Origin of the sequence: Nocardia takedensis NBRC 100417, assembly GCF_000308695.1 — a bacterium.
GTDB classification, from domain to species: Bacteria; Actinomycetota; Actinomycetes; order Mycobacteriales; family Mycobacteriaceae; genus Nocardia; species Nocardia takedensis.
The window spans coordinates 1-54,815 of the sequence record NZ_BAGG01000115.1 but is presented as its reverse complement, the minus strand read 5'-3'; the positions used below and the strand labels follow the sequence as shown (position 1 = coordinate 54,815).

Here is a 54,815-nt window from a genome sequence, read left to right as displayed (position 1 = left end):
GCTCTGGCCGAGTCTGCCCTGATTCCAGCGAACCGGAAACTCACCGAAGCGCCCCGCGATGAATCCCGCCCTCTCGACCTTCGATCGTTCCGGCACCAGTACCTCCGCCCGTCGCGCGAACAGGTCCACACTAGCGGGCGGGCGCGACAGTTTCGTCCAGGACCAGGGGTACCGGATCGGCGGCGGTCACGGGTTTTAATTGCGGTCATGACCGATCCCACACATTCTGTGACGCTGCTGACCCGGTCGGGCTGTGGACTGTGCGCTGTGGCACTCGAACAGTTGCGCGATATCTGCGCCGATTTCGGTATCGAACCGGCGACTCTGGACGTCGACGTGGCCGCCGAAACCGATCCTGGCCTGCGCGCGGAGTACGGCGACCGCCTGCCGGTGGTGCTGTTGGACGGCCGGGAGCACAGCTATTTCGATGTCGACGAGCCGCGTTTGCGCGCCGATTTGCGTCGGTGAGGAAAAGCTGCTGCGGGTCGATTCCGTCGCACCGCTGGTCGCGGCGGAAATGAGGCCAATTTCACCGACTTTGTGAAGGGCTGCACAAGCGGTTACGGTGGTGGCACGCGACCCGCATACCGAGGCTGCGGGAGCACCCTTGAAATCCGAACCTTCGACCATGGCACCGGACCGCGCGGGACAACGCATCGCCCCGGGTCAGAGGTCGAGCGACGAACCGGATCACGAGAAATCCGGGACGAGGAGCCGACGACGTGACAGAGCAGCATGAGGCGCCGGGCGGCGTCTCCGGCAGGGCTCTGCAGAAGGCGACGGCCTCCGGTAAGGACATTCCGCAGGCCACCGTCGCTCGGCTGGCCACCTATCTCCGGGTGCTGGCCTCGATGGCCGACGACGGTGTGCTCATCGTATCGAGTGAGGAACTGGCTGTCGCGGCGGGTGTCAATTCGGCGAAGCTGCGCAAAGATCTGTCCTTCCTCGGCCCCAACGGCGTTCGGGGTGTCGGTTATGACGTGGGCAAGCTGCGCACCAGGATCGAAGATGTGCTCGGACTGTCCGGAGGCCATCGCGTGGTGCTGGTCGGCGCGGGGAATCTCGGCCGTGCCCTGGTGGGCTACGGCGGATTCCGGCGGCGCGGCTTCACCGTGGTCGGCATCTTCGACAACGACGAGTCGGTGATCGGCCGGGGCGTGGCCGGACTCGCCGTCCGCGACGTGCGGGTGCTGCACGAGGCGGTCCTCGCCCTCGACCCGACCATCGCGGTCATCACCGTCCCCGACGAAGCCGCCCAGGAGGTGTGCGACCGACTGGTCGCCGCCGGGGTGCAGTCGATTCTCAGTTTCGCGCCGAGCGTGCTCATCGCACCGCCGACGGTCGAGGTCCGCCGCGTCGACCTCGCCGTGGAGATGCAGATGCTCTCCTTCGAGCGCACCCGCAACACCGAGCCCGAACCGCTGGCCGAGGTCGCCGCGGTGTCGGGCCGTATCGCTCGCCGGGTTCCCGAATCCGTGGCCGGGCTCGCCATTCCGGCGACCCACCGCGCCGCGCATCAGGCCGCCTCGCATCAGACAACCGCGCATCAGGCAACGGAGCCAAGCAGCAAAGGTTCGGTGGTAACACCATGAGCGTTCTTCTCGTCGGGATCTCGCATCGCAGCGCGCCCGTGTCGATTCTGGAGAAGGTGGCGATCACCGACACCGATCGGCCGAAGCTGATCGATCGGATGCTCACCTCGAGTCACGTCTCGGAAGCGATGATCGTCTCCACCTGCAACCGGGTGGAGGTCTACGCGGTGGTCGACGCCTTCCACGGCGGTCTCGCCGAGGTCGGCGAACTGCTGACCAGACATTCCGGGCTGCCGCTGCCGGATCTGACCAAACACGCCTACGTCCGCTACAGCGAGGCCGCCGCCGAACACCTCTTCGCCGTCGCCTCGGGGCTGGATTCGATGGTGGTCGGCGAGCAGCAGGTGCTCAGCCAGATCCGTTCCGCCTACGCCTCGGCCGACGCCCAGCAGGCGGTCGGCCGCACCATGCACGAACTGGCCCAGCACGCGCTGCGGGTCGGCAAACGGGTGCATTCGGAGACGGGGATCGACCGCGCGGGCGCGTCGGTCGTCTCGGTCGCCCTCGACAAGGCCAAGACCGTGCTGAGCGCGGGCGATCCGTCGACCGCGGAGTCGGCGCTGGTCGGGCGGACCGCCGTGGTGGTCGGCGCGGGCGCGATGGGCGGCCTCGCGGTCGCGCATCTGGCGCGCGCGGGCATCGGCCGGATCATCGTGGTCAACCGCACGATCGAGCGGGCACTGCGCCTGGCCGAGACCGCCGCCAACTACGGCGTGGAATCCGGTGCGCTGGAACTGTCCCGGCTCACCGAGGCGATGGCGGACGCGGATGTGGTGATCACCTGCACCGGTGCGATCGGCGCCGTGGTCACCCTCGCCGACACCCACCGCGCGCTGGCCGACCGCGAGCGCGCCGAAGATCTCGGCGACGAGAAGCCGCTGGTGTTCTGCGATCTGGGCCTGCCGCGCGACGTCGAACCGGCGGTCGCGGGACTGCCCGGCGTGTCGGTCATCGATATCGAGACCCTGCAACACGATCCGGCCGCGGGCGCCGCCGCCGACGACACCGCCGCCGCGCGCACCATCGTCGCCGACGAACTCGCCAAGTACCTGGCGGGCCAGCGCATGGCCGAGGTCACCCCGACGGTGGCGGCGCTGCGTCAGCGCGCCGCCGAAGTGGTCGAAGCCGAACTGCTGCGGCTGGATTCGCGGCTGCCCGGCCTGGCCGATCCCGAACGCGACGAGGTCGCCCGCACGGTGCGCCGGGTGGTCGACAAATTGCTGCACGCGCCCACGGTGCGGGTCAAGCAGTTGGCCTCCACACCGGGCGGCGACACCTACGCCGAAGCCCTGCGCGAGCTGTTCGAGCTCAAACCCGGTGCGGCCCAGGCGGTTGCCGCGCCGATGGAGATCAGCGCCATCGCGGGCGAGCACAGCGCGGCGCTCGCCGACGATTTCACCACCGGCCACTGGGGCGACGAACAAGGAAGTCCCCGATGACGATCCTGCGGGAGGAGAACAACGTGACGGTCGCGAACCGACGTCGTCCCTGGCGGATCGGCACCCGCGGCAGTCTGCTGGCGCTCACCCAGTCCGGCACCGTCCGCGACGCGCTGATCGCCGCCGGGCACGAGGCGGAACTGGTGGTGGTCAAGACGCCCGGCGACCTGTCCGCCGAACCGGTCCAGCACATCGGCGTCGGCGTGTTCACCTCCGCGCTGCGCGAGGAACTCGCCGCGGGCGCCATCGACATCGCGGTGCACTCCTACAAGGATCTGCCGACCGCGCCCGACGACCGGTTCACCATCGCTGCCGTCCCGCCGCGCCAGGACCCGCGCGACGCGCTGGTGGCGCGCGACGGCATGGTGCTCGGCGAATTACCCGCGGGCTCCAAGGTCGGCACCTCGGCGCCGCGCCGCATCGCGCAGTTGCTCGCGCTGGGGCTCGGCCTGGACCTCGTACCGCTGCGCGGCAATCTCGACACCCGCCTGGCCAAGGTGCGCGACGGCGAACTCGACGCCGTCGTGGTCGCCAGAGCCGGCCTGGCCCGGATCGACCGGCTCGACGCGGTCACCGAGGCGTTGGAACCGGTGCAGATGCTGCCCGCGCCCGCCCAGGGCGCGCTCGCGGTCGAATGTCGCGGCGAGGACACCGCGTTGATCGAGGCGCTCGCCGCCCTCGACGACGCCGCGACAAGAGCCTCGGTCGTCGCCGAGCGCGCGCTGCTCGCCGAATTGGAGGCCGGTTGTTCGGCCCCGGTGGGCGCGCTCGCCGAGATCGTCGAATCCCTCGATGACGACGGCAGGATCTTCGACGAGCTCTCGCTGCGCGGATGCGCGGCGGCGGTCGACGGATCCGATGTGGTGCGGGCGTCGGTGGTCGGTTCGCCGCGCGACGCGGCCGAACTCGGCCGGGCGTTGGCCCGCGAATTGGTGGAGCTCGGCGCTCGCGAGCTCCTCACCGCGGAACCGGAACCGGATTCCGCCCCGGCGGCGGTGGAGCCGCCCGCCCTCGACGTCACCCATCCCAGCCCAATGGAGAACAGCCGATGAGCAGCCGCGCCACGAAGAAGCACCCCGGTCGGATCCTTTTCGTCGGGTCGGGTCCCGGTGACCCGGCGTTGCTCACCGTGCGGGCCCGCGAGGTGCTCGGCCGGGCCAGGCTGGCCTTCACCGACCCCGATGTGGACAAGGGTGTGCTCGCGCTGATCGGCGTCGCCGTCGAGGAGAACGAGGACGGCACCCGCCCGGTCGACGTGCGGCCCGCGCTCGGCGAACCCGCCGAGGTGGCCAAGACGCTGATCGCCGAGGCGCGCGCCGGACACGACGTGGTCCGGGTGGTCGCGGGCGACCCGTTGACCACCGACGCGGTGATCAACGAGGTCAACACCGTCACCCGCTCGCACATGGTCTTCGAGGTGCTGCCGGGTCTGCCCGGTGGTTCGGCGGTGCCCAGCTACGCGGGGATCGCCCTGGGCGGCGGCCACACCGAGGCCGACGTGCGCGGCGAGGTCGACTGGGCGGCGCTGGCCGCCGCGCCCGGCCCGCTGGTGCTGCACGCCACCTCCGGTCATCTGGCCGAGACGGCCAGCGCCCTGGTCGAACACGGCATGGCCCCGCAGACCCCGGTCGCGGTGACCGTGCGCGGCACCACCCGTCAGCAGCGCACCATCGAGGCCACCCTGGCCACCCTCAACAGCGCCGCCTCCGAACTGGTCGGACCGCTGGTGGTGACGATCGGCAAGGTCGTGGCCGCGCGGTCGAAGATGTCGTGGTGGGAGTCGCGGGCCCTGTACGGCTGGACCGTGCTGGTGCCGCGCACCAAGGATCAGGCCGCGGAGATGAGCGAACGGCTCGTCACCCACGGCGCGATCCCCATGGAGGTGCCCACCATCGCGGTGGAGCCGCCGCGCAGCCCCGCGCAGATGGAACGCGCGGTCAAGGGCCTCGTCGACGGCCGCTACCAGTGGGTGGTGTTCACCTCGACGAACGCGGTGCGCGCGGTGTGGGAGAAGTTCGCCGAATTCGGTCTGGACGCCCGCGCCTTCTCCGGCGTGAAGATCGCCTGTGTCGGCGAGGCCACCGCCGACAAGGTGCGCTCCTTCGGCATCAACCCCGAACTCGTGCCGAGCGGCGAACAGTCCTCGGAGGGTCTGCTCGCCGACTTCCCGCCCTACGACGACGTCTTCGACCCGGTGAACCGGGTGCTGCTGCCGCGCGCCGACATCGCCACCGAGACCTTGGCCGAAGGTCTGCGCGACCGCGGCTGGGAGATCGACGACGTCACCGCCTACCGCACGGTGCGCGCCTCGCCGCCGCCCGCGGAGACCCGCGAGATGATCAAGACCGGCGGTTTCGACGCGGTGCTGTTCACCTCGTCCTCCACCGTGCGCAACCTGGTCGGCATCGCGGGCAAGCCGCACGCCCGCACGATCGTGGCCTGCATCGGCCCGAAGACGGCGGAGACGGCCATCGAGTTCGGCCTGCGGGTGGATGTGCAGCCCGAGGTCGCCCAGGTGGGTCCGCTGGTGGAGGCGCTGGCCGAGCACGCCGCCCGCTTGCGCGCCGAGGGCCTGCTGCCCCCGCCGCGCAAGAAGAGCAGGCGCAGCCGCTAGCGGCTGTAACGCAGCAGGGTGCGCACCAGACGGCAGGTGGCGTCCGACGGCGGTCGGATGCCGACGAGATCGGCTGTGCGGCGGATCTTCTCGTTGCTCGCCTGATTCGGCAGGTAGATGCCGGAGTCGAGCAGCGCGATCGTCAGCCGCATGGCCTTGAGCCTGCGGTTGTGGGTGACGTACCACCGGCGCGGGCGCCCGGCGGGCAGTGGCCGCTTGACCAGCGGCACGTAGGGCTCGATGGGTGTGGATTTCGGTGTGGCGGTCGTGGGCACGAACGTCCTCCCCTCGGGTCGGGAATCGCTGGGCGATCCCGTCGAACACATCTTCGATTGTACCCGCTGCCACCGACAGAAACCGCTGGCCCGATACGGTTTTCGGGTAAGGGGGCTGCCCCGCGCGCCCGGTCGTCGCGGCAGGCGTATCGTGCGAGCCATGACCGGAACTGACCGCCCGCGGCGGTTGCGCCGCACCCCGGCACTGCGTCGACTGGTGGCCGAAACCACGCTCGAGCCACGGCAATTGGTGCTGCCGATGTTCGTGGCCGACGGTGTGGACGCACCCCGCGAGATCAGCTCCATGCCGGGAGTCCACCAACACTCGCTGGACTCGCTGCGCAAGGCCGCCGTCGACGCGGTCGAGGTAGGTGTCGGCGGGCTGATGCTGTTCGGGGTGCCGCGCCCGGAGGACAAGGACGCGACGGGTTCGCAGGCCAGCGACCCCGACGGCATCCTCAACCGCGGCCTGCGCGCGCTGTCCGAGGAGGTCGGCGGGTCGACGGTGGTCATGGCCGACACCTGCCTGGACGAATTCACCGATCACGGGCACTGCGGGGTGCTCACCGCCGACGGCGCGGTGGACAACGACGCCACGCTGCACCGGTATGTCGACATGGCGCTGTCGCAGGCCGAGGCGGGCGCGGACCTGCTGGGCACCAGCGGCATGATGGACGGTCAGGTGCGCGCGATCCGCCGCGGCCTCGACGCCGTGGGCCGCATCGACACCGGCATCCTGGCCTACGCCGCGAAATACGCCTCCGCCTTCTACGGTCCGTTCCGCGAGGCCGTCGCCTCGACCTTGGAAGGTGACCGGCGCACCTACCAGCAGGACCCGGCCAACCGCACCGAGGCGCTGCGCGAACTCGACCTCGATCTGGCCGAGGGCGCGGACATCGTGATGGTGAAACCGGCCATGTCCTACCTGGACATCCTGCGCGAGGTCGCCGACCGCTCGAACGTGCCGGTCGCGGCCTATCAGATCTCGGGGGAGTACGCGATGATCACCGCCGCCGCCGAACGCGGCTGGATCGATCGCCGCGCCGCGGTGCTGGAATCGCTGATCGGAATCCGGCGGGCCGGGGCGGACATCGTGCTGACCTACTGGGCTGCCGAGGCCGCGCACTGGTTGTCGTGACGGTTCCGAAGCATCCGGTGGGCGTGGCGCCCGTCGCGCGCCCGCCGGTCCCGCAGGACATCGGCACGGCGCGGCAGTTGTGGTGGGGTGTGGTCGCCTTCGGCCTGGTGCAGTTGGCGGCGGGGTTCTTCGTCGCCTACGGGCAGCGCGAGGAGTTGCGCCGCCAAGCCCTCGAACAGATGAAGACCGGTGACGCGGCGGCGGCCGCGGATCTGGCGTTGCTGTCGGGTTTCGTCTTCCTCGGTCTGGGCGGGGCGATGATCTCCGGATTGGTCCTGGTCGTGATCCACCTGTTCGAGCGCGGCGAACAATGGGCACGCACCGTGTTGAACATCCTGGGCGGGTGGCTGGTGTTCACGGCGGTCAACACCCTGTTCACCATCTCGGCGATGACCGGTCTCGCGTCGCTGGTGGCGGGCGGCGCGTCGATCGTGCAGAGCGTGCTGGCCGGCGGCGCGATCTATCTGAGTCATCGTCCCGATTCGACCGCATACTTCTTGATGAATCGACGGTGAATGTTCAGCAAACCGGGTGCGGGGTTTGTAACGAGCGCGCGTCCATGTATGGTGAGGGTTGTCACAGTGGACACGGGAACCGGAAGTTGTCGGTCACACGTTGCTTCGCCTCGCGCGACAGCGTCGACCGGATGGCTCCGGGGGATCGGAGGCATCGATGCGAGTGGTGATCCAACAGCCGCAGAGCATTCGGCGGGACCTGCTCGTACTGAGTCTCCTGGTGGTGTTCGGCTTGCTCACCGTCGCACTGTTGCTGCTGCCCGGCGTGGTCGGCTGATCGTCGCGCCCGCTCCCGGCGCGCGTGCCGCCGCCGGATTTCTCGCCGCCGGATTTCTTGGGGCCCCGTCGTGACGGTGACGGACGAGGTCGTCTTCAGCGAGCCCGGCGCGCGATGGCGCGCGGTCGCCTACGGACCCGTCCTGTGCCTGATCATCCTGATCGTGGAGATCGCCACCGGCAGTTCTGTGCACTGGTTCGCCCTGGTGTTCTGCGCCGCGCTGATCGCGGGCTTCGTCTGGTTGCAGGTCGTCGCGGGCCGCCGCCACGTCAGCGTGGAACTCACCACCGACCGGCTCCGGCAGGGCGCCGAGACACTGCCGTTGAGCTCGATCGACCGCGTCCTGCCCGAACGCGACGACGAGTCCTGGGACGATGAGGACTGGGAATCCGCGCGGGCGCTGGGCGAGTTGTCCGGCGTGCCGCGCCGCCGCCGAGGAATCGGGCTGGTGCTGCGTGACGGCGGCATGGTCCAGGCGTGGGCTCGCGACCACCGCGGGCTGCGCGCCGCGCTGACCTCGGTGCTCGACGCGGACCCCGACCCGACCGAACGCGAGGAGAACGGAGCCCAGCAGTGAGGCAGTCGACAGCGGTGGTGTCGGGTGAACTGGTGATCGTGGCGCTCTGCGTCGTCGGCGCGGTGATCAGTTGGGACAACGGCATGGTGCGGACCTCGCTGGGGCCCGACGGTGACCTGCCCGCCTTCGAGGCCACCCGCTACGTCGGCGCCTGGCTGCTGCTGGCGGTGGTCCTCGTCGGAGTGGCGGGCCTGCTGCTGATCGATATCGCCGGACGGTTGCTCGCCTCGGACTGAGACTGTTTCGTCGGGGTTACCCAGCATCGGCGTGTCGCTCGGTGTGTCGTAACGTTTTCCGCGTTCGCGGCGAATCGATTCGTGACGGTTCGCCGTCGTTTGGGTGTTCTGCTGTCGCCCAGACTGTTTCGAGAGTCAGGTGTAACCCTTGAAGTCACTCGCATCGAAAATCGGCCTCGGCCTTGTCATCTCGGCCGCCGTTCTGGCCCCGCTGGCCGGACCGGCCGCGGCGGCGACGGAGACCGAATCCGCCACCGCCGTCGACCAGCTGGTCCCCGAGACCGGGTCCGCCGGTGTCCTGAACGCGCTGTTCTGCTCGTTGCAGACGATCTCGGCCGACGTGCCCTGCAAATACACCTAGTAGCTCAGTTCCAGTTCTGATAGATGTCGAGGACGCGGCCGTCCCGGGTACCCGGAGCGTTCAGGTACAGCGTGATCGCCCCATCCGGATGGGCGGCCGCTTCCGCGACCACTTGGCGCAGTGAGGCGTGCACGCCGCCGCGTTCGTCCCGGTAGAGCTGGGTGTCGCTGTGCAGCCCGGCGCCGATGCGGTTGAGCGGCACGACCATGGTGACCACGGCGGGAATCGGACCGCCGGCCAGACCGACGGTCTCGTCGTGGCTGAGCCGGACGCCGACGCGTCCCTGCGCCGGATCGGCGACCGGCACGACGGCATGCGCGCTCGCCGTGCCGAGACCGACGGCCGCGCACGCGCTCGCGGCGAGGGTGACTGTCCTGATGACGGAGATCCCCATGATTCGCTCCTGGTCCGGTGGCTGCTGACGCACCGAGATTACGCACCGTCACCCCCGCGACCACCGAATTCGCGGTATCGGCCGCGGCGTGTTGACGATCATGGTCGCTGCGGCCCGGATCACTCCACTACACCCTGTCGTCGACCCGCGCGCACCGGACTGCGACACTGGAGGCCGTGAGTTCTTCTCCGCGCGTGACCAGGGCAGCAGTACCGGTTTCCGCTCAGCTCTTCGACCGGGCGAGTTCGGTGATCCCGGGCGGTGTCAACTCGCCGGTGCGGGCCTTCGCCTCGGTCGGCGGCACCCCCAGATTCATCGCCTCTGCCGCGGGCTGCACCCTGACCGACGCCGACGGCAACGACTACGTCGACCTGGTGTGCTCGTGGGGGCCGATGATCCTCGGCCACGCCCACCCGGCCGTCGTGGAGGCGGTCCGCACGGCGGCGGGCGGCGGCCTGTCCTTCGGCGCGCCCACCGAGGCCGAGATCGAACTCGCCGAGGCCATCGCCGCCCGGGTCGACCCCGTCCAGCGGGTCCGGCTGGTCAACTCCGGCACCGAGGCCACCATGAGCGCGGTCCGGTTGGCCCGCGGCTACACCGGCCGCGCCAAGATCGTGAAATTCGCCGGCTGCTACCACGGGCACGTGGACGCGCTGCTGGCCGACGCGGGCTCCGGCGTCGCCACCCTCGGACTGCCCACCTCGCCCGGCGTCACCGGCGCGCAGGCCGCCGACACCCTGGTCCTGCCCTACAACGACCTCGAAGCGGTGGCCGCCGCCTTCGCCGCCTACCCCGACGAGATCGCCTGCGTGATCACCGAGGCGGCGGCGGGCAACATGGGCGCGGTCGCGCCGCTGCCCGGCTTCAACGAGGGCCTGCGCAAGCTCACCGCCGACAACGGCGCGCTGCTGATCATGGACGAGGTCATGACCGGATTCCGGGTCAGCGCGGCCGGTTGGTACGGCCGGGAGGGCGTCGCGGGCGACCTCTACACCTTCGGCAAGGTGATGAGCGGCGGACTGCCCGCCGCCGCCTTCGGCGGACGCGCCGAGATCATGAACCACCTCGCCCCGCTCGGGCCGGTCTACCAGGCGGGCACGCTGTCCGGGAACCCCGTGGCCGTGGCCGCCGGTCTGGCCACCCTGCGCGCGGCCGACGCCGAGGTCTACGCGGCGCTGGACCGCAACGCCGAACGCCTCGGCGGGCTGCTCACCGAGGCCCTCACCGCGGCAGGGGTCGAGCATCACGTGCAGTTCGCAGGCAATATGGTGAGCGTGTTCTTCGCCGATCGCCCGGTGACCGACTATGCGGCCGCCAAGGCCAGCCAGACCTGGCGTTTCCCCGCCTTCTTCCACGCGTTGCTCGACGCGGGCGTCTACGCGCCGCCGAGCGCGTACGAGGCGTGGTTCGTCTCCGCGGCGCTGGACGAGAACGCGTTCGACCGTATCGCCGCCGCCCTGCCCGCCGCCGCATCCGCGGCCGCGGCCGCAACCCCCGAAGGATCCCGCGCGTGAGTTCCGACCACGATCAGCCCGACGCCCAGCAGCGAGGACTGGACAACCCTTCCGACGAACCGATCACCGCCGCCGAGACCGCCGCCGCCGACACCACCGCTGACGCCGACCTCGCCGTGGCCGAGTCCGTCGCCGCCGAGGTCGCCGAGACTTCCGCCGAGGTCACGCAGACCTCCGCCGTCCAGGAGCCGTCGGCCGACGTGGAATCCGCGGCCGACGCCGTCGAAGAGGTCGCCGACGCCGGTGCGGCCGCGGCGGCCGTCGTGGCGCTGACCGAGGGCAGCGACGTGGCCGACGCCGTGGTGCGGGCGGCGGGCGGCGACGACACGGATGCGCCGAAGAAGAGCGAGTCGGCAACCGAGCTCGCGGCCGGGTCCGAGTCGTCGGGCGAGTCCGAGGCGTCCGAATCCTCGCCCGTGTCCGAGGCGGTGCCGACGTCGTCGACCACCGCGATTCCGCGGACCGCCCAGGAAGCGCCCGCCGTGGACGCGAGCGTGGAGACCATCGTGCACGTGCTGCGCCACGGCGAGGTGCACAACCCCAAGGGCATCCTCTACGGTCGGCTGCCCGGGTTCAGCCTGTCGGTGGCGGGGCGCGCGCAGGCGGCGGCGGTGTCGCGGTCGCTGTCGGATCACGACCTCGCGCTGGTGATCGCGTCGCCGTTGCAGCGCGCGCAGGAGACGGCGGAGCCGATCGCCGCGGAGCACGGTCTGATCGTGCGCACCGACGAGAACCTCGTCGAGGCGGGCAACACCTTCGAGGGCCTGCGGGTGTCGGTGGGCGACGGCGCGCTGCGCAAGCCCCGGCACTGGTGGAAGCTGCGCGACCCGTTCACCCCGTCCTGGGGCGAGCCGTACCTCCAGATCGCGCACCGCATGCTGGCCGCGGTCAACAAGGCCAGGGTGGAAGCCGCGGGCCGCGAAGCCGTGCTGGTCTCGCATCAGCTTCCCGTGTGGACGCTGCGCCGGTTCCTGCAAGGGCAGCGGCTGTGGCACGACCCTCGCCAGCGGCAGTGCTCGCTGGCCTCGCTGACCTCGCTGGTCTACCAGGGCGACACCCTCGTCGACATCGTCTACTCCGAACCCGCGGGCGGGTCGGACCCGTCGGTGCACGGCGCATGAGTCGCCGCACCGCATCCCCATCCCGGAAACGCGGGCCCACCGTTCGGCGTTCCGGTCCGGTCGCGCTCGCCTGTCTCGCGCTGGTCGCGGCGCTGGCGGGCTGCTCGACCGGGGCGGATGCGGTGGCCACCGGCGGCACCTTCCAGTTCGTGTCGCCGGGTGGCAAGACGGAGATCTACTATGACCCGCCGAGTGCGCGCGGCACCATCGGCGAACTGTCCGGCCCGGATCTGATGACCGAGGGCAAGACCGTCTCGGTGCGCGATTTCCCCGGCCAGGTCGTGGTGATCAATCTGTGGGGGCAGTGGTGCGGTCCGTGCCGGGCCGAAGCGCCGGCGCTGGAGAAGGTCTACGAGGAGACCAAGGCGCAGGGCGTGGCGTTCCTCGGCATCAACGTCCGCGATCCGCAGAAGGACAAGGCGCAGGATTTCGTCACCGACAACAAGGTCGGGTATCCGTCGATCCACGACCCGTCCATGCGGACCCTGCTCGCCCTCGGCGGTGACTTCCCGACCAGCGTCATCCCGACCACGCTGGTGCTCGACCGGCAACACCGGGTCGCGGCGGTGTTCCTGAAGTCGCTGCTCGCCGAGGACCTGCGTCCGGTCGTGGACAAGCTGGCCGCGGAGGACCCGCGGTGACGGTACTCGCGAGCGTCGGCGACTCGTTCCAGCAGACCGCCGCCACCGGCCCGCTGCTGCTCGCTCTCGGGGCCTGCGTGCTGGCCGGCCTGGTGTCCTTCGCCTCGCCGTGCGTGGTGCCGCTGGTGCCGGGCTACCTGTCCTACCTGGCGGGCTTGGTCGGCGCCGAGGCCCCGCCCGCCTCGGTCGCGCAGGCCCGCGACACCGCGGTCGGCACGGTGACGCGCACCGGGCGCGCGCGGGTCGCCGGTGCGGCCGGTCTGTTCGTCGCCGGGTTCACCGTCGTGTTCGTGCTGGCGACGGCCACGGTGTTCGGCCTGATCCAGACCCTCAACGTCAACCGCGAACTGCTGCAACGTGTCGGCGGCGTGGTCACCATCCTGATGGGCCTGGTGTTCATCGGCCTGGTCCCCGCTCTGCAACGGGACACCCGGATGGAACCGCGCAGGCTGACCAGCATCGCGGGCGCGCCGCTGCTGGGCGCGGTCTTCGCCCTCGGGTGGACGCCGTGCCTGGGTCCGACGCTGTCCGGTGTGATGGCGGTCTCGGCGGGCACCGACGGCAGCACCGCCGCGCGCGGGGTCGCGCTGATCGTGGCCTACTGCCTCGGCCTGGGCCTGCCGTTCGTGATCCTGGCCTTCGGGTCGGCGACCGCGCTGCGCGGCGTCGGCTGGCTGCGCCGCAATTCCCGCGCGATCCAGGTCGTCGGCGGCATCCTGCTGGTCGCGGTCGGCATCGCGCTGGTGACCGGCGCGTGGGATCAGTTCGTCGGCTGGGTGCGCGACGGTTTCGTCTCCGAGGTGACCTTGCCGATATGACCGTGACCGACACCCCCGTGGCCCCCGCCCCCGCTCCGAAGCGTCCCGCGCCGCATCTGCGCGCTTGGGCGGCCGTGCGCAACACCTGGCGCGGACTGACCAGTATGCGCACCGCGCTGGTGCTGCTGTTCCTGCTGGCGCTGGCCGCGATTCCGGGCGCGCTGCTGCCGCAGCGCAACCTCAACGAACAGAAGGTCGAGCAGTACATCGCCGACCGGCCCACGCTGGGCCCGTGGATGGACCGCTTCGAGTTGTTCGACGTGTTCTCCAGTTTCTGGTTCACCGCCGTCTACGTGCTGCTGTTCGTGTCGCTGGTCGGCTGCATCCTGCCGCGCTGCCTCGACCACTACCGCGCGTTGCGCACCCCGCCCGTCCGCGCGCCGCGCAACCTGGGCCGGTTGCCGCTGCACCACGACGAAACCGTCGACGGCACACCCGAACAGGTCATCGAACGGACACGCCGTCACTTGCGCGGGTGGCGGACCGAGGTGCGCGCGGAGCAGGGCCGCGACGGCGAGATCACGCTCTCGGCGGAGAAGGGCTACACCCGCGAACTCGGCAACCTGGTGTTCCACCTCGCGCTGGTCGGGTTGCTGGTGGCGATCGCGGTCGGCAAGTTCTTCGGCTACGAGGGTTCGGTCATCGTGATCGCCAACGACGGGCCCGGCTTCTGCACCACCTCGCCCGCGGTGTTCGACTCGTTCAAGGCGGGCAACGTCAACGACGGCACCGGGATGACGCCGCTGTGCGTGCGGGTCGAGAATTTCCGCGCCGACTATCTCGAGACCGGCCAGGCCGAGATGTTCACCTCCGACATCGAGTACCAGGCGGGCGCGGATCTGCGCACCGACACCTGGCGCTCGACCACGATCAAGGTGAACCATCCGCTGCGCGTCGAGGGCGACCGGATCTACCTGCAAGGCCACGGCTACGCGCCGACGTTCACCGTCACCTTCCCGGACGGGCAGACCCGCACCGAATCCATCCAGTGGCGGCCCGACGACGCCAGGACGTTCCTGTCCAGCGGTGTGCTGCGCATCGACCCGCCCGGGGGCATGTACGCCACCGACGCCGAACGCCGCCAGAACCAGATCGCGATCGAGGGCCTGTTCGCGCCGACCGCGCTGCTGCACGGCAACCTGCTCACCTCCGCGTTCCCGCGCATGGACGATCCGGCGGTCGCCGTCGACATCTACCGCGGCGACACCGGCCTGGACACCGGCCGCCCGCAGTCGCTGTTCGCCTTGGACCCCGAGCAGATCCGGCAGGGACGGTTGAGCAAAGAGGCGCGGGTCAACCTGCGGCCCGGTGAGTCGACCACGCTGCCCAACGGCACGAAGGTCACCTTCGACGGCGCGCAGGAATTCGTGAACCTCCAGGTCTCGCACGATCCGGCCCAGCAGTGGGTGTTGGTGAGCGCGGTGGCGATGATGGCCGGTCTGCTGGTCTCGCTGTTGGTCAAGCGCAGGCGGATCTGGATCAGGGTCTATCCGGAGCCCGACCCGGCCGGTACCGTGTCACAACGACGCTCTGTAGTAGAAATGGGTGGGCTCGCCAGGACCGACCAGGCCGGGTGGGGCGGTGAATTCGATCGCCTGCGGCATCGTCTGCTCGCCGAGGACGACCGACCCCAGCACCGGACCAGCGCGGCGCGCGACGCCGACCCGACGGGAGAATGACCATGCCGATCGACGAAACCCTCGCCCGGTACAGCGATTTCGCGTTCAAATCGGCGCTGGTCGTGTACACGCTCGTCGTCATCCTGCTGATCTGGCAGTACGCGACCGCGCGCACCCGCCAACTCGCCGAACGCGAACACAGCATGGCGGGCGCACCGGCCGAACGGCCCACCGGCCCCGGACGGATCACCGCGCCCGAACCCGTGCCGCTGTCGGAACGCCTGGGCAACATGGCGTTCTCGGTGCTGGTCGTCGGCGTCGCCCTGCAGATCCTGTCGATCGTGTTGCGCGGCTTCGCCACCCACCGGTTCCCGCTCGGCAACATGTACGAATTCGTCACCATGGCGACCGCCGCGGCCACCGTCGTCGGCCTGATCTTCCTGCGCGACCAGCGCTACCGCGCCACCTGGGTGTTCCTGCTGGTGCCCGTGCTGATCCTGATGTTCCTCGCGGGCACCGTGCTCTACGCCGAAGCGGCCCCCGTCGTGCCCGCGCTGCGCTCGTTCTGGCTGCCGATCCACGTCACCATCGTCAGCATCGGCAGCGGCGTCTTCCTCGTCTCCGGCGTCGCCAGCCTGCTGTTCCTGTTCCGCATCCGCCAACCCGAAGGCGCGGAGAGCACCGGCGTCCTCGGCGCGATCGCCAAACGCCTACCAGACGCGCGCACCCTGGACCGCCTCGCCTACAAGACCACCATCATCGGCTTCCCCCTGTTCGGCGCGGGCGTCATCCTCGGCGCCATCTGGGCCGAAGCCGCCTGGGGCCGCTTCTGGGGCTGGGACCCCAAGGAAACCTGCTCCTTCATCGCCTGGGTCCTCTACGCCGCCTACCTACACGCCCGCGCCACCAGCGGTTGGCGCGACACCCGCGCCGCCTGGATCAACGTAGCCGGCTTCACAGCCATGCTCTTCAACCTCTTCATCATCAACATCGTCATCTCCGGCCTGCACTCCTACGCGGGCCTCACCTGACCCAACCCCGTACGGACCTGCAACCTGCCGTCGGTGTTTCGTGTCCAACCGGCGGCAGACCGTATGCCTGTCGGACCATTCGAGGTGGAGATCGTCGACTATCACTGAAAGGGGAGCCCATGGCCTCGTCGACGCCGCTGCCCCCGACCACCCCCGGTGAAGTTCTCGCCGAGGAGTTCATGGAGCCGCTGCACATCAGTCAGAACGCGCTCGCTCGCGCCTTGGGCGTGCCCGCCCGGCTCATCAACCAGATCGTGCACGGTAAGCGTGCGATCACCACGCGCACAGCGCTGCTCTTGGCCCGCTATTTCGGTACGACACCGGAATTCTGGATCAACCTGCAAACGCACTACGACCTCGTGCTCGAGCGCGAGAAACTCGCCGAAACCCTCAGCCACATAGTCCCGTATCGCGCCGCCTGCTGAGGGGTGGCGGCGTTGCCGGAACCTGAGTCAGATCCAGGGGCCGTTGGGGGAGGGGGCGCGTTTGGGGATCCGGGTGGCCATTCCGGACTGCTGTGCGCTCAGTTGGGCGGTCGAGGTGGCTGATATCGGTGTCGTCGTGGTGTCGTCGCCGCATGCCCTGAGCGTGAGTCCGGCCGCGACGACCACCGCCGCGGTGGCGAGCACCTTCATGGCTATCCCCTCCGTCTACCTGGCCGAGACGCTACCGCGCCGGACGAAATATCGTCCCACGGCGGGCCATCGATTCAGCAAACGTCCGGGTCGTCTTCGGCGGCGGGGTATTCGCCTCGTTCGCCATGGTGTCGGGATCGCTCGGTGACGGTGCCGCGGTGTGGCACGATCGGCCGGTGGCAACAGAGTTGGCCGGGGTTTCGACGTGGCCGGAGCAGTGGCGTTGGGATGACGATCTGGTCGACGGCTACCGCGCGCGTGGGTTGACCGGGGTGCGGGTCGAGGAGGTCGTGCACGAAGGTGTGCGCGAGTCGGCGGTGTTGTTGCCGATGCGTCGCCCGCCGCGCTGGCAGGGGCTGGTCTTCGTGCTGATGGGGTTGGTGTTCGAGGCCCTGGCGGTGGTGCTGGGCTGGCATGTGCTGATCGCGTTCGATCCGCTGGAGTTGGCGGCGGTGCTGGTGTTCGCGGTGGTCGGCGGGTGTTCGCTGGGCGCGGCGTGGCTGGAGTTCGTGACGCGCCGCGATCTGGTGCCCGGCCTGTTGCTGACGCCGTCGCGGGTGTTGCGGCGCGGGGGCGACGGGGAGTCGCTGGCGGTGGCGTGGGCGGATATCGCCGAGGTGAGCGCGTATCTGCGCGTGTCGGGGCGTTCGCGCTGGCACAACATGTTCGGCATCGACGTGCACGACCCGGACGCGTTCTGGCGGGCGGCGGGCAGGCGTCGGATGGGGCGGACCGCCCGGGAGATCGCCGGGACGCGGGTGGTGACGGTGCCCGACGCGGTGTTGGCGATGAATCCGTTGGTTGCCTATCACCTTGTGCGCCACTATCTGCGGCATCCCGAGCAGCGCGCCGACCTGCCGGACGCCGTGCGCCCACGCGACTGACGCGGCGGGCCGAGCGTTACCGGTTCCGCGCGATGGGCCCAGCGTGCAGGCGCGCCCATCGGGAATCCGGCCTCAGCGGTCGCCTTCGCCGTCTCGATGTTGTTGTCGGGAGATCCGCCACAGGAAGTCCGGGTCGTCGTCGGGACCCATGATCCGCTTGTGTCGGGATGAACGCGGGGAAGGGTCCGATATCCGCGGGCCGAACGCCTTCCAGCACAGCACCGCGACCGCAACGACCGCGATGAGTGCCACCAGGTAGATCACGTCGCTCACCTCCTCACATCGAGGGTAGCCGCGTACGCGCCCGGAGCGCATCGTCGGCGGCCGAATCGGTCATCCGATATCCGGCGGACGACCGTCCGTGCGGGCCGACGCGTACGTGACCGACGCGCGGGCCGCCGAGGCCGCCCGCGCGGAACGGACCTCAGCGCGCGGGGCTCGCCTCGGTGGTCAGCGACTCGAGCAGTCGCAGCACTTCGGATTCGCGGAACCGGCGGTGTCCGCCGGGTGTGCGCAGTGACCCGAGTCTGCCCGCGTGGGCCCACCGGGTGACTGTCTTCGGGTCGACGTGGAACATGGCAGCCACTTGGCCCGGGGTGAGCAAGGTGTCCTGGCCGCCGACGGTGATCGCAGTCATAGCAAACCTCTCCGTTCTCGACAGTTCCCTCATCAGAATGGCGTCATCGTTGCACCCCGACCCCTAGGTACGCGAACCACCTACTGTTGGTAAAGGCGAAGTAATGGACAAAACGGATAGGATTTCGACCTCGGCGACGGGTGGGCCGGGGCTCGCCGCGCGGGCGTCGCCTAGGCTGGTCGGCGTGAGCGACGCAACTCCCGCCGACAGCGCATCCGGCCGGCAAACCTCGGCGCCCGGTCGCAGGCTGGCCGTGAACCTTGCCCTCTACACCCTGGCGCGGTTGGTGCTCGTCGCCGTCGTCACCGCGATCATCGTGGTGGGCGCCCGACTGGTGTCGGTCGAGGTCCCGTTGATCGTGGCCGTGCTGTTCGCGCTCATCATCGCGATGCCGCTGTCGTTGACGTTGTTCAAGAAATTGCGCGCGAAGGTCAACGAGGACATCGCCGTGGTCGATGAGAAACGGCGCAAGGACAAAGCGCAATTGCGCGCGCGTCTACGGGGGGATGACGGGGACGCCTCCACGTGAGGCAGTGCGATCGCAGTACGCCGCGCGACTGGGTCGACAACGCGGTGCGGTTGATCGACGCCGATACCCAACGCAGTGCCGACACCCATCTGTTGCGTTATCCGCTGCCGTCGGACTGGGGCGTGCAGCTCTATCTGAAGGATGAGTCGACCCATATCACCGGCAGTCTGAAACACCGGTTGGCGCGGTCGCTTTTCCTGTACGCGATCTGCAACGGGTGGATCACCGAGGGCACCACGGTGGTGGAGGCATCCTCGGGGTCGACGGCGGTCAGCGAGGCGTATTTCGCCAGGATGCTGGGGCTGGACTTCGTCGCGGTGATGCCGGCGAGCACCTCTCCGCAGAAGATCGCGTTGATCGAGGCGCAGGGCGGGCGCTGTCATTTCGTAACCCGGCCGCCGGATATGTACACCGAGGCGGCCCGGTTGGCGGCCGAATGCGGCGGACATTATCTGGATCAGTTCACCAACGCGGAGCGGGCGACCGACTGGCGGGGCAACAACAATATCGCGGAGTCGATTTTCGAGCAGATGTCGTTGGAGCGGTATCCGGTGCCGGAGTGGGTCGTCGTCGGGGCGGGCACCGGTGGGACGAGTGCGACGATCGGGCGTTATGTCCGATATCGCAGGCATGCGACGCGGGTGGCGGTCGTCGATCCGGAGAATTCCGCCTTCTTCGGCGGCTACGAAACCGGTGATCGCGCTTATCAGACCGGTATGTCCTCGCGGATCGAGGGGATCGGCAGGCCGCGGGTGGAACCGTCGTTCGTGCCGCAGGTGGTCGATCGGATGCTGGAGGTGCCCGACGCCGCCTCGGTCGCGGCGGCCCGGTTCGCGAGCGGGGTGCTCGGCCGCAAGGTGGGCGGGTCGACCGGCACGAATCTGTGGGGCGCCTACGCCTTGATCGCGGAGATGCTGGCGGCGGGGCGCGGCGGCAGCGTGGTGACGTTGCTCTGCGACGGCGGCGACCGCTACGCGGGCACCTACTTCGACGACGCCTGGATGGCGAAGCAGGGGATGTCACTGACCGCACCGCACCGGGCGCTGGAGATCTTCCACGAGACCGGTCGCTGGACCGCCTGAACCTCGCTTTTCTCGGACTTCGCCGGCTTCGTCGCGCCCACGGTCGTCAATTTTTGTTGACAAGCGGGCCGGGCGTCAATCAAAGTTGACGACATGACAGAGGCAACCACCCTGGCGGCCGCCGCCGGCAGTCCCGACCCCGCGGTCGGACTCCGCGCGGTGCTCGCCCTGCGCAGGCTGCTCGAACGTCTCGAAGCGATCCAGGTCGACAACGCCAGGAAGCAGGGCTGGTCCTGGCAGGCCATCGCGGAGGCGCTCGAGGTCAGCAAGCAGGCGGTCCATCAGAAATACAACCCGAGAGGCAGGAACCGCTGATGTTCGAACGGTTCAGCGCGGTCGCCAAGGCCGCCGTCACCCAGGCCCACAAGCAGGCGCGCGAACTGCGCTCCCCGGTCATCGATGTCGAGCACGTCCTGCTCGGTCTGCTAGCGGTGGCCGAACCCGCGCTGCGCGAGGTCTTCGCCGAGGCGGGCGTGACCCAGGACGACGTCCGCGCGCGACTGGCCGAACGGGGTGCGGCCGCCCCCTTGGGCGAGCAGGACGCCGAAGCCCTGCGCTCGATCGGCATCGACCTCGACGCCGTGCGCGCCTCGCTCGAGGCGAGTTTCGGCGAGGACGCGCTGGAGCGCTCCGTGCCCGAACCCCGCCGTGGGCTGCTCGCGCGGATCGGGCACACACCGCTCACCCGGGAGGCGAAGAAAGTGATCGAACTCTCGCTGCGGGAGACGTTGGCGCGCAAGGACCGCGTCATCGACGCCGCGCACCTCGCGCTGGCCGTGCTGTGCGCGCCCAACTCGGGCACGGCGGAGATCCTCGGCGGCGACGAGGCGATCGCGCGCCTGCGCCCCCGGGTGACGGCGCTGTTGGATCGCGCCGCCTAGCCCATGGGCCCGCGGGGGCTCCCGGCGAATCCCCCGGGAAACGGGCTCCGCGACTTAGCATGGGGCCATGCAGCTAGTCATTCGGTTGGTCATCAACGCGGTAGCGATCTGGTTGGCCGCCGCCTGGGTCAACGGAATCACCATCCTGAGTCCCGACGACGACACAACCAGCAAAGTCATCGTGGTCCTCGCGGTCGCCGTCGTGTTCACCCTGGTGAACGCGCTGGTCAAACCGCTGGTCCAACTGCTCTCCCTGCCCCTGGTGGTGCTCACCCTCGGCCTGTTCCTGCTGGTGGTCAACGCGCTGATGCTGTTGCTCACCGCGTGGATCACCGACGCGTTCTCCGATTACGGGATCGACGTCGACGGGTTCTGGGCGGCCCTGCTCGGCGGCATCATCATCTCGCTGGTGAACTGGGTGCTGGGCATCCTGGTCCCGGACGGCGACTGAGCCGTCCCGGCCGTCGGTCAGGCGAGACCGAGCGCGAGCGCCGTCACCGCCGACCAGACCAGCAGGGCCAGACCGGAGTCGCGCAGGGCGGGAACGAGTTCCAGGCCGTTCCCGCCCGTGCGCACCGGGGCGTTGGCGCGGATCGCCAACGGCACGGCGAGCAGACCCACCAGGGCGAACGGCGTGCGGGGCACCAGCGCCAACGTCGCGACGAACGGAATCGCCAGCAGGATCACGTGCAAGGTCCTGGTGCGCGGATCACCGAGTTTGACCGCGAGCGTGGTCTTCCCGGATTCGGTGTCGGTGGGGATGTCGCGCAGGTTGTTGGCGACCAGCACCGCGCTGGAGAACGCGCCGACCGCGACGGCGAGCACCACGCCGACCCAGTCGATCCGCTCGGCCTGCACGAATTCGGTGCCGAGCACACCGATCAACCCGAAGAACACGAAGACCGCGACCTCGCCGAAACCGCTGTAGCCGTACGGTTTGCTGCCGCCGGTGTAGAACCAGGCACCCGCCAGGCAGGCCGCGCCGATCAGCAGCAGCCACCAGGCGGTGGTCAGCACCAGGATCAGTCCGACCACCGCGCCGATCGCCAGACTGGTGATCGCCGCGTACTTCACCGCGGCGGGCGAGGCCACCCCGGAACCGACCAATCGCAGCGGGCCCACCCGCTCGTCGTCGGTGCCGCGCACCCCGTCGGAGTAGTCGTTGGCGTAGTTGACGCCGATGATCATGGCCACCGAGACCAGCAGCGCGAGAACGGCTTTCCACCAGACCAGGCCGTCGAGCGAAGCGGCGGCCCCGGTGCCCGCCAGAACCGGAGCGATCGCGTTCGGCAGGGTCCGGGGCCGGGCCCCTTCGAGCCATTGCGCAGCTGTTGCCATGCGCCGAGCCTAATCCTCGGGCTACGGGCGCGCGCCGGCCGCCGTTTTCAGCCGGTCCAGCCCCTTCTCGAAATCCTTGCCGATCATGTTGTCCATCGGCAGCACCTTCGACAGCACCTTGATCAGACCGGAGCGGTTACCCGTCATCCGCCACACCACCTCGGTGCCGTCCGGGACCGGATGCAGGGTGAAGCGCACGTCGTTGACCGCCTTGAACGGCTTCTCGAACTCGAGCCGCACCCCGACCTCGCGATCGGTGTCGCGCACGATCTCCATGTTCCCGGCTCCGGCTTTGCGGTTGCCCGCCCAGGCGTATTTCGCGCCGACGCCGGATTCCGGGCCGGTGAAGGTGCGGCGCAGATCCGGGTCGACGTCCTCCCACGGCGACCACTTGCGCCATTCGTGGAAGTCGGCGAGCAGGGTGTGCACGGTGGACAGCTGGGCCGGAATCACGGCCTGCCGGACCACTTCGAAGTCGGCCATGGGGGGAGCCTAGACCGATTCGCGCCACTTCGATCGGATCGGCGCGAACGTGCTCGCATACGATGACCGCGGGATGTATCCGGAACCGGGCGGGCGGGACCGCCGAAGTCGAGTCGCGGCCACGCCGGCGGGCGCGTCGGTCGTGGTGGCCCTGTTGGGTGAGGTCGCGCTGCGCCGCGACGACACGCTGAGCGCCGTCGCGGGCACGCGCGCCCGCGTACTGGTGGCAGCGCTCGCGCTGCGGCCCGGTCGCAGCCGGTCGGCGCAAGCGCTGATCGAGGACGTGTGGGGCGATCAGCCGCCGCGCGCGCCGATGAACGCCCTGCACACCCAGGTCTCGCGGCTGCGTTCGGCACTGCCGGAAGGGGCGTTGGAGATCGGCCCGGCCGGCTATCGGCTGAGGTTGCCCGCCGACGCCGTCGACCTGTCGCTGGCGGGCGAACTGACCCGCGAGGCCGCGCGCGCCCACGAGGCGGGCGACGCGGTGGCGGCGCTGGTCCTGGTCGGCGCGGCCCGGTCGCTGTGGCGGGGCGAACCCGGCGCGGACCTGCCGTCCGGTCCGGTGGCCGACGAATTGCGCGGCGCTGCCCGCGACCGGTCGACCGCGCTGGACGATCTGGAGATCGCCGCTCGCCGCGCGGTCGGCGATCAGGACGGCGCGCTCGCGGTCGCCCGCCGCCGCGCCGCCGCCGACCCGTTGGACGAACAGGTCGAACTCACGCTGCTGCGGTTGCTCGCCGCCGCCGGCCGCGCCACCGAGGCCCTGGAGTCCTTCGCCGCCTTCCGGACACGCCTCGCCGACGAACTCGGCGCGGACCCGGGACGCGCGCTCGTGGAGGCGAATACGGCGATCCTGCGCGGCGAACCCCTCGACTTTCCCGTGCCCGCGCGGTCTGCCGAGGCTCGGTCCCGGCACACGGTCGCCGGAGCGGAACGGTCCACGGCCGGAACCACTGCCTCGAATTCGGGCGATCCCCATGAACCCCTCTGGGACCGCCCGGCAACCGGCTCCGCCGAACGGTCCGCGAGCTCCGGGGTAGCCGGTCCCGCCGTGCCACCGCCGCGCTCCGAAGCGACCCGGCCCGACGAGTGGCCTACGGGTTCCGGGACGAACCCACCGAACGAGTGGCCCGCACGCGCGGAGTCGGCGGACGAGTGGGCCGCGAGCTCCGGGTCGAGTGGTCGGGTCGAGTCGACACAACAGTCCGGGGCGACCGCGCCCGCCGAGTGGTCCGCGCCGGCGGAGTCGACCGGCTTCGGTGAGCGCGCCGAAGCTTCAGTGCCACCGCCGATCGGGTTGCGGGCCGCGCCGACCGAACTGTTGGGGCGGCAGCCCGATCTGGACGCGATCGTTTCGATGTCGCGGCGTTCGCGGGTGACGACGGTGCTCGGGCCGGGGGGCACCGGGAAGACCAGGGTCGCCAACGAGGTCGGCGCGCGGGTGGCGCGTTCCACCCAGGTGGTGTTGATCGAGTTGGCGTCGGTGCGGGCCGAGGGGGAGCAGGCGCGCACCGAGGTGGAGGCGGCGATCGGGGCGGCGCTCGGCTTGACCGAACTGGCCTTCGATTCGACGGCGTTGCGCGCCGGCTACACCCCCGATCCGCGGCGCAGGTTGCGGGACGCGGTGGCGGCGCGCGAGATGCTGCTGATCCTGGACAACTGCGAACATCTGATCGATGCCGTGGCGGTGGTCGTCGCGGATCTGATCGGGGTCGCGGACCGGTTGACGGTGCTGACCACCAGTCGCGCCCCGCTGATGATCACGGCCGAATCGGTGTATCCGCTGCCCCCGTTGACCGTCGACGCGGCGGGTTCGCCCGCGACCGAGTTGTTCGCGGCGCGGGCGCGGGCGGTGCGTCCTTCGGTGCGGCTGGACCCGGAAGTGGTGGCCCGGCTGTGTCGCACGTTGGACGGGTTGCCGCTGGCGATCGAACTGGCGGCGGCGCGGGTCAGGACGATGAGCGTGGAGGAGATCAACACCCGGTTGGCGGACCGGTTCGCGCTGCTGCGGCACGGGGATCGCAGTTCCCCGGCGCGGCACCGCACCCTGCACGCGGTGATCGACTGGAGTTGGGCGCTGCTCGATGACGCGCAGCGGGTGACGTTGCGCCGATTGTGCCGGTTCCCGGCCGGTTTCGGGGTCGAGGCCGCCGAGATCGCGGCGGGCGGTCCCGAGGTGGGCGATGTCGCGGCGGCGGTGGACGGCTTGGTCAACCAGTCGCTGCTGACCGTGTTCGACGACGAGGTGCTCGGCACCCGCTACCGCATGTTGGAGACGGTGCGCGAGTACGGGGAGGAGCAACTGGTCGCCGCCGAGGGGGAGGCCGACCTGGTGATCGAGCGGATGTTGGACTGGGGGCGGGGGTTCGCCGACGCCGCCGAGGGGGATTTCCAGGACGGCGATCAGTTGGCGCCGGCGCTGGCGGTGACGACCGAGTTGGACAATCTGCTGGCGGTGCTGCGCGCGGCGGTGGAGCGCGGTGACGCCCGCACCGCCTATTCCGTGTTCCCGGTCGTGGGATCGCTGTGGATGATTCGCGGCTCGCACCTGGAGGTGGCGGGGTGGGCCGCGCGGATCGTCGCCTTGGACGAGACGACATTGGCGGGGATCCCGGTGGGGGATCGGGTGCTGTGCACCTTCGAGATGGCCTTCCTGCACTTGTTCTACTCGGAAGGGTCGGCACGCACGGTGGCCCGCCTGCGCGCCCGGGTGCGTCGCCTGCTGCGCACCCGCGACGACCTGTCCCCGACCTACCGGTTGATCGGCGAGTTGATGTTGAGTCGCTCCGATCTGCGCGGTGTGGGGCGGCGGTTGGCGATCGCGATCCGGCGCGGCGACCCCGACACCGCCTCGACGGCGTTGCTGACGCGCGCCAATATGCGCGAGAACCTGGGTGACGTGCGCGGTTCCACCCGTGACGCGATCCGCGCGCTGGGGATGATCGGCGCGAACCAGGTGTGGAGCGTGGCGATGGTGTGCAGGCATCTGGGGCAGGTGTTCGGCCAGATCGCCGACTACCCCGCATCGGTGACCTACTACCGGCGCAGTCTCGGCATGCTGCTGCGTCTCGGCGTGCACGAGGACACCATCGAGATCCGCGCGATGCTGGTGGCCTCGCTGGTCGGCGCGGGCGAGTTGGCCCAGGCCGAGCGCGAACTCGAATTCCTGTCCGGGGTGACCCGTTTGGGGCCGATCGATCACGCGTCGGGGATGCACGGGCAGTTGGCGGCCGAGGTGATGCAGTCGGCCGCGGAGTTGGCGTTGGCGCGTGGCGAGGTCGAGGAGGGGCTGCGCCGCTACGAGCGCGCGCTGGAGATGTTCGGGTGGCCGGAATTCGGCGCGGGCCCCGGCCCGGGGACGCTCATGACCGCGGCGGCGGCGGTGGACGCGCGAATCCTGCACGGGCGCGCCCGTTCCGCCGCGGAGTTGGTCCCGCAGGTGCTCGAGCAGGGGTTGCGGATGCTCTCCAGTTACCGCGACCTGCCGCAGTTGGGCGGTATGGCGTGCGCGGTCGGGTCCTATCTGGTCGCCACGGGCGAGGACGTCGAGCGCGGGCTGCGACTGCTGGCGTTGGCGCCGGATGTGGCGGCGCGTCAGGATCTTCCGTCGATGCGGCTGGACCGGCATGTGGCGGCGGCGCGCGCGCGTCTCGGTGACGAACCGGTCGACCGGGTGTTGGGCGTCCATCGCCGCGCGGGGCGTGAGGTCGCGGCGCGCGAGGCGATCGCGCTGCTGGAGGCGCTGCGCTGAGAACGGCGACGGCCGCCGTCCCGCGACGGGGACGGCGGCCGGGCCGAGGGGGTCACGCCTTGCGCATGTACGCGCTGACGGTCAGCGGCGCGAAGATCGCGATGATCGCGGCCGCGCCGACCAGGGTCCACCCGAAGTGCGCGCCGATGTGACCGTCGTTCATGAGGTCGCGGCAGGCGTAGATCAGGTGGGTCACCGGATTGACGTTGACGAACGCCTGCATCCAGCCGGGCATGGTCGAGGTGGGCACGAAGGCGGGCGAGCAGAAGGTCAGCGGGAACAGGATCAGCATCGAATAGCCCTGCACCGAAGCGGCTTTGTTCGCGATGACGCCGAAGAAGGCCCAGATCCAACTGGTCGCGAAGGAGGCCGCGATGACCAGCAGCGCGGCGGCGAGGACGCCGATCGCCCCGCCGTCGGGGCGGTAGCCCATCACCAGACCCATGATGACGGTGAGCGTGGTCGCGATGAGGTAGCGCACCATATCGGCGGTGAGCGCGCCGGACAGGGCCGAGATGCGGGCGATGGGCAGGGATTTGAAGCGGTCGAAGACGCCCTTGTCCATGTCCTCGCGCAACTGCACGCCGGTGGTGATCGAGGTCATGACCACCGACTGCACCATGATGCCGGGAATGATGACCGGCAGGTAGCTGTGCACGTCGCCGGAGATCGCGCCGCCGAAGATGTAGGTGAACATCAGCGTGAAGATGATCGGCTGGATGACCACGTCGAACAGTTGCTCGGGGTTGTGCTTGATCTTGAGCAGGCCGCGGTGGGCCATGGTCAGGGTGTTGGCGACGGTCTTGGCCACGGTGATCGGCGCGGCGGGGACCGGGATCGGCCGCGCGGGGGCGGCGGTCGCGGTGGCGGGAAGGGTGACGGTCATGCCGCGCTCCGTTCGGTGTCGGTCTCGTCCTCGGTGGGACGGCCGGTGATGGTGAGGAAGACCTCGTCCAGGGTCGGCTTGGAGACGCTGATCTCCTCGACCCCGATCCGTTCGTCGCGCAGTCGGATCAGCAGGTCGGTGGTGACGTCGGCGCTGCGCAGCGGGGCGGTCAGCCGTCCCGCCTCCGGCGTGATCTGCGCCTGGGCGCCGAGGAATTCGCCGACCACGCGGCGGGCGAGTTCGAGTTGGGTGCGGTCGAGCAGGGTCAGGTGCAGGGAGGAGCCGCCGACCGAGGCTTTCAGTTCGTCGGCGGTGCCGTCGGCGATCACCTTGCCGTGGTCGATGACCGCGATCCGGTCGGCGAGCTGATCGGCCTCGTCCAGGTACTGGGTGGTGAGCAGCACCGTCGCGCCCTCGCGGACCAGGCGGCGGATGGTCTCCCACATCTGGGCGCGGGTGCGCGGGTCGAGTCCGGTGGTCGGCTCGTCCAGGAACAGCAGCGGCGGGGTGGAGATCAGGCTGGCGGCCAGGTCCAGGCGTCGCCGCATGCCGCCGGAGAAGTTCTTCAGCGATTTGTCGGCCGCCTCGGCGAGGTCGAACTCCTCGAGCAGGTCGGCGGTCCTGGCGCGGGCCTCGGCGCGCCCGAGGCCGAGCAGGCGGGCGAAGATCATCAGGTTCTCGGTGGCGGAGAGGTCCTCGTCGACCGAGGCGTACTGGCCGGTGACACCGATCAGCGAACGCACCGCGGCCGGGTCGGCGACGACGTCGCGGCCGAAGATGCGCGCGCTGCCGCCGTCGGGCCGCAGCAGTGTCGCCAGCATGCGGATGGTGGTCGTCTTACCCGCGCCGTTGGGGCCGAGGACCCCGTAGACCGCGCCCTGCGGCACCGCCAGGCTGACACCGTCCACCGCGCGCTGTTGTCCGAAGACCTTGACCAGGTCGGTCGCCTCGACGGCGAGGACCGAGTTCGGCGTGTGTGAAGTCATGGGACAACGATGCGTCCGCCGACTTGCACCGCCCTTGCGCGGCGATGGCGCGGGTTCTTGCGCGGGTCAGTTCGTCGAGGCCGCCAGCAGCAGTTGACGCAGCGCGGCCCGGTTCGGTTTGCCGGGACCGTGCAGCGGCAACTCCTCGACCAGCGCCATCTCGCGGGGAGCGGCGATCGGGTCGAGTTCGCGGATCACGTGCTCGCGCAGTTCGTCCAGGGTCGGGGTGGCCCCTTCGGCGGGCACCACCGCGACCGCGACGCGCTGGCCGAGTCGTTCGTCGGGCAGACCGAGCACCACGCATTCGCTGATCGAGGGATGGGTGACCAGCACCGCCTCGACCACCTGCGGCAGCACCAGCAGGCCCCCGGTGGTGATGGCCTCGTCCAGTCGGCCGCTGATCCGCAGTACGCCGTCGTCGTAGCTGCCCGCGTCGTCGGTGCGGAACCATCCGGGTTCGGCGAAGGCGGGATGGTCGGGCTGACCGCGGTAGCCGGAGGCGATCATGTCGCCGCCGAGCAGCACCCGCCCGTCCTCGATGCGGATCCGTGTGCCGCGCAGTGGTATCCCGTCGTAGACGCAGCCCCCGCAGGTCTCGCTCATGCCGTAGGTGCGCACGACGGTGATGCCCGCCGCCCGCGCGCGTTCGAGTACCGGGACCGGGGTGGCCGCCCCGCCGACGAGCACCGCGTCCAGATCGGCCAGCGCCGCGGCGGCCGCGGGGTGGTCCAGGGCCTTGATCAGCTGGGTGGGCACCAGCGAGGTGTAGCGGCGGGTGCCGCGCATCCCCGCGATCGCGCCCGCCAGCGCCTCGGGCAGGAACCCGTCGGAGACGTCGAGGACCACCGGTTCGGTGCCCGCGGCCACCCCGCGCAGCAGGACCTGGATGCCGGCGATGTGGTGGGTGGGCAGGGCCAGCAGCCAGGCGCCCGGGCCGCCGAGCCGTTCGTGGGTCGCCTCGACGCTGGCGCGCAGCGCCGCCGCGCTCAACATCGCGCCTTTGGGCACGCCGGTGGTGCCGGAGGTGGTGACCACCAGCGCGATCTCGTCGTCGATGGGTTCGCCGGGGGCCAGCGCGTCGCTGAGCCGACGGGCTTCGCGCCGGTCGCTGGTCGGGATCGGCAGCCAGGCCGGGCCGTTGCCCTCCAGTGCCGCGCGCAGATGCGGTAGGACTTCGCCGAGGCCCGACCCGGTGGGCATCAGCAGCGTCCGCAATGTGCTCACGAGCGCGCCTCGCGCACGGTGCCCATCTCTGCCTCGCTGTGCTCCCTCACGGTAGGGATCGTGTCATGCCCGCGCCGCCGCGCGCGGGACGGGTCGGTTTGCTGGGGCGACGCGCGGGAACCGCGGCCGCCCCCGGGGAACAGGGATCGGCTAGGCCAGACATCGAGACTGCGATTCACTCGTGGGATGGTGGAATCGGCGGCCACCCGGACATCGGCGGCCGGGGTCCACCCGTGCGTAATCGTCCCCGTCACAACTGCCGTTGGCAACTCGACCGGACGGCCGAACAGCTGCGGGCACCCGCCCGCAGATTGCGTCGTCAGTCCTCCGACCAGCGCGGATCACGCCGGATCGGATGGGTCGGGGGAACCTGCACGAGCACCAGCGGCACACCGTCGGGATCGTGGATCCACATCTCGATCAGCCCCCACGGCTCCTCGCGCGGGGCCCGATCGATCGCCACGCCGGCCAGGGCCAGTTCCGCCGCGGCGTCCTCGACGTCGCGGACCTGTAGCCACAGCGCGCCCGTGAACGTGCTCGATTCGCCGGTTCCGCCGTGCGCCGCGACCTCGACCAGCGACTGTCCGGCGAAGAAGACCGTGCCGCCGGGATACTCGCGAGCGATCGCCAGACCCAGTGTGTCGCGGTAGAACTCCAGTGTCGTGCGGTAGTCGGCGGGGCGAAGGATCACCCGGCTGCTCAAGATTTCCACGGTCGGCCACCGTCCTTTTCGTATCGGTCAGAAGTACCAGGGGTAGGGGGTCCAGTCCGGGGCGCGTTTCTCCAGGAACGCGTCACGGCCCTCGACCGCCTCGTCGGTCATGTACGCCATCCTGGTCGCCTCGCCCGCGAACAACTGCTGACCCACCAAACCGTCGTCGAGCAGGTTGAACGCGTACTTCAACATCCGCTGCGCCTGCGGCGACTTCCCGTTGATCCGCGCCGCCCACTCCAACGCCACCGCCTCGAGCTCGCCGTGATCGACCACCGCGTTGACCGCCCCCATCGCGTGCATCTCCTCGGCCGTGTACGCCCTGCCCAGGAAGAAGATCTCCCGCGCGAACTTCTGCCCCACCATCTTCGCCAGATACGCGCTGCCGTAACCACCGTCGAAACTGCCCACATCGGCGTCGGTCTGCTTGAACCGCGCGTGCTCACGACTGGCCAACGTCAGATCACACACCACGTGCAGACTGTGCCCCCCACCCGCGGCCCACCCGTTGACCAACGCGATCACCACCTTGGGCATGAACCGGATCAACCGCTGCACCTCCAGAATGTGCAACCGCCCCGCACGCGCGGTATCGACCGTGTCGGCGGTCTCCCCACCCGCGTACTGATACCCGCTACGCCCCCGGATCCGCTGATCCCCACCCGAACAGAACGCCCACCCCCCGTCCTTGGGACTCGGACCGTTACCCGTGACCAACACCGCACCCACATCCGCGCTCATCCGCGCGTGATCCAACACCCGATACAACTCGTCGACGGTGTGCGGACGGAACGCGTTACGCACCTCGGGCCGGTCGAAAGCGACGCGCACCGTGCCCTGCTCCACATGCCGGTGATAGGTGATGTCGGTCAGATTCTCGAATCCGGGAACGGGTCGCCACTGCGTCGCGTCGAAAGTCACGCCTGCGATTATCGCCCCCGACGAAAGGGTTGGTGCCAGCGACTTCCCCGCGATCGGCTCCCACACGCGCGGGCACGCGAGGACCGTCGACTTGACGGTGTAAAACGACGCGTTACCGTGCAGGTATGAGTGAGCGCACGGTGGACGCGGCCGACCGCGTCGAGGAGAGCGGGTCCGGCGTGTCGACGCGCGGGCGCATCGACAGCAGCGCGGTGAACCAGGACCGCTACGAGAAGCACGGCGGCTTCCCCAAGGTGACCCGCGCCGAGGTCGGTCCGAACTTCGGCCCCTTCGTCGAGGCGATGCGCACCCTCCAGGATCTCGCCGTCAGCGTCGACGCGAGCGACGAGGTCTTCGGCGAGGCGCTCGGCAAGGCACGCGAACTCATCGACCTGCTCGGGCCCTACCGCGCACCGGAAGCCCAGGGCCCCGCGGGCCGGGTGGTCACGCTGCCCGGACGCGGCAGTCTGCTGTTGCTGCCGTGGCAGGTTCGCGAAGCCGGACCGCGCGGCATCACCATGGCGGGTGAATTCCGTCGCTACCACCTGGGCGGCAACGGCGCCGCGCACGGCGGCGTGCTGCCCCTGCTCTTCGACGACCTGTTCGGGATGATCGTGCACTACTCGGGTCGCCCGATCAGTCGCACCGCCTACCTGCATGTCAACTACCGCAAGGTGACTCCGCTCGAGACGCCGCTCACCGTGTCGGGCCGGGTCGACCGCGTCGAGGGACGCAAGACTTTCGTCGTCGCCGAATTGCGCGACGAGCAGGGCGATTTGCTCGCCGACTGCGAAGGACTCATGGTGGAACTGCTGCCCTGGCAGCCCTGAGGACGCTGCCCGGATGCGCTGAACGCGCCGTCGTGCGAAGGTGAAGCGGACCCGTTGCCGGGCGAGCGTGGTGTGGCCATCGACGCCGGTGCGTATAGTGGCGTGCGCTCGTTCAACGAACCTATCCGGAGGAACCTGAAAGTGGTTGCAGCACTGTCTGAATCCCTGCTCGTCGATGCCAAGCGCACGGCCTTCCTTGCCGATGCCAAAGAAGTTCTGGACGCCGAGGTGTCGGACAAGGGTGGTGCGTCCGGCCTGGCCGTGAAGGGTGGATACGCGGCGGTCAAGAAGATCAGCCCGTCCATCGTCCCGGACGCGCTGGAATCGTTGGCCCCCAAGTTCGTCGAGAAGCTCGACCCGTTCTGGGCGCAGTACACCGCCGCGGGCACCGGCAATTTCGCCGACCTGCTGGTGGCCAACTCCGACTCGGTCGCCGAAGCGTTGCTCTCGGTCACCGACGAGCGCGCCCAGGCCTCCAGCCGCCCCGCGCTGCAGAAGGTCTACTCCTCGATGCGCTCCTCGGCCAAGAAGAACGTCATCGAGGCGCTGCCGCGTCTGGGCGACCTGGTCCAGCGGCACGCCTGAGTCCGCTGATCGGCCGCACGTCGGAAACACTCGCCGCTCGCGGCGATTCGACGTGCGGCACACGGTCCGGCGCGGATCCCCATCCGGACCGGCCCCGGCGGACACCGACACTGTGAGCAGGCTGACGCAGCGGGCGGGCGCGGTGTCTGTAAGGCTGGTGGCGTGAACCCGTCAACAGCGCAGGCCCAAGTGGTCGTCGACGAACTCGTGCGCGGTGGCGTGCGCGAGGTCGTGCTGTGCCCCGGCTCGCGCAACGCGCCGCTGGCCTTCGCGCTCCAAGCGGCCGACGCCGCGGGCAGGCTGCGCCTGCACATGCGCATCGACGAGCGCAGCGCCGGATTCCTGGCCATCGGCCTGGCCGTCTCCGCCCAGCGCCCCGTTCCCGTCGTCATGACCTCGGGGACGGCGGTCGCCAACCTCGGCCCCGCCGTGCTGGAGGCCAACTACGCGCGCGTCCCCCTGGTCGTGCTCAGCGCGAACCGCCCCTACGACATGCTCGGCACGGGGGCCAATCAGACCGTCGAACAACTCGGCCTGTTCGGCAGCCAGGTCCGCGCCACCATCAGCCTCGGTCTCGCCGAGGCCGACACCGATGCCGAACCCGCCTACGGCAGGCAGAACAGCGTGTGGCGATCCGCCGTGTGCCGGGTGCTGGCCGCCGCGCGCGGCACCCGCTCGGGCAACGCCGGGCCGGTGCACTTCGACATCCCGCTGCGCGAACCGCTGGTCCCGGACCTCGCACCGGGCGAATTCGCTCCCGAGGGCCGCGGCGACGGCCGCGCCTGGACCGCCACCCAGTACGCGACGCTGGACGTCCCCCTCGACATCGATCTGACCCCCGACACGGTCGTCATCTCCGGCCACGGCGCCGGACCGCGCCCCGAACTGGCCGACCTGCCCACCGTCGCCGAACCCACCGCGCCCCGGCACGGCCCGGCGCTGCACCCGCTGGCCCTGCCGCTGTTGCGGCCCCGCCAAGCCATCATCACCGGGCGGCCCACCCTGCACCGGCAGGTCTCGCGCGTGCTCGCCGATCCGGACATCACGGTCTTCGCGCTCACCACCGGCCCGCGCTGGCCCGACGTGTCGGGCAATGTCGTCGGCACCGGCACCAGGGCCGTCACCAGCGGCGCGCCGAGTCCGCAGTGGCTGACCCGCTGCCGCGAACTCGACGCCTTCGTCAACGCGGCGGTCCGCGAGGAACTGGACCGCCACCCCAAACCCACCGGCCTGCACGTCGCCGCCGTGGTGATGGACGCCCTGCGCGACGGTGACCAACTGCTGCTCGGCGCGTCCAATCCGGTGCGCGACGCGGCGCTGGTCTCGCATCCGCGCCCCGAGGTCACAGTGCTGTCCAACCGCGGCGTCGCCGGGATCGACGGCACCGTGTCGGCGGCGGTCGGGGCCGCGCTGGCCCACGAAGGCCGCACGATCGCGCTGATGGGCGACCTGACCTTCCTGCACGACGCCTCGGGCCTGCTGATCGGACGCGGCGAACCGCGCCCGGAGGATCTGACCATCGTGGTCGCCAACGACGACGGCGGCGGCATCTTCGAGTTGCTCGAACAGGGCGACCCGCAGTACGCGGGCGTGTTCGAGCGGGTGTTCGGCACCCCGCACGGCATGGATCTGGCCGCGCTGTGCGCCGCCTACCGGATCCCGCACCGCCAGGTCGACCCCGGACAACTCGCGATCGAACTCACCGCCCCCGCCCACGGGGTACGGGTGCTGGAAGTCGTCACCGAGCGGTCCAGCCTGCGCGAACTGCACGCCACCGTCCGGGCCCGCATCGCGGACTGAGCCGCACGCGCGGGCCCACCCGGTAGCCGGGCGCGCAACGCGACGGCGTCGTCCGCCCGCATCGCGGACCGAGCCGCACGCGCGGGCTTCACTCCTCCGGCGCGGCGTCCTCGTCGTCCAGCGGGACGGGAATGGACTGGTCGATGACGTCGGCGGTGTTCGCCGACCAGGTGTCGCGATCCACGGCGGCGGCGAGATCGGGTTCGTCGCTCTCGTCCGGATGGACCGGCGTGGACTGCTCGACCAGGTCCGCCTCGGAGACCTCGTCGGTGGTGCGGGATGTGCGGTGATCGATCATCGTGCGCTCCTGTCCACTCGGTTACTCGGGCCGGGGTACCCCGGTTCGGGCGTGAACAACAATCCGACAGTTACGAGCATGCGCCGCGCACGGCGTGCCGGGCAATACCGGGCGGTCTCGCGCCCCGCACTATCGGGTTCCACCGATGAATCGGCGACAGCCGTTCCGTCTGCATCATCGAGCACGCACGCCCGACCGGGAGGACCGCAGATGACCGTCGAATTCGATCTCGAACCCGCCGCCGCCGCGCTGGACGCGGTGGTGGCCGCCATCCCCGACGACCGGTTGGACGCGCCGACCCCCTGCGCCTCGACGACCGTGCGCGACCTGCTCGCGCACGTCGCCATGCTGACCGAGGCGTTCCGTCAGGCGGCGACCAAGGAGGCCGTCGGGCGCTCGGTTCCCCCGGGCAACCCCGCCGAGGTCGACCTGCCCGACGAGTGGCGCACCCTCATCCCGGCCCGTACCGCCGCCCTCGTCGCGGCTTGGCGCAAGCCCGACGCCTGGGAGGGTGACACCGAGGCGGGCGGCGTGGAACTGCCCGCCGCGCTGATGGCCAGGATCGCCCTGGACGAACTCGTGGTGCACGGCTGGGACCTCGCGCGCGGCGCGGGGCTCCCCTTCACCGCCGCCGACGACCACCTCGCGATCCTGCTCGAGATGCTCGCCGACACCCCCGCCGAGGGCACTCCGGGCATGTTCGGCCCGGTGCTCACCGTCGCCCCCGACGCGCCCGCACTCGACCGAGTGCTGGCACTCACCGGCCGCGACGCTCACTGGGCGGCCTGAGCGGAGCTGGTCCGCCGAGTTCTACGCCGGCACAAGTGCGAGGGGAATCCGGCCGCCCTGCGCAAGTGCGACAGTTCGCCACGACCTGTCGCGCCTCGTCGGGGGTGCGCGGCTCAGTACACGTCGCGCACGTAGCGTTTCTCGGCGACCATCTGCTTTTTGAACGCCAGCGCGCCCGCCTCATCGAGCTTGCCGTGGATCTGGGCGATGCGCAGCAGCGTGTCGTCCACATCCTTGGCCATGCGGGCCGCGTCGCCACAGACGTAGAAGTGCGCGCCGTCGCGCAGCCACGACCACAGTTCCGCGCCGTGCTCGATCATGCGGTGCTGCACGTAGATCCGTTCCCGCTGGTCGCGGGAGAAGGCCAGATCGAGACGGGTCAGGAAACCCGAGCGGAACATGTCCTCGAGTTCGGCGCGGTAGTAGAAGTTCTGCGCGGCGTGCTGATCGCCGAAGAACAGCCAGTTGCGTCCGGTCGCGCCGAGCGCGCGGCGTTCGTGCAGGAAACCGCGGAACGGCGCGATGCCGGTACCCGGCCCGACCATGATCATCGGCGCGCTCGGGTCGCGCGGCGGCCGGAAGTGCGGGGCGCGCTGGAGGAAGATCGGCACCCGGTGTTCGCGTTCCTCCACCCGGTCGGCCAGGAACGTCGAACACACCCCGCCGCGCCGTGCCGCCGACCCGGCCGCCGCCGGATCGCCGTAGCGCACCACGCCCACCGTCAACTGCACCTCGTCCGGGTCGACCAGCGGACTGGACGAGATCGAATACTGGCGCGGTTGCAGCTTCTTCAGCGCGCCCAGCCACTCCACCAGGTCCGCGCGCACCGGGAAATCGCGCAGCACATCGACGGCCTGCCGATCCCATAGGTAGTTGGCGAGTTCGTTGCGGTTGTCGCGCCGCAGCAGTTTGGCCAACTGCTGGTTGGGATTGCGTTCGGCGACGAAACCCAGCAGATCCGGGCCGACCCGGGTGATGTCGTAGTGGGTGCGCAGCGCTTCCGCCAGCGGCACCTCGCGTCCGTCCACCTCGACTGCGCGCCGCCCGTCGAGTCCGGTCGCGCCGAGCCATTCCCGTACCAGCGACCCGCAGTTGGCGGGCCACACCCCGAGCGAATCCCCGACCTCGTACCCGACCCCGCTGTCGCGCAGATCGAACCCGAACTGCCGCACCTCTTTCGGCGACCCGCCCCGCGACAACGGCTCGTTGCGCACGAGCGCGGCGGTCACGGGGGAGTTGCGGGTGAAGGGGGCCGCGGCCCGCGAATCGGGTGCGGTCCGCGTCAACGTCGCGCCGCCCGTGCGCGCCCCTTGCGATCCGGTCGCACCGTTCCCGCCCCTGCCGCCGGCCATGCTGTTCGCGCCGGTCCCGACCAGTCCGCTGGCGCTGTCTGTCGAACCGCTGCCGGTCGAGCCACTCGCGGGTCGACCGTCGAAGCCGCCTGCGGTCGCCGGACCGCCGGCAAAACCGCCGCTCCCGGAGTCATCTCGTCCCTCCCCGAGCACCGCGACGATCTCGTCCAGCCACAGAGCTCCGGCGTCCTCGTAGTCGGGTTCGGCGTCGACGCGGGGTAGTAGGCGGTGTGCGCCGCGTTCGGCCAAGGCGGTGTCGAGTCCGCGTCCGTGGCCGCAGAAGTCGTCGTAGGAGGAGTCGCCGAGGGCGAAGACCGCGTAGCGCACGTCGGTGAGTCGCCGTGATCCGCCGAGGCGTTCCCAGAAGTCGGCGCCGTTGTCGGGGGGACCGCCGTCGCCGAAGGTGCTGCTGACGACCAGTACGTCGCCGGTGAGGGCGTCGATGTCGCAGGAGTCCATGTCGAGCAGGCGCGGGGCGAATCCGGCGGCGGTGAGCCGTTCGGCGACCTGCCCCGCGAATTCCTCGGCGTTGCCGGTCTGCGAGGCCCACAGCACCGTGACCGGTGCGGGCGCGGCGGGCGCGGCCTCCGTGGCCGCGTCGACCCGCGTCGATCCGGTGGCGCGCGAGTACATTCCGGCCAGCAGACCGTCCACCCAGGCCCGCGCGGCCGCCGACAGCGGCGCGGAGTCCGGTAGCACCGGCTGGCCGGTCACCGGAAGCGTTTGCAGCGCCGCGAGATAACCACCCAGGTAGACGCGTTCGAGTTCGCCCAGCGGCGGCGCGATCGGTCCGAGGCCGAGCAGCGCGGCGAGCGGATGCGCGTCGGTCCGTGCCGCACCGGGCTGTTCGAGAACGGATCGTTCGTCCGCGGCCGGTTCCGGTGGCGCGGGCGGCGTGGGCACGGCGGCGACCCGGCGCAACGCGACCGCGCACGCCTTGAACTCCGGTTGCAGCGACGCGCCGTCGACCGCGTCGTTGGTCACGGCGTTGATGGTCAGGTATTCGCCTTGCTCGTCGTTCCAGTGGAAGGGCGCGAAGCAGTCGCCGGGCCGGACCCGGTCGCTGATCAGCACCGGCAGCACCGCGCGTCCGCGCCGGGAGGCGATCTCGAGCTGGTCCTCGGCGCGCACCCCGAGCCGTTCGGCGTCCTCGGGATGGATCTCCACGAACGGCGCGCCGTTCAACTTGTTGAGTTTCGCGACGCGACCGGTCTTGGTCATCGTGTGCCACTGGTGTTGCAGCCGACCGGTGTTCAGCGTGAACGGGTAGTCGTCGTCGGGCATCTCCGCGGGCGGCATGTGCGGGCGCGCCCAGAACACCGCGCGGCGACTCGCCGTCGCGAACGCCAGGCGCGGCGCGTGACCGTCGGCGTCCTCGTGCCGGGTCTGGCTGCGTCCGTCGTTGAGGTAGCGGATGGGGTTGCGGCGGGTCTCGGGGTCGGCGCACGGCCACTGCATCGGCCCTTCGGCGAGCGCTTCGTAGCTCATGCCGCGCAGGTCGTAGCCGGTCGCGGGGTTGGCGAAACGCTGGATCTCGGCGAACACCTCGGCGCTGGAGGCGAACTCGAAACCGGGGAATCCCATGGCGGTGGCGACCTGGGCGATCAACAGCCAGTCCGGGCGCGCCTGCCCGACCGGGTCCACCGAACGGCGCAACAGGGTGACGGTGCGCTCGGAGTTGACGTTCAGCGCGTCGGCCTCGGCCCACAGGGTCGCGGGCAGCAGCAGGTCGGCGTAGGCGTTGGTGGCGGTCTCGGTGTAGGTGTCCTGCGCGATGACCAGGTCGGCGGCTTCGAGGCCGGCGATCACCGTCTTGCGGTTGGCGACCGAGGCGACGGGGTTGGTGCAGATGATCCAGGCCGCTTTGATCCGGCCGTCCTCCATCTGGCGGAACATGTCGATGGTGCCGGGTCCGGCCTCGGTGCGCAGGGTGCCGGACGGCAGGTCCCACGCGGTCTCGACGAAGGCGCGGTCCTCGGCGACGAGCAGGCTGCGCTGTCCGGGCAGCCCGGGACCCATGTAGCCCATCTCGCGACCGCCCATCGCGTTGGGTTGACCGGTCAGCGAGAACGGCCCGCTGCCCGGACGGCAGATCGCGCCGGTCGCCAGGTGCAGATTGCAGAGCGCGTTGGTGTTCCAGGTGCCGTGGGTGGACTGGTTGAGTCCCATCGTCCACAGCGACATCCATTCGCCCGCCTCGCCGATCCAGGCGGCGGCCGTGCGGATGTCGGCCTCGGCCAGCCCGGTCAGTTCGGCGACCCGCTCCGGCGGGTAGTCGGCCAGGAATTCCGGCATCGCCGCCCAGCCCTCGGTGTGCTCGGCGATGAACCGCTCGTCGATCGCGCCGTCGGCGACCAGCAGGTGCAGCAGGCCGTTGAGCAGCGCGAGGTCGGTGCCGGGCGCGATCTGGAGGAACAGGTCGGCGCGGGCGGCGGTGTCGGTGCGGCGCGGGTCGACCACGATCAGTTTCGCGCCCGCCTTGAGCCGTTCGGCCATGCGCAGGTACAGGATGGGATGGCAGTCGGCCATGTTCGCGCCGATGACGAAGAACAGGTCGGCGTGCTCGAAATCGTCGTAGGAGCCGGGTGGGCCGTCCGCGCCGAGCGACTGCTTGTAGCCGGTGCCCGCGCTGGCCATGCACAGTCGGGAGTTGGCTTCCAGGTGGACGGTGCGCAGGTGGCCCTTGGCCAGTTTGGTCACCAGGTACTGCGCTTCCAGCGACATCTGCCCGGAGACGTAGAGCGCGAGGGCGTCGGGGCCGTGTTCGTCGAGGATGGCGCGTAGTCGGTCGGCGGCCTCGCGGACCGCCGCGTCCACCGACACCGGTTCGGGTGTCGCGCCGCGTTCGGGACGGCGGTAGGCGGTCTCCATGCGTCCGGGGGCGCGCATGAGTTCGAGGTGCGTCGCGCCTTTGGTGCACAGCCTGCCCGCGTTCGTGGGGTGCGCTTTGTCGCCCGCGACCTTGGTGATCACCGGCGCGCCCGTCACGTCGGTCTCGGTCCGCACGGTGATGCCGCAGCCAACGCCGCAGTACGAACAGGCTGTTCTGGCCGTGTCCGCGTCGCTTCCGCTCACCGCATCCGACATGTCTCCGATGATGGCGACCGGCCGTTGCAACGCATTTACCCCGCGTTATCGCCAGGTGACGATTACCCTCACACCTCGCGGGCGCGGCGGTGAGCCCAAGGGCGTCGCGGGGCGTGCGGACCCCGAATCGGGCTCGTGAGCTGGGCGGGACCGAGACCCGCCGCGGTGCGGACCGACGGGCTCGACCACAACCGCGGTGTCGACCGCCCCGACGTGAGGGTGGTCACTACCCGGCTGCTCAGAGTTTGTAGGCGCGGTGCAACGCCACGACGCCGCCGCTGAGGTTGCGCCACTTCACCGACGACCAGCCCGCATCGGCGATCCGCCGCGCCAGTCTGCGCTGATTGGGCCACACCCGGATGGATTCGGCCAGGTAGACGTAGGCGTCGGGATTGCTGCTGACCGCGCGCGCCACCCGCGGCAGCGCCTTCATCAGGTACTCCATGTACAGGGTCTTGAACACCGGGAGCACGGGTGTGGAGAATTCGCACACCACGAGTCGGCCGCCCGGTTTGGTGACCCGCAGCATCTCGCGCAGCGCCTGTTCGCTCTCGCTGATGTTGCGTAGGCCGTAGGAGATGGTCACCGCGTCGAAGGAGTCGTCGGCGAAAGGCAGCGCGGTCGCGTCGGCGGCCACCATCGGCACATCCCGGAACCGGCCCGCCGCGAGCATGCCCTGGGAGAAGTCGGCGGCCAGACACCACGCGCCGGATTTGGCCAGGTCCAGCGTGGAGACCCCGGTTCCCGCGGCCAGGTCGAGCACCCGCTCGCCCGGTCGCGGCGCGACGGCCTTGCGCACCGCCCACCGCCAGTACTTGTCCTGACCCACCGAGATCACGGTGTTGGTGATGTCGTACCGCTTCGCGACACCGTCGAACATCGACGCGACTTCGCTCGGCTGCTTGTCGAGCGAGGCCCGGACCGACTCCCGCTGCTCTGTTTTCGCCACGGGTTCGACCCTAGTGCGCGAACCGACCGGACCGCTCTCAGGCCGGGATCGGCGTCAGGCGGTCTGCCACAGACTGGTCCGCATCCCGGTGACCTCGGCGTAGTGGCCCATCAATTCGGTGCAGATCGCGGGCCAGGTCCGGTGCAGCACCGATTTGCGAGCGGCATTGGCGAAGCGGGTGCGCACCGTCGGATCGCGCAGCGCCGCGACCGCGCTGGGCAGCAGTTCCTCGAACCGTTCCACCGGCAGCAGGTAGCCGTTGCGGCAGTGCGCGATGAGATCGCGCGGACCGCCCGCGTCCGGACCGATCACCGGCACCCCCGAGGACAGCGCCTCCTGCACGCCCTGACAGAAGGTCTCGTGTTCGCCCGCGTGCACCATCACGTCCAGGCTCGCGTAGGCCCGGGCGAGTTCGTCGCCGCCGAGTTCCCCGGTGAACACCGCCCTCGGCATCTTCTTCGCCAGCATCGCCCGGTCCGGGCCGTCACCGACGATGACCAACCGCACGTCGGGATCGTCGGCGAGCACCGCGAGACGTTCGACGTGCTTCTCCGGCGCCAACCGGCCGACGAAGCCGACCAGCAGCCGATCCGAGCCGTCCAGCCACCGCGCGCGCAGGTCGGCGCGCCGGGCCGACGGGGTGAACCGCGCGATGTCGACGCCGCGACCCCAGCGGTGGATGCGCGGGACGCCGTGCCGGGCCAGATCGGCCGCCGCCGCGCTCGACGGCGCCAGCGTCCTGGTCGCGCCTTCGTGGATGCGGCGGGTCCAGCGCCAGGCCGCTCGCTCGGCCAGGCCGAGGCCGTAACTCTTGGCGAAACCGGCGACGTCGGTCTGATAGACCGCGACCGAGGGCAGATCCAACCGGACCGCCGCGCCGAGCCCGCCCGCGCCCAGCAGGAACGGCGAGGCCAGATGCACCACGTCGGCGTCGAAATCGCGGATGGCGGCGGTGATGCCGGGCTGCGGCAACCCGACGGGCAGCGAACTGATCTTCGGCACCATCACCGCGGGCACCCGGTGCACCGGGAACCGGCCGTGGAAGCGAGGGGCGGGCGGTTGGCCGCGCAAGACGTCCGGCGCGATCACCAGCGCGTCGTGACCGTGGCGGTCGAGATGGTCCAGGATCCGCAGGACGGAATTGACGACGCCGTTCATATTCGGCAGGAACGACTCCGAAACGATGGCTACGCGCACCCGTCCAGCCTGACCGGTCCAGCGCGCGGACCCGTCACACGGACGTGACCGCCGAGGAAACGTCCGGCGAACGCTTGGCGCGCCGATCCAGGCGGGCCAATATCCACAGCGTGGGCAGGGCCAGCAGCCAGGCCACCACGATCACCGACAGCGCGGGAAGCAGCGCCACCCGCACGTCGCGCCCGGCGACCCGGACCAGATCGGGGTCGGCGCGGCTGTACTCGACGTTGATCCGCTCACCGGCGGTCAGATTGGTCGGATAGAGCACGCCGACCTTGGGATTGTGGGTCTCCCCGTCGGGGGTGACGTAGATGACCGCCGAGCGCAACCGCCCCGCGGAGAGCACCTCGGCGGTGGTCACGCCTTTGTCGGAACCGATCAGGTAGTCGTTGCGCCAGGCGGCCAGCACCAGCAGCGCCATGAGCACGCTGATCACCGTCGCCGCGGTGTAGACGCCGATCCTGGCCCGCCGCAGGCGGACCGAGCGCCTTTCGGACTGGGTGGTTTCCGACACCGCAACAGGCTACCGAGGCGTTCGGCTAGCGTGTGCGCCCATGTCCCGAAAATTCAGCTTCACCGTGCCCTACGCAGTCCCGGTCGAAGAACTCCACCGGGCATTGACACGTGACGAGGTGTGGCGGGCCCGCTTCGCCGAGGCCCCGACCGCGACCCTGGAACTGTCGCATCCCGACGGCGAGAACACCATCCGCATCTTCATGAGCGAACGCGCCAGCCAGGACAAGGTGCCCGGCATCGTCCGCAAGGTCCTCAAGAGCGATCTGGTCCTGAAGCGCACCGACACCTGGCAGGAGTTGCGGGGCGACACCGTCACCGGCGGATTCGAGGGTTCGACCACCGGTATCGCGGGGGAGATGTCGGGCACTTATCTCCTCCGGCCCACCGAGAAAGGGGCGGAGATCGCCGTCGAGGGCACCGTGAAGGTCAAGGTCCCGCTGGTCGGCGGGGCCATCGAACCGCTGGCCGAACAGCTCTACCGCAAGGTGCTCAACAGCGAACGAAGCTTCATCGAGAACTGGGTCAGCGCCCAGGCCGGGGCCTGATCCGAAGCTCGTCGGCCCGCTGCGGCCCATCCCGCCTGCCGCCCGGAGGTCCGTCCCGTCCGATGGGTTCGGTGGCTCGTCGCGCCGGGGCGGCTCAGGTGAACGGCGGCAGTTCGTCGGCCCGCATCGAGGCGCGGCCGGCGAGCCGCCAAGCCCGGGCGGTCAGATCCACGTCCTCGTCGGTGACGAGATTGCCCATCACCCGCACCGCGGTGCGTTGCAGGTAGCGCGAGCGCATCACCGGCGGACCGCCGATCGGCACCATCCGCGGATGCGTCGCCAACCCCGCTATCCGGCGCGCCACCGAGAACGTGCGTCCGTAGCGAGCGCGCAGCAATTCCGGCCACAGCCGGGTCAGATCGGGTTCGTCGAGCAGGTCGGCGAGCATGTGGCCGCCCTCCAACCCGTAGTCGATGCCTTCGCCGTTGAGCGGGTTGACGCAGCCCGCCGCGTCACCGACCAGGGCCCAGTTGGGCCCCGCGATCCCGGACACCGCGCCGCCCATCGGCAGCAGCGCCGAGGCCACCGCGCGCAATTCGCCCTCGAACTCCCACTCCTCGAAGCGCTGCGAAGTGTAGTGGCGCAGCAGCGGTTTCAACGCGATATGCGACGGGCGCGCCTCGGTGGCCAGCGACCCCACGCCGATGTTGACCTCGCCGTTGCCCAGCGGGAACACCCAGCCGTAGCCCGGCACCAGCGCGCCGTCGGCGTCGCGCAGTTCCAGGTGCGAGGTGATCCACCGGTCCTCGCTGCGGCCGGAGCGGATGTAGGCGCGCGCGGCCGTGCCATAGGCGTAGCGGCGGTGCCAGGTGCGCCCGAGCAGTTTGCCCACGGGGGAACGGACACCGTCGGCCACGATCAGCGTCGCGCACGTGACGGTGCGCGAGCCCGCCCCCGTGGCCACCGTGACCCCCGTGACGCGGTCGCCGTCGCGAGTGATATCGACCACCTTCGCGCCCTCGACCATCCGCGCCCCCGACTTCACCGCGGTCTGCCGCAAGGTGTCGTCGAGTTCGGTGCGCGGCACCGCGCTGCCGTAGGTGGGGAAGGACCCGGCGGGCCAACTCAACAGCGCCTCGCGCCCGAATCCGGTCATCCGCAGGCCGTGGTTGACGGTGTGCGCGCGCAACCACTCGCCCAGGCCGAGGTGCTCGAGTTCCTTGGTGGCGCGCGGGGTCAGGCCGTCGCCGCAGGTCTTGTCCCTGGGGAAGACCGCCGCGTCCAGCAGCACCACGTCGCGACCCGCCCGCGCGGCCCACGCCGCGGCGGCCGATCCGGCGGGCCCGGCTCCGACGACGAGCACCTCCGCGCCGCCGGGCAGCGCGCCCTCCCCGCCGCCGCCCGTGCCATCCGCTGATCCCATGGCCCCCATACTGGCAGGCAGATCTCCCGGGTGTCGACGTCGCACCGCTCACGCGGCGGGCCCCGGGGGCCGGTGCGCGCCCGCCGGGCTGCTCCTACCCTGTGGGAAGGTGTCCGATGCACCCGCGTAGTGACGGTGTTCATGGGCCGCATCGCGTGGACACGCTAGGTTCTTCACCGTGGGGTCGGACGCGTCGCTGGGAGAAGGTATGAGCACATCGGCTGTGACAGAGCAGAGCACGGTGGTGGCCGGGGTCGACCTCGGCGATACCGAGCTCGCGTCGACCGTGCGCAACGGCCTGGAACAGGTCGAGAAACTCCTCATCGACGAGCTCACCGACGGCGAGGACTTCCTCCAGGAAGCCGCGCTGCACCTGGCCAGGGCGGGCGGTAAGCGTTTCCGTCCGCTGTTCACCATCCTCACCGGTCAGCTCGGTCCCAACCCCACCGATCCGGCGCTGGTCACCGCGGGCGCCGTCGTGGAACTGGTGCACCTGGCCACCCTCTACCACGACGACGTGATGGACGAAGCCACCATGCGCCGCGGTGCCCCGAGCGTGAATTCGCGCTGGGGCAACAACATCGCCATCCTCGCGGGCGACTACTTGTTCGCGCACGCCTCGCGGCTGACCTCGACCCTCGGTTCGGAAGCCGTGCGCATCATCGCCGAGACCTTCGCCGAACTGGTCACCGGCCAGATGCGCGAGACCATGGGCGCGAAGTCGACCCAGGACCCGGTCGAGCACTACCTGCGCGTGGTGTGGGAGAAGACGGGGTCGCTGATCGCCGCCTCGGGTCGTTTCGGCGGCACCTTCTCCGGCGCGGATGCCGCGCACATCGAGCGGTTGGCCCGTCTCGGCGACGCCGTCGGCACGGCCTTCCAGATCTCCGACGACATCATCGACATCTCCTCGGCCGCCGAGCAGTCCGGCAAGACCCCCGGCACGGATCTGCGCGAGGGCGTGCACACCCTGCCGGTGCTCTACGCGCTGCGCGAGGAAGGCGCCGAGGGCGACCGGTTGCGCACACTGCTGGCACGTCCGCTCGAGACCGACGCCGAGGTCGAGGAGGCGCTCGCGCTGCTGGCGTCCTCGCGCGGCATGTCGCAGGCGAAGGAGAAGTTGCGCGGCTACGCCGACATCGCCCGCACCGAACTGGCCGCCCTGCCCGCGGGGCCCGCCAACGACGCGCTGGTCCGGTTGGTCGAATACACGATCGAACGGGTCGGCTGAGTCCACCGCCCCCCGGGTGCGGTTCGTCACCGATACGGAACCTTTACCCCGCACCCGGCGTTGACCTGGTGTGATGCAAGCGGCGATGCGGTCGCGACCGGCACGGCCGCGCGACCGGATGCCGACATCGGCAGGCAGGAGAGGCGGGACGGAGCGGATATGCACGCGTATGCGAACGGACTGAAGACCTTCGGTTTGATGGTCGGACTCTCGGCCCTGATCGTGTTCGCGGGCGCGATGTTCCGCAGTCCGACGATTCTGGTCGTCTCGATCGTGCTCGCGGTCGGCATGAACGCCTACGTCTATTTCAACAGCGACAAACTCGCGTTGAAGGCCATGCACGCGCAACCGGTCAGCGAATTGGAAGCGCCGGTCATGTACCGGATCGTCCGCGAACTGGCGACGCTCGCGCGCAAGCCCATGCCGCGCCTCTACATCAGCCCCACCAACGCCCCCAACGCCTTCGCCACCGGCCGCAATCCGCGCCACGCCGCGGTGTGCTGTACCAGCGGCATCCTCCAGATCCTCGACGAACGGGAACTGCGGGCGGTCCTCGGGCACGAGTTGTCGCACGTCTACAACCGCGACATCCTCATCTCCTCGGTCGCGGGCGCGATGGCCGCGGTCATTTCCGGACTCGCGAATCTCGCATTCTTCGCCTCGGCGTTCGGTGGGCGCGGAAACGGCGGCGGCAATTTCCTGGGCGTATTACTGGTGTCGCTGCTCGGGCCGATCGCGGCGACCCTGATCAAACTCGCGGTCTCGCGTTCCCGGGAATATCAGGCGGATCGTTCCGGCGCCGAATTGTCCGGCGATCCGATCGCCCTGGCCTCCGCGCTGCGCAAACTCGAACGCGGCGTACAGGCCGCTCCGCTGCCGCCGGAGCCCCAGTTGACGGCGCAGTCGCATCTGATGATCGCCAACCCGTTCCGCTCGGGTGAGCGTGCCGCACGGTGGTTCTCGACACATCCGCCGATGGCCGAGCGCATCGCGCGTCTCGAGGAGATGGCGGGCGGACCGCGGTCGCACTGACCCCACCGCACCGGGAATTCCGGGGCGGTCCGGATTAACGAGAAGAGCGAGCCGTGCGTACACAGCTCGCTCTTTTCCGGTGAGTGGCAGGTGTAGGATTCGAACCTACGTAGGCTTTCACCGACAGATTTACAGTCTGCTCCCATTGGCCGCTCGGGCAACCTGCCGTTCGCGCTTCTCGGCGCGCAGAGCAGCTTACAACGTACCCCGCCCCGGAATGCAAACCGGCTGGACAACGGCCGTGCGATGGGACAACCGCGGCGGTCGGCGGGTACAACTGTCGATGATCGATAGTGCCCCGGTCGGGGTGAGTCCGTGGGACCGTCAGGAACAGGAGCGAAGTGTGGCCGATTCGTCTTTCGATGTCGTCAGCAAGGTCGACCGGCAGGAGGTCGACAACGCCCTGCATCAGGCGGAGAAGGAACTGAACACCCGCTACGACTTCCGCGGCACGGGCGCGAGCATCGAGTGGTCCGGCGAGGAGAACATCGTGCTCACCGCCGAGGCCGAGGAGCGGGTCAAGGCCGCGCTCGAGGTATTCAAGGAGAAGTTGATCCGTCGCGACATCTCGCTCAAGGCGTTCGAGGCGGGCGAACCGCAGGTGTCCGGCAAGACCTACAAGATCACCGGTTCGCTGGTGCAGGGCATCGACTCCGACCACGCCAAGAAGATCTCCAAGAAGATCCGCGACGAGGGCCCCAAGGGCGTCAAGGCGCAGATCCAGGGCGACGAACTGCGGGTCAGCAGCAAGAAGCGCGACGACCTGCAGGCCGTCATCGCTTTGCTCAAGGGCGAGGACTTCGGCATCGCGTTGCAGTTCGTGAATTACCGCTGAGATCGGCCGGACGCGGTGGTCGCGGTCGTCGTCACGACGGCCGCAAAACCGCCTCTGACCACCCGGTTTGGAACTGTGACCGGTGGGTGTGTAATCTCGTTCAAGACTTCGCCGCGCCGGAGTCGAGCAAGGAGGACTCGGTGCGGAGCTAGTCATGCCCCCTTAGCTCAGTCGGCAGAGCGTTTCCATGGTAAGGAAAAGGTCAACGGTTCGATTCCGTTAGGGGGCTCGCCGGATTGCCGGTGGTGACCGACTCGGCATCGCTGAAAGTTCCCACTCAGTGGGGGTCGGGCGCGTCATCCAGGCAATGCGACCCGTGGCGGTGTAGCTCAGTCGGTAGAGCAAACGACTCATAATCGTTGTGTCGCCGGTTCAAGTCCGGCCATCGCTACCAAAACCGATCAGATCATCCTGGTTGACCGAAAGAAGGAATGTCGTGGCCGCGAAGTCCACCGATGTCCGGCCAAAGATCACCTTGGCCTGCGAGCAGTGCAAGCATCGCAACTACATCACCAAGAAGAACCGGCGCAACGACCCGGATCGGCTGGAACTGAAGAAGTTCTGCCCGAACTGCGGCACCCACCGGGCGCACCGCGAATCCCGCTAGACCCGAACAGCACGTGCCACTGCCGCGTGATCGGGGGCCGGGTGTCGGAACCCGGTTTGTCGGAACGTGAAGCTGCGAAGGGCCGGACAGGCATCATGTCCGGCCCTGAACGCGTTTCCGGCTCCGGTTACGGTGAATGGGTACGCACCACGCGGACACGGAGCGGCCGGGCGTCGGCACGGCGTATTCGTGGCCGCTCGGCCGACTCCGAGCAGCGGGGTCAGATAGGTACAGTCCTCCCGTGACAATCAACACCGGTACAGCAGAAGCGGTTCAGGCGGACGAGGAAATCTTCGATCCCGCCGCACACGCGGCGGCGATGGTCGGTCACCACTACCGCGTCGACGACTACTACGAGGTCGGTCGCGAGAAGGTCCGCGAGTACGCGCGCGCGGTGCAGGACTACCACCCGGTGCACTGGGACGAGGACGCGGCCAACGCCTACGGTCACGACGGCCTGGTGGCCCCGGTCACCTTCATCTCCCTGGTCGGCATCCTGGCCCAGCGCAAACTGTTCGAACAGATCGTCACCGGCTACGACCTCAGCCAGATCATGCAGACCGACCAGATCCTGGAATTCCACCGGCCCATCCGCGTCGGCGACCAGTTGACCTGCGATGTGTACCTGCACTCGTTCCGCCAGGCCTTCGGCGGCGACATCATCGTCACCAAGAACATCGTCACCGCCCAGGACGACGAGTTGGTGCTCACCACCTACACCACGCTCATCGGGCGCAGCGGCGGTGACATCGATCCCAACCTGACCGACGCGGTCCGCAACGTGCTGATGCACGGCATCGACGAGGAGGCCCCGGTCCACCGGCCGCGCACCCGTTCGCCGCTGAGCGAGCCGCCGGTCGCCGTCGCCGCGGTCCCCACCGTGGAGGCGAACGAGCGCGCCCGCTCCTTCGACTCGGTCACCGTGGGCGAGGAACTGCCCGCGCGCACCGTGCGGCTGACCCGCGGCGACTTGGTCAACTACGCGGGCGTGTCCGGCGACGCCAACCCGATCCACTGGAGCGACGAGGTCGTGCGCCTTGTCGGCCTGGACGACGTGGTCGCCCACGGCATGCTCACCATGGGCCTTGGCGGCGGTTTCGTCACCTCCTGGCTGGGCGATCCCGGCGCGGTCAAGGAGTACAACGTCCGGTTCACCAGCCCGGTCTACGTCGGCGCCGAGTCGGCCGCCGAGATCGAGTACACCGGCAAGGTCAAATCCGTCGACCCCGAGACCCGCACGGCCGTCGTGGCCCTGGTCGCCAAGTCCGCGGGCAAGAAGATCTTCGGTCGCGCGACCGCGACGGTGCAGCTGTCCTGAGCTGGGCGGGCACCCCGGATTAGCTATCGGCGTCGGGGGTGCCGTACACTCGGGAGCCTGGGGTCACCAGCCGCTGCGCGCTGCTCTGCGAGACTGGTTCCAGGCGGTCACGGGGCTCGCTTCCACAGAAGTCCACCCGTCCGCCCACGGGGCCGGCACCCGCCGGGGCGGCGCGTATGTTGTGTGACACCGGTACAACTGAACAAGAACGGTGGTCGGGACAGGCGATACTTGTCGGCCCGACCGAAGGGGCGTAGCTCAATTGGCAGAGCAGCGGTCTCCAAAACCGCAGGTTGCAGGTTCAAGTCCTGTCGCCCCTGCCCTGGAATGCCAGCGATGAGAGAGGATCGACGTGAGCGAGCGTAGCGAGCGGGATACTCGCCACGGCGCGCATGCCGCCGAGGACGGCGACGATACCGCCGCGGTGGCACGGCCGAGTGGTAAGCGCTCCGCCAGGCGTTCTCGCGGTGAGTCGGTTTCGATCGAGAAGGGATCGGTCGCCACGATCGATCGTCCGTCGAAGAAGGCGGACAAGCCCGCGAGCAGGCGTGACGGATCGGCGAATCCGTTCAAGCGGCTGCTGAAGTTCCTGCGAGAAGTCGTCGCGGAACTGCGCAAGGTCATCTGGCCCAACCGCAAGCAGATGGTCACCTATACGGCCGTGGTGCTGGTGTTCGTGGTCTTCATGGTCGCCTTCATCAGCGGTTTGGACCTGGCGTTCGTCAAGGGTGTCGACTGGCTGTTCGGCTGATCGTCCGCGCACGCGGACGGTGACACCGGCGAACGCGGAGCGGTGGCGCAGCCGGCACACGAACACGGTGAGCGGCGCGCCCGAACCGGTACGCAGAGGATGTACGTGACGACACAGGAAGCGAGTGCCCCAGTGAGCACCCCGGAGAACGAAACCAACGACGAGTTCCCGGTCGACGACGCGGCGCAGGCCGCGGAAGCCGTCGAGGACGCTGCCGCTGCGGACGCATCCGAGCTCCCCCCGGTGGACGCGGAGCCCGCCGACCCGGTCGCCGAGATGAAGGCGGCGCTGCGGCGCGCCCCCGGTGACTGGTACGTCATCCACTCCTACGCGGGCTACGAGAACAAGGTGAAGGCCAACCTCGAGACCCGCGTGCAGAACCTCGATCTCGAGGAGTACATCTTCCAGGTCGAGGTGCCGACCGAAGAGGTCACCGAGATCAAGAACGGTCAGCGCAAGAACGTCAACCGCAAGGTGCTGCCCGGCTACATCCTGGTGCGCATGGACCTCAACGACGAGTCCTGGGGCGCGGTGCGCAACACCCCCGGTGTCACCGGGTTCGTCGGCGCCACTTCGCGTCCTTCGCCGCTGTCCATCGACGACGTGGTGAAGTTCCTGGTCCCGGCCTCGCAGCAGCAGAAGAAGCCCGCCGCCGCGGCCACCGCCGAGGCGGCCACCGCCACCGACGTGGCCCCCAAGCCGGTCATCGAGGTCGATTTCGAGGTCGGCGAATCGGTGACGGTCATGGACGGCCCGTTCGCGACGCTGCCCGCCAGCATCTCCGAGGTCAACGCCGAACAGCAGAAGCTCAAGGTGCTGGTGTCGATCTTCGGTCGCGAGACCCCGGTCGAGTTGGCGTTCACCCAGGTCGCGAAGATCTGATCCGGACGGGGCGTTGAACCGCCCCGTGCGCGGGGCGTATCCGCGGCATCGGTAAGGTGTACGGGTTCACGTGTGCGAGTCGATCGTTCGTGAACGCCGGTGCGCGCGCGCCCGGACGCGGGATCGAACCCGCACAGGCTTACGGCAACCGTAAGGAACCGAAACCAAGGAAGAAAGATGCCCCCCAAGAAGAAGAAGCTCGCCGGGATCATCAAGTTGCAGATCCAGGCAGGCCAGGCGAACCCGGCCCCGCCGGTCGGCCCCGCGCTCGGTCAGCACGGCGTCAACATCATGGAGTTCTGCAAGGCGTACAACGCCGCGACCGAGTCGCAGCGTGGCAACGTCATCCCGGTCGAGATCTCGGTGTACGAGGACCGGTCGTTCGACTTCAAGCTGAAGACCCCGCCCGCCGCCAAGCTGCTGCTCAAGGCCGCCGGTGTGCAGAAGGGTTCGGCCGAGCCGCACCGCAACAAGGTCGCGACCGTCACCATGGACCAGGTCCGGGAGATCGCCAAGACCAAGCAGGAAGACCTGAACGCCAACGACATCGAGCAGGCCGCGAAGATCATCGCCGGCACCGCGCGGTCGATGGGGATCACCGTCCAGGGCTGAGCCCCGGACAGTCCAGTGGGAGGGCCGGCCAGGCCCGACAACCACTTCTGAACCAGTCAAGAGGACAGAGAAACATGGCAAAGCGAAGCAAGGCGTATCTCGCCGCGGCCGAGAAGGTCGACCGTAACCAGCTCTACACCCCGCTGGCCGCCGCGCGGCTCGCGAAGGAGACCTCCTCCACCAAGACCGACGCGACCGTCGAGGTCGCCGTTCGTCTCGGTGTGGACCCCCGCAAGGCCGACCAGATGGTCCGCGGCACCGTGAACCTGCCGCACGGCACCGGTAAGACCGCCCGCGTCATCGTGTTCGCGGCCGGTGAGAAGGCCGCCGAGGCCGAGGCCGCCGGTGCGGACGCGGTGGGCGCCGAGGATCTGATCGAGCGCATCCAGGGCGGTTGGCTGGACTTCGACGCCGCGATCGCCACCCCCGACCAGATGGCCAAGGTCGGCCGGATCGCGCGTGTCCTGGGCCCGCGCGGCCTGATGCCGAACCCGAAGACGGGCACGGTCACCAACGATGTGACCAAGGCCGTCAACGACATCAAGGGCGGCAAGATCAACTTCCGCGTCGACAAGCAGGCCAACCTGCACTTCGTCATCGGCAAGGCGTCCTTCGACGACGCCAAGCTGGTGGAGAACTACGGCGCCGCGCTGGACGAGATCCTGCGCGCCAAGCCGTCGACCGCCAAGGGCCGCTACGTCAAGAAGGTGACGGTTTCCACGAACACCGGACCGGGCATCCCGGTGGACCCGAACCGCACCCGCAACCTCCTGGAAGAGGACGCGTAAGCGACACAGGCACCATCCGCCGAGGGCGGGAACGCGACCAGCGTTCCCGCCCTCGCCGTTTTTCCACTCGGTGCCCGGACGCGCGAATCCCTTACACTGAGGGAAAGGTAAGGAGACCCGGTGGACGCTCAGGCTCGATTGACCTCGAAGGGTCAGCTCACCGTGCCCAAGGCGGTGCGCGACGCGCTGGAACTCCACACCGGTGACACGGTGCTGTTCCGTGTCGAGGGACAAGTCGTCGTCCTGGCGCGGACGCCGGACCTGCTGGAACTGGCGGGCAGCGTGCCGGTGCCGCCGGAGGTGCGGGGCAGGTCCTGGGAGGACATCCGGGCGGCCGCGTGGGCGGAGCAGTGGGGGGAAGACCGGGAGTGACCGTTTTCGTCGATACGAATATCCTCGTCCGGCATCTCACCCAGGATCCGCCGGAGATGGGTAAGCGGGCGACGGCATTCCTGGCCGACTCGGAATCCCTGTATCTGACGGATTTGATCCTGGCGGAGACCGTCTACGTTCTGCAGAGCGTGTACAAGGTGGGGCGTCCGCAGGTCGGGGTGCTGGCGCGGGCGCTGGTGGGCAGTCGCAACATCGTCACCGACGATCCGGCGTTGCTGATCCGGACGATCGACGTCTACGAACATCATCGGCTGTCCTTCGCCGACGCGTATCTGGCCGCTCTGGCCGAGAGCGAATCCGGTTCGGCGGTGGCCTCGTTCGACCGCGGCCTGGATCGGGTGCCGACGCTCACCCGCGTCGAACCCGCTCCGGTGGACGGCTGAACCGAGGCCGAATATCCCCGTTTTGGTGGATGTATGGGGGGTCGGGTACATTGGGTGGTGGTTATCGACGTGTTCGATCACTACCCAATCCGTTCTACCGAAGACCGTTGGTCGCTGTGCCCGTGAGGGTGCGGTCGAAGGTCCGGCGACATTGCCGGCGGCCCACGCAGGGAGAGCCGAGGTCGGGACTCGAATCGGTTTTCCGAATCGTTGTTCTTGTTCGCCCCGGAGCGCTCTGTCTGCGTCCGGGGCGTTTGTTTTGTCGCCGGTCCCCCGGTCGAGGTCAGTGCGGTAGCAACCGACACGATCCGACATCGAGAGAGGAGGCGAAGTATGGCTAATGCCGAGAAGGTCACCGCGGTCGAGGAGATCGCCGAGCAGTTCAAGAGCTCCACGGCCACCGTGGTCACGGAATACCGTGGTCTTTCGGTCGGTAAGCTCACCGAGCTGCGCCGTGCCCTTGGCGCGGACGCCACGTACTCCGTCGCCAAGAACACCCTGGTGAAGCGGGCTGCGGCCGAGGCGGGCGTCGAGGGTCTCGACGACCTGTTCGTCGGTCCGACCGCCATCACCTTCATCAGTGGCGAGCCGGTCAACGCGGCCAAGGCGCTCAAGGCCTTCGCCAAGGACAACAAGGCGCTCATCATCAAGGGCGGGTACATGGACGGCGCCGCGCTGTCCGTGTCCGAGGTCGAGCGGATCGCCGACCTGGAGACCCGCGAGGTCCTGCTGGCCAAGCTGGCCGGGGCCATGAAGGGCAACCTGGCCAAGGCCGCCGGTCTGTTCAACGCTCCCGCTTCGCAGGTGGCCCGCCTGGCCGCCGCGCTGCAGGAGAAGAAGCAGGCCGAAGAAGGCGCTCCCGCCGCCGAGTGACACCAGAGGGTGACCGGTTGCGGCTCGCCCCACAGACATCCACTACCGAAAGGAAACAACAATGGCCAACGTTGACGAACTGCTCGAGACCTTCGGCAACATGACCCTGCTCGAGCTGTCGGACTTCGTGAAGAAGTTCGAGGAGAAGTTCGAGGTCACCGCGGCTGCTCCGGTCGCCGTCGCCGCTGTCGGTGGCGCGGGCGCGCCGGCCGAGGCCGTCGAGGAGCAGGACGAGTTCGACGTCGTGCTCGAGGGCGCGGGCGACAAGAAGATCCAGGTCATCAAGGTGGTCCGCGAGATCGTCTCCGGCCTGGGCCTGAAGGAAGCCAAGGACCTCGTCGAGAGCGCCCCGAAGGCGATCCTGGAGAAGGTCGCCAAGGATGCCGCCGAGGCTGCCAAGGCGAAGCTGGAAGAGGCAGGCGCGAAGGTCTCGGTCAAGTAATACGACCGAACTACGTCGAACGGGCGGTTCCCCCTCGGGGAACCGCCCGTTCGCTGTACCCGGGGTGTCCGGTCGGAAATCCCGGATTTTGAGAGTGTCGCTGGGTTACTCTGCGGTCAGGTAGGGCTGTGCCGGGTCTCGCACCTGAGATAGAGTGACCGAACCCACTGTGACACGTACACCGTGATGACCCTCTGCGCGGTCGGTCGGGTGGGGCTGCTCGCCGAAGAAACGTGGAGGTTTGCC

At 69.6% G+C, this 54,815-nt stretch carries 60 protein-coding genes and 4 tRNA genes; 45 read left to right on the top strand and 19 right to left on the bottom strand.

Annotation, left to right across the window (positions count from 1 at the left end; genetic code table 11):
• Positions 1 to 207 precede the first annotated feature (207 nt).
• From ON30_RS24520 to ON30_RS24500, 5 genes are all read left to right on the top strand, one after another.
• Positions 208 to 468, top strand: coding sequence for a glutaredoxin family protein (locus ON30_RS24520; protein ID WP_040710538.1), 261 nt, complete (start codon positions 208 to 210; stop codon positions 466 to 468).
• A gap of 254 nt (positions 469 to 722) precedes the next feature.
• Positions 723 to 1,592 (top strand): redox-sensing transcriptional repressor Rex, encoded by an 870-nt coding sequence (locus tag ON30_RS24515; RefSeq protein WP_040710537.1) that lies wholly within the window; start codon positions 723 to 725, stop codon positions 1,590 to 1,592.
• Positions 1,589 to 3,031, top strand: a complete 1,443-nt coding sequence (locus ON30_RS24510; protein ID WP_040710536.1) for a glutamyl-tRNA reductase — start codon at positions 1,589 to 1,591, stop codon at positions 3,029 to 3,031. Before ON30_RS24515 ends, ON30_RS24510 begins: the two co-directional genes overlap by 4 nt.
• A complete protein-coding gene (gene hemC, locus ON30_RS24505; protein ID WP_051029927.1) occupies positions 3,028 to 4,083 on the top strand; it encodes a hydroxymethylbilane synthase in 1,056 nt (351 codons plus the stop codon). The genes ON30_RS24510 and hemC overlap by 4 nt, the downstream gene beginning before the upstream one ends.
• Complete coding sequence (locus ON30_RS24500; protein WP_040710534.1) at positions 4,080 to 5,645, top strand: bifunctional uroporphyrinogen-III C-methyltransferase/uroporphyrinogen-III synthase; 1,566 nt, start codon at positions 4,080 to 4,082, stop codon at positions 5,643 to 5,645. Before hemC ends, ON30_RS24500 begins: the two co-directional genes overlap by 4 nt.
• On the opposite strand, the gene ON30_RS24495 is transcribed toward ON30_RS24500, so the two are convergent.
• A complete protein-coding gene (locus ON30_RS24495; RefSeq protein ID WP_063719938.1) occupies positions 5,642 to 5,920 on the bottom strand; it encodes a hypothetical protein in 279 nt (92 codons plus the stop codon). The two genes, ON30_RS24500 and ON30_RS24495, sit on opposite strands and share 4 nt — an antisense overlap.
• 160 nt (positions 5,921 to 6,080) lie before the next feature.
• On the opposite strand from ON30_RS24495, the gene hemB reads away from it, so the two are divergent.
• From hemB to ON30_RS24470, 5 genes are all read left to right on the top strand, one after another.
• On the top strand, positions 6,081 to 7,058 hold the full coding sequence (gene hemB, locus ON30_RS24490) for a porphobilinogen synthase (RefSeq protein ID WP_040710530.1): 978 nt from the start codon (positions 6,081 to 6,083) through the stop codon (positions 7,056 to 7,058).
• On the top strand, positions 7,055 to 7,573 hold the full coding sequence (locus ON30_RS24485; protein WP_040710528.1) for a hypothetical protein: 519 nt from the start codon (positions 7,055 to 7,057) through the stop codon (positions 7,571 to 7,573). The genes hemB and ON30_RS24485 overlap by 4 nt, the downstream gene beginning before the upstream one ends.
• 353 nt (positions 7,574 to 7,926) lie before the next feature.
• Positions 7,927 to 8,427 (top strand): transport-regulating membrane protein Mce1N, encoded by a 501-nt coding sequence (mce1N, locus tag ON30_RS24480; protein ID WP_051029954.1) that lies wholly within the window; start codon positions 7,927 to 7,929, stop codon positions 8,425 to 8,427.
• The gene (locus ON30_RS24475) at positions 8,424 to 8,663 is read left to right on the top strand and encodes a hypothetical protein (protein ID WP_157183823.1); all 240 of its coding nucleotides are present in this window, start codon (positions 8,424 to 8,426) and stop codon (positions 8,661 to 8,663) included. Before mce1N ends, ON30_RS24475 begins: the two co-directional genes overlap by 4 nt.
• A 148-nt stretch (positions 8,664 to 8,811) precedes the next feature.
• The gene (locus ON30_RS24470) at positions 8,812 to 9,024 is read left to right on the top strand and encodes a hypothetical protein (protein ID WP_040710526.1); all 213 of its coding nucleotides are present in this window, start codon (positions 8,812 to 8,814) and stop codon (positions 9,022 to 9,024) included.
• A 4-nt stretch (positions 9,025 to 9,028) separates the two neighbouring features.
• On the opposite strand, the gene ON30_RS24465 is transcribed toward ON30_RS24470, so the two are convergent.
• Positions 9,029 to 9,418, bottom strand: coding sequence for a hypothetical protein (locus tag ON30_RS24465; protein ID WP_051029925.1), 390 nt, complete (start codon positions 9,416 to 9,418; stop codon positions 9,029 to 9,031).
• 176 nt (positions 9,419 to 9,594) lie between these two features.
• Here ON30_RS24465 and hemL point away from each other — a divergent pair, with 176 nt between their 5' ends.
• From hemL to ON30_RS24430, 7 genes are all read left to right on the top strand, one after another.
• On the top strand, positions 9,595 to 10,932 hold the full coding sequence (gene hemL, locus ON30_RS24460; RefSeq protein WP_040710524.1) for a glutamate-1-semialdehyde 2,1-aminomutase: 1,338 nt from the start codon (positions 9,595 to 9,597) through the stop codon (positions 10,930 to 10,932).
• A gap of 482 nt (positions 10,933 to 11,414) precedes the next feature.
• Positions 11,415 to 12,053: a histidine phosphatase family protein gene (locus tag ON30_RS24455; protein ID WP_040710826.1), complete on the top strand. Its 639-nt coding sequence runs from the start codon at positions 11,415 to 11,417 to the stop codon at positions 12,051 to 12,053.
• A complete protein-coding gene (locus ON30_RS24450; RefSeq protein WP_040710522.1) occupies positions 12,050 to 12,694 on the top strand; it encodes a TlpA disulfide reductase family protein in 645 nt (214 codons plus the stop codon). The genes ON30_RS24455 and ON30_RS24450 overlap by 4 nt, the downstream gene beginning before the upstream one ends.
• The gene (locus ON30_RS24445) at positions 12,691 to 13,512 is read left to right on the top strand and encodes a cytochrome c biogenesis CcdA family protein (protein ID WP_040710519.1); all 822 of its coding nucleotides are present in this window, start codon (positions 12,691 to 12,693) and stop codon (positions 13,510 to 13,512) included. The genes ON30_RS24450 and ON30_RS24445 overlap by 4 nt, the downstream gene beginning before the upstream one ends.
• Positions 13,509 to 15,191: a cytochrome c biogenesis protein ResB gene (resB, locus tag ON30_RS24440; RefSeq protein WP_040710517.1), complete on the top strand. Its 1,683-nt coding sequence runs from the start codon at positions 13,509 to 13,511 to the stop codon at positions 15,189 to 15,191. Before ON30_RS24445 ends, resB begins: the two co-directional genes overlap by 4 nt.
• Positions 15,192 to 15,193: 2 nt before the next feature.
• On the top strand, positions 15,194 to 16,162 hold the full coding sequence (ccsB, locus tag ON30_RS24435; RefSeq protein ID WP_040710515.1) for a c-type cytochrome biogenesis protein CcsB: 969 nt from the start codon (positions 15,194 to 15,196) through the stop codon (positions 16,160 to 16,162).
• Positions 16,163 to 16,281: 119 nt separating this feature from the next.
• On the top strand, positions 16,282 to 16,587 hold the full coding sequence (locus tag ON30_RS24430) for a HigA family addiction module antitoxin (protein ID WP_040710512.1): 306 nt from the start codon (positions 16,282 to 16,284) through the stop codon (positions 16,585 to 16,587).
• Positions 16,588 to 16,614: 27 nt separating this feature from the next.
• Here ON30_RS24430 and ON30_RS24425 read toward each other — a convergent pair whose 3' ends face one another.
• On the bottom strand, positions 16,615 to 16,797 hold the full coding sequence (locus tag ON30_RS24425) for a hypothetical protein (protein WP_040710510.1): 183 nt from the start codon (positions 16,795 to 16,797) through the stop codon (positions 16,615 to 16,617).
• A 176-nt stretch (positions 16,798 to 16,973) separates the two neighbouring features.
• Between ON30_RS24425 and ON30_RS24420 the strand changes: the two genes are divergently transcribed.
• Positions 16,974 to 17,681 carry a hypothetical protein gene (locus tag ON30_RS24420; RefSeq protein WP_157183822.1) on the top strand — a complete coding sequence of 236 codons (708 nt, stop codon included), beginning with the start codon at positions 16,974 to 16,976 and terminating at the stop codon, positions 17,679 to 17,681.
• Between the two features lie 72 nt (positions 17,682 to 17,753).
• On the opposite strand, the gene ON30_RS24415 is transcribed toward ON30_RS24420, so the two are convergent.
• Together ON30_RS24415 and ON30_RS24410 are read right to left on the bottom strand one after the other, a co-directional pair.
• The gene (locus tag ON30_RS24415) at positions 17,754 to 17,945 is read right to left on the bottom strand and encodes a hypothetical protein (RefSeq protein ID WP_040710824.1); all 192 of its coding nucleotides are present in this window, start codon (positions 17,943 to 17,945) and stop codon (positions 17,754 to 17,756) included.
• 160 nt (positions 17,946 to 18,105) lie between these two features.
• Positions 18,106 to 18,318, bottom strand: a complete 213-nt coding sequence (locus ON30_RS24410; RefSeq protein WP_040710506.1) for a BldC family transcriptional regulator — start codon at positions 18,316 to 18,318, stop codon at positions 18,106 to 18,108.
• Between the two features lie 184 nt (positions 18,319 to 18,502).
• Between ON30_RS24410 and ON30_RS24405 the strand changes: the two genes are divergently transcribed.
• From ON30_RS24405 to ON30_RS24385, 5 genes are all read left to right on the top strand, one after another.
• Positions 18,503 to 18,847 (top strand): DUF4229 domain-containing protein, encoded by a 345-nt coding sequence (locus ON30_RS24405; RefSeq protein WP_040710504.1) that lies wholly within the window; start codon positions 18,503 to 18,505, stop codon positions 18,845 to 18,847.
• Positions 18,844 to 19,929, top strand: coding sequence for an L-cysteine desulfhydrase Cds1 (gene cds1 / locus ON30_RS24400; RefSeq protein WP_040710502.1), 1,086 nt, complete (start codon positions 18,844 to 18,846; stop codon positions 19,927 to 19,929). The genes ON30_RS24405 and cds1 overlap by 4 nt, the downstream gene beginning before the upstream one ends.
• Positions 19,930 to 20,022: 93 nt before the next feature.
• Positions 20,023 to 20,244 carry a hypothetical protein gene (locus ON30_RS24395; RefSeq protein ID WP_040710500.1) on the top strand — a complete coding sequence of 74 codons (222 nt, stop codon included), beginning with the start codon at positions 20,023 to 20,025 and terminating at the stop codon, positions 20,242 to 20,244.
• Positions 20,244 to 20,810 carry a Clp protease N-terminal domain-containing protein gene (locus ON30_RS24390; RefSeq protein WP_040710498.1) on the top strand — a complete coding sequence of 189 codons (567 nt, stop codon included), beginning with the start codon at positions 20,244 to 20,246 and terminating at the stop codon, positions 20,808 to 20,810. The genes ON30_RS24395 and ON30_RS24390 overlap by 1 nt, the downstream gene beginning before the upstream one ends.
• A 67-nt stretch (positions 20,811 to 20,877) precedes the next feature.
• Complete coding sequence (locus ON30_RS24385; RefSeq protein WP_040710497.1) at positions 20,878 to 21,261, top strand: phage holin family protein; 384 nt, start codon at positions 20,878 to 20,880, stop codon at positions 21,259 to 21,261.
• A 17-nt stretch (positions 21,262 to 21,278) separates the two neighbouring features.
• Here the strand turns inward: ON30_RS24385 and ON30_RS24380 are convergent, their stop codons facing one another.
• Together ON30_RS24380 and ON30_RS24375 are read right to left on the bottom strand one after the other, a co-directional pair.
• A complete protein-coding gene (locus ON30_RS24380) occupies positions 21,279 to 22,148 on the bottom strand; it encodes a 1,4-dihydroxy-2-naphthoate polyprenyltransferase (RefSeq protein ID WP_040710496.1) in 870 nt (289 codons plus the stop codon).
• Between the two features lie 21 nt (positions 22,149 to 22,169).
• Entirely contained in the window at positions 22,170 to 22,631 is a 462-nt protein-coding gene (locus tag ON30_RS24375) for an SRPBCC family protein (protein ID WP_040710495.1), read from the bottom strand.
• Positions 22,632 to 22,704: 73 nt separating this feature from the next.
• On the opposite strand from ON30_RS24375, the gene ON30_RS41260 reads away from it, so the two are divergent.
• Complete coding sequence (locus tag ON30_RS41260; RefSeq protein ID WP_245554194.1) at positions 22,705 to 26,382, top strand: AfsR/SARP family transcriptional regulator; 3,678 nt, start codon at positions 22,705 to 22,707, stop codon at positions 26,380 to 26,382.
• 52 nt (positions 26,383 to 26,434) lie between these two features.
• Here the strand turns inward: ON30_RS41260 and ON30_RS24365 are convergent, their stop codons facing one another.
• The 5 genes from ON30_RS24365 to ON30_RS24345 all read right to left on the bottom strand — a co-directional run bounded on the left by ON30_RS24365 (position 26,435) and on the right by ON30_RS24345 (position 31,111).
• On the bottom strand, positions 26,435 to 27,268 hold the full coding sequence (locus ON30_RS24365) for an ABC transporter permease (protein WP_040710493.1): 834 nt from the start codon (positions 27,266 to 27,268) through the stop codon (positions 26,435 to 26,437).
• Positions 27,265 to 28,254 (bottom strand): daunorubicin resistance protein DrrA family ABC transporter ATP-binding protein, encoded by a 990-nt coding sequence (locus ON30_RS24360; RefSeq protein ID WP_040710492.1) that lies wholly within the window; start codon positions 28,252 to 28,254, stop codon positions 27,265 to 27,267. Before ON30_RS24360 ends, ON30_RS24365 begins: the two co-directional genes overlap by 4 nt.
• Positions 28,255 to 28,320: 66 nt before the next feature.
• On the bottom strand, positions 28,321 to 29,454 hold the full coding sequence (gene menE / locus ON30_RS24355; protein WP_373282627.1) for an o-succinylbenzoate--CoA ligase: 1,134 nt from the start codon (positions 29,452 to 29,454) through the stop codon (positions 28,321 to 28,323).
• A gap of 343 nt (positions 29,455 to 29,797) precedes the next feature.
• Positions 29,798 to 30,190 carry a VOC family protein gene (locus tag ON30_RS24350; protein ID WP_040710489.1) on the bottom strand — a complete coding sequence of 131 codons (393 nt, stop codon included), beginning with the start codon at positions 30,188 to 30,190 and terminating at the stop codon, positions 29,798 to 29,800.
• A 27-nt stretch (positions 30,191 to 30,217) separates the two neighbouring features.
• Positions 30,218 to 31,111 carry a 1,4-dihydroxy-2-naphthoyl-CoA synthase gene (locus ON30_RS24345; protein WP_040710487.1) on the bottom strand — a complete coding sequence of 298 codons (894 nt, stop codon included), beginning with the start codon at positions 31,109 to 31,111 and terminating at the stop codon, positions 30,218 to 30,220.
• Positions 31,112 to 31,236: 125 nt separating this feature from the next.
• On the opposite strand from ON30_RS24345, the gene ON30_RS24340 reads away from it, so the two are divergent.
• From ON30_RS24340 to menD, 3 genes are all read left to right on the top strand, one after another.
• On the top strand, positions 31,237 to 31,941 hold the full coding sequence (locus ON30_RS24340; protein ID WP_083911637.1) for a PaaI family thioesterase: 705 nt from the start codon (positions 31,237 to 31,239) through the stop codon (positions 31,939 to 31,941).
• A 141-nt stretch (positions 31,942 to 32,082) separates the two neighbouring features.
• The gene (locus tag ON30_RS24335) at positions 32,083 to 32,526 is read left to right on the top strand and encodes a DUF6918 family protein (protein WP_040710820.1); all 444 of its coding nucleotides are present in this window, start codon (positions 32,083 to 32,085) and stop codon (positions 32,524 to 32,526) included.
• Positions 32,527 to 32,688: 162 nt separating this feature from the next.
• Entirely contained in the window at positions 32,689 to 34,326 is a 1,638-nt protein-coding gene (gene menD / locus ON30_RS24330) for a 2-succinyl-5-enolpyruvyl-6-hydroxy-3-cyclohexene-1-carboxylic-acid synthase (RefSeq protein WP_040710486.1), read from the top strand.
• Between the two features lie 88 nt (positions 34,327 to 34,414).
• Here the strand turns inward: menD and ON30_RS24325 are convergent, their stop codons facing one another.
• On the bottom strand, positions 34,415 to 34,624 hold the full coding sequence (locus ON30_RS24325; protein ID WP_040710484.1) for an Rv3202a family protein: 210 nt from the start codon (positions 34,622 to 34,624) through the stop codon (positions 34,415 to 34,417).
• A gap of 210 nt (positions 34,625 to 34,834) precedes the next feature.
• Here ON30_RS24325 and ON30_RS24320 point away from each other — a divergent pair, with 210 nt between their 5' ends.
• Positions 34,835 to 35,413: a TIGR03086 family metal-binding protein gene (locus tag ON30_RS24320; RefSeq protein ID WP_040710483.1), complete on the top strand. Its 579-nt coding sequence runs from the start codon at positions 34,835 to 34,837 to the stop codon at positions 35,411 to 35,413.
• A gap of 113 nt (positions 35,414 to 35,526) precedes the next feature.
• On the opposite strand, the gene ON30_RS24315 is transcribed toward ON30_RS24320, so the two are convergent.
• From ON30_RS24315 to ON30_RS24300, 4 genes are all read right to left on the bottom strand, one after another.
• Positions 35,527 to 39,852 (bottom strand): bifunctional nitrate reductase/sulfite reductase flavoprotein subunit alpha, encoded by a 4,326-nt coding sequence (locus ON30_RS24315; protein WP_040710482.1) that lies wholly within the window; start codon positions 39,850 to 39,852, stop codon positions 35,527 to 35,529.
• Positions 39,853 to 40,090: 238 nt separating this feature from the next.
• Positions 40,091 to 40,801: a demethylmenaquinone methyltransferase gene (locus ON30_RS24310; protein WP_040710481.1), complete on the bottom strand. Its 711-nt coding sequence runs from the start codon at positions 40,799 to 40,801 to the stop codon at positions 40,091 to 40,093.
• Positions 40,802 to 40,855: 54 nt separating this feature from the next.
• On the bottom strand, positions 40,856 to 41,998 hold the full coding sequence (locus ON30_RS24305; RefSeq protein ID WP_083911636.1) for a glycosyltransferase family 4 protein: 1,143 nt from the start codon (positions 41,996 to 41,998) through the stop codon (positions 40,856 to 40,858).
• A gap of 34 nt (positions 41,999 to 42,032) precedes the next feature.
• Positions 42,033 to 42,512: a DUF3592 domain-containing protein gene (locus ON30_RS24300; RefSeq protein ID WP_040710479.1), complete on the bottom strand. Its 480-nt coding sequence runs from the start codon at positions 42,510 to 42,512 to the stop codon at positions 42,033 to 42,035.
• Between the two features lie 40 nt (positions 42,513 to 42,552).
• Here ON30_RS24300 and ON30_RS24295 point away from each other — a divergent pair, with 40 nt between their 5' ends.
• Positions 42,553 to 43,059: a DUF2505 domain-containing protein gene (locus tag ON30_RS24295; RefSeq protein ID WP_040710478.1), complete on the top strand. Its 507-nt coding sequence runs from the start codon at positions 42,553 to 42,555 to the stop codon at positions 43,057 to 43,059.
• A 94-nt stretch (positions 43,060 to 43,153) separates the two neighbouring features.
• On the opposite strand, the gene ON30_RS24290 is transcribed toward ON30_RS24295, so the two are convergent.
• Positions 43,154 to 44,422, bottom strand: a complete 1,269-nt coding sequence (locus tag ON30_RS24290; RefSeq protein ID WP_040710476.1) for a geranylgeranyl reductase family protein — start codon at positions 44,420 to 44,422, stop codon at positions 43,154 to 43,156.
• Positions 44,423 to 44,630: 208 nt separating this feature from the next.
• Here ON30_RS24290 and ON30_RS24285 point away from each other — a divergent pair, with 208 nt between their 5' ends.
• The gene (locus ON30_RS24285) at positions 44,631 to 45,653 is read left to right on the top strand and encodes a polyprenyl synthetase family protein (protein WP_040710474.1); all 1,023 of its coding nucleotides are present in this window, start codon (positions 44,631 to 44,633) and stop codon (positions 45,651 to 45,653) included.
• A gap of 159 nt (positions 45,654 to 45,812) precedes the next feature.
• Positions 45,813 to 46,685: a zinc metalloprotease HtpX gene (htpX, locus tag ON30_RS24280; protein WP_040710471.1), complete on the top strand. Its 873-nt coding sequence runs from the start codon at positions 45,813 to 45,815 to the stop codon at positions 46,683 to 46,685.
• Positions 46,686 to 46,769: 84 nt separating this feature from the next.
• Here the strand turns inward: htpX and ON30_RS24275 are convergent.
• Positions 46,770 to 46,852: transfer RNA gene (locus ON30_RS24275), tRNA-Tyr, on the bottom strand.
• Between the two features lie 176 nt (positions 46,853 to 47,028).
• Between ON30_RS24275 and ON30_RS24270 the strand changes: the two genes are divergently transcribed.
• The 14 genes from ON30_RS24270 to rplL all read left to right on the top strand — a co-directional run bounded on the left by ON30_RS24270 (position 47,029) and on the right by rplL (position 54,569).
• Positions 47,029 to 47,520, top strand: a complete 492-nt coding sequence (locus ON30_RS24270; RefSeq protein WP_040710818.1) for a YajQ family cyclic di-GMP-binding protein — start codon at positions 47,029 to 47,031, stop codon at positions 47,518 to 47,520.
• Positions 47,521 to 47,676: 156 nt separating this feature from the next.
• A tRNA-Thr gene (locus ON30_RS24265) sits at positions 47,677 to 47,749 on the top strand.
• A gap of 89 nt (positions 47,750 to 47,838) precedes the next feature.
• Positions 47,839 to 47,914: transfer RNA gene (locus ON30_RS24260), tRNA-Met, on the top strand.
• A 42-nt stretch (positions 47,915 to 47,956) separates the two neighbouring features.
• A complete protein-coding gene (gene rpmG / locus ON30_RS24255; RefSeq protein ID WP_011211653.1) occupies positions 47,957 to 48,127 on the top strand; it encodes a 50S ribosomal protein L33 in 171 nt (56 codons plus the stop codon).
• Positions 48,128 to 48,374: 247 nt separating this feature from the next.
• A complete protein-coding gene (locus ON30_RS24250) occupies positions 48,375 to 49,445 on the top strand; it encodes a fused (3R)-hydroxyacyl-ACP dehydratase subunits HadA/HadB (RefSeq protein ID WP_040710817.1) in 1,071 nt (356 codons plus the stop codon).
• A 247-nt stretch (positions 49,446 to 49,692) separates the two neighbouring features.
• Positions 49,693 to 49,765: transfer RNA gene (locus ON30_RS24245), tRNA-Trp, on the top strand.
• A 32-nt stretch (positions 49,766 to 49,797) separates the two neighbouring features.
• Positions 49,798 to 50,196, top strand: coding sequence for a preprotein translocase subunit SecE (secE, locus tag ON30_RS24240; protein WP_040710469.1), 399 nt, complete (start codon positions 49,798 to 49,800; stop codon positions 50,194 to 50,196).
• Positions 50,197 to 50,328: 132 nt separating this feature from the next.
• Positions 50,329 to 51,078, top strand: a complete 750-nt coding sequence (gene nusG, locus ON30_RS24235) for a transcription termination/antitermination protein NusG (RefSeq protein ID WP_040710467.1) — start codon at positions 50,329 to 50,331, stop codon at positions 51,076 to 51,078.
• A gap of 177 nt (positions 51,079 to 51,255) precedes the next feature.
• Positions 51,256 to 51,690 (top strand): 50S ribosomal protein L11, encoded by a 435-nt coding sequence (gene rplK, locus ON30_RS24230; RefSeq protein ID WP_040710465.1) that lies wholly within the window; start codon positions 51,256 to 51,258, stop codon positions 51,688 to 51,690.
• Between the two features lie 74 nt (positions 51,691 to 51,764).
• A complete protein-coding gene (rplA, locus tag ON30_RS24225) occupies positions 51,765 to 52,478 on the top strand; it encodes a 50S ribosomal protein L1 (protein ID WP_040710463.1) in 714 nt (237 codons plus the stop codon).
• A gap of 120 nt (positions 52,479 to 52,598) precedes the next feature.
• Positions 52,599 to 52,850 carry an AbrB/MazE/SpoVT family DNA-binding domain-containing protein gene (locus tag ON30_RS24220; RefSeq protein ID WP_051029922.1) on the top strand — a complete coding sequence of 84 codons (252 nt, stop codon included), beginning with the start codon at positions 52,599 to 52,601 and terminating at the stop codon, positions 52,848 to 52,850.
• Positions 52,847 to 53,254 carry a type II toxin-antitoxin system VapC family toxin gene (locus ON30_RS24215; RefSeq protein ID WP_040710460.1) on the top strand — a complete coding sequence of 136 codons (408 nt, stop codon included), beginning with the start codon at positions 52,847 to 52,849 and terminating at the stop codon, positions 53,252 to 53,254. The genes ON30_RS24220 and ON30_RS24215 overlap by 4 nt, the downstream gene beginning before the upstream one ends.
• Before the next feature lie 333 nt (positions 53,255 to 53,587).
• Positions 53,588 to 54,127, top strand: a complete 540-nt coding sequence (rplJ, locus tag ON30_RS24210) for a 50S ribosomal protein L10 (protein WP_040710457.1) — start codon at positions 53,588 to 53,590, stop codon at positions 54,125 to 54,127.
• 61 nt (positions 54,128 to 54,188) lie between these two features.
• Positions 54,189 to 54,569 carry a 50S ribosomal protein L7/L12 gene (gene rplL, locus ON30_RS24205; protein WP_040710455.1) on the top strand — a complete coding sequence of 127 codons (381 nt, stop codon included), beginning with the start codon at positions 54,189 to 54,191 and terminating at the stop codon, positions 54,567 to 54,569.
• Positions 54,570 to 54,815: the final 246 nt, after the last annotated feature.

What these genes read in the sequence shown, in the direction of transcription:
- ON30_RS24520 (WP_040710538.1), top strand. Translation starts at nt 208, where the DNA reads ATGACCGATCCCACACATTCTGTGACGCTGCTGACCCGGTCGGGCTGT.
- ON30_RS24510 (WP_040710536.1), top strand. Translation starts at nt 1,589, where the DNA reads ATGAGCGTTCTTCTCGTCGGGATCTCGCATCGCAGCGCGCCCGTGTCG.
- hemC (WP_051029927.1), top strand. Translation starts at nt 3,028, where the DNA reads ATGACGATCCTGCGGGAGGAGAACAACGTGACGGTCGCGAACCGACGT.
- ON30_RS24500 (WP_040710534.1), top strand. Translation starts at nt 4,080, where the DNA reads ATGAGCAGCCGCGCCACGAAGAAGCACCCCGGTCGGATCCTTTTCGTC.
- hemB (WP_040710530.1), top strand. Translation starts at nt 6,081, where the DNA reads ATGACCGGAACTGACCGCCCGCGGCGGTTGCGCCGCACCCCGGCACTG.
- ON30_RS24465 (WP_051029925.1), bottom strand. Translation starts at nt 9,418, where the DNA reads ATGGGGATCTCCGTCATCAGGACAGTCACCCTCGCCGCGAGCGCGTGC.
- ON30_RS24450 (WP_040710522.1), top strand. Translation starts at nt 12,050, where the DNA reads ATGAGTCGCCGCACCGCATCCCCATCCCGGAAACGCGGGCCCACCGTT.
- resB (WP_040710517.1), top strand. Translation starts at nt 13,509, where the DNA reads ATGACCGTGACCGACACCCCCGTGGCCCCCGCCCCCGCTCCGAAGCGT.
- ccsB (WP_040710515.1), top strand. Translation starts at nt 15,194, where the DNA reads ATGCCGATCGACGAAACCCTCGCCCGGTACAGCGATTTCGCGTTCAAA.
- ON30_RS24430 (WP_040710512.1), top strand. Translation starts at nt 16,282, where the DNA reads ATGGCCTCGTCGACGCCGCTGCCCCCGACCACCCCCGGTGAAGTTCTC.
- ON30_RS24425 (WP_040710510.1), bottom strand. Translation starts at nt 16,797, where the DNA reads ATGAAGGTGCTCGCCACCGCGGCGGTGGTCGTCGCGGCCGGACTCACG.
- ON30_RS24410 (WP_040710506.1), bottom strand. Translation starts at nt 18,318, where the DNA reads ATGACTGCGATCACCGTCGGCGGCCAGGACACCTTGCTCACCCCGGGC.
- ON30_RS24395 (WP_040710500.1), top strand. Translation starts at nt 20,023, where the DNA reads ATGACAGAGGCAACCACCCTGGCGGCCGCCGCCGGCAGTCCCGACCCC.
- ON30_RS24390 (WP_040710498.1), top strand. Translation starts at nt 20,244, where the DNA reads ATGTTCGAACGGTTCAGCGCGGTCGCCAAGGCCGCCGTCACCCAGGCC.
- ON30_RS24385 (WP_040710497.1), top strand. Translation starts at nt 20,878, where the DNA reads ATGCAGCTAGTCATTCGGTTGGTCATCAACGCGGTAGCGATCTGGTTG.
- ON30_RS24380 (WP_040710496.1), bottom strand. Translation starts at nt 22,148, where the DNA reads ATGGCAACAGCTGCGCAATGGCTCGAAGGGGCCCGGCCCCGGACCCTG.
- ON30_RS24375 (WP_040710495.1), bottom strand. Translation starts at nt 22,631, where the DNA reads ATGGCCGACTTCGAAGTGGTCCGGCAGGCCGTGATTCCGGCCCAGCTG.
- ON30_RS41260 (WP_245554194.1), top strand. Translation starts at nt 22,705, where the DNA reads ATGTATCCGGAACCGGGCGGGCGGGACCGCCGAAGTCGAGTCGCGGCC.
- ON30_RS24365 (WP_040710493.1), bottom strand. Translation starts at nt 27,268, where the DNA reads ATGACCGTCACCCTTCCCGCCACCGCGACCGCCGCCCCCGCGCGGCCG.
- ON30_RS24360 (WP_040710492.1), bottom strand. Translation starts at nt 28,254, where the DNA reads ATGACTTCACACACGCCGAACTCGGTCCTCGCCGTCGAGGCGACCGAC.
- menE (WP_373282627.1), bottom strand. Translation starts at nt 29,454, where the DNA reads ATGCCCACCGGGTCGGGCCTCGGCGAAGTCCTACCGCATCTGCGCGCG.
- ON30_RS24340 (WP_083911637.1), top strand. Translation starts at nt 31,237, where the DNA reads ATGAGTGAGCGCACGGTGGACGCGGCCGACCGCGTCGAGGAGAGCGGG.
- ON30_RS24325 (WP_040710484.1), bottom strand. Translation starts at nt 34,624, where the DNA reads ATGATCGATCACCGCACATCCCGCACCACCGACGAGGTCTCCGAGGCG.
- ON30_RS24320 (WP_040710483.1), top strand. Translation starts at nt 34,835, where the DNA reads ATGACCGTCGAATTCGATCTCGAACCCGCCGCCGCCGCGCTGGACGCG.
- ON30_RS24315 (WP_040710482.1), bottom strand. Translation starts at nt 39,852, where the DNA reads ATGTCGGATGCGGTGAGCGGAAGCGACGCGGACACGGCCAGAACAGCC.
- ON30_RS24295 (WP_040710478.1), top strand. Translation starts at nt 42,553, where the DNA reads ATGTCCCGAAAATTCAGCTTCACCGTGCCCTACGCAGTCCCGGTCGAA.
- ON30_RS24290 (WP_040710476.1), bottom strand. Translation starts at nt 44,422, where the DNA reads ATGGGATCAGCGGATGGCACGGGCGGCGGCGGGGAGGGCGCGCTGCCC.
- ON30_RS24285 (WP_040710474.1), top strand. Translation starts at nt 44,631, where the DNA reads ATGAGCACATCGGCTGTGACAGAGCAGAGCACGGTGGTGGCCGGGGTC.
- htpX (WP_040710471.1), top strand. Translation starts at nt 45,813, where the DNA reads ATGCACGCGTATGCGAACGGACTGAAGACCTTCGGTTTGATGGTCGGA.
- rplK (WP_040710465.1), top strand. Translation starts at nt 51,256, where the DNA reads ATGCCCCCCAAGAAGAAGAAGCTCGCCGGGATCATCAAGTTGCAGATC.
- rplA (WP_040710463.1), top strand. Translation starts at nt 51,765, where the DNA reads ATGGCAAAGCGAAGCAAGGCGTATCTCGCCGCGGCCGAGAAGGTCGAC.
- rplJ (WP_040710457.1), top strand. Translation starts at nt 53,588, where the DNA reads ATGGCTAATGCCGAGAAGGTCACCGCGGTCGAGGAGATCGCCGAGCAG.
- rplL (WP_040710455.1), top strand. Translation starts at nt 54,189, where the DNA reads ATGGCCAACGTTGACGAACTGCTCGAGACCTTCGGCAACATGACCCTG.